Origin of the sequence: Amorphus coralli DSM 19760 (assembly GCF_000374525.1) — a bacterium.
Classification (GTDB): Bacteria; Pseudomonadota; Alphaproteobacteria; order Rhizobiales; family Amorphaceae; genus Amorphus; species Amorphus coralli.
In genome coordinates this window covers 57,672-112,258 of the sequence record NZ_KB894576.1, presented here as the reverse complement: position 1 = coordinate 112,258, position 54,587 = coordinate 57,672, and the positions used below count along the sequence as shown (strand labels likewise).

Genomic DNA, 54,587 nt, shown 5'->3' with positions numbered 1-54,587 from the left:
CCACGACTTGTGCCGGACCGGGGATTGACCCAAAGTCGCGCCGTCGGGCGCCAACTCCATGTGCTGGGGTGCCCGGGCACCGATCGAGGACAGAATGGTCGAGATTAAGAAAGTTGGTGTGATCGGCGCAGGCCAGATGGGCAGCGGGATCGCGCACGTATGCGCCGTCGGCGGGTTCGAGGTGCTCCTGCACGACGTGAGCATGGAGCGGATCCAGTCCGGCCTCGCCTCGATCACCGGCAACATGGCGCGCCAGGTCTCGTCGGGCCGCATCGAGGACGACGTCCGCAAGACGGCGCTGGAGCGGATCAACCCGGCGGAGCATCTCGACGCGCTTGGCGACGTCGACCTGATCATCGAATCGGCCACCGAAAACGAGCAGGTGAAGCGCAAGATCTTCGCCCAGGTCTGCCCGCTGCTGAAGCCGGAGGCCATGCTCGCCACCAACACCTCGTCGATCTCCATCACCCGGCTGGCGGCCACCACCGACCGGCCGGAGCGCTTCATCGGCATCCACTTCATGAACCCGGTGCCGGTGATGGAGCTGGTGGAGCTGGTGCGCGGCATCGCCACCGAGGACGAGACCTTTGACGAGGCCAAGCGCTTCGTCGCCAAGCTCGGCAAGACGGCGGCCGTGGCGGAGGATTTCCCCGCCTTCATGGTCAACCGCATTCTGCTGCCGATGATCAACGAGGCGATCTACACGCTCTACGAGGGCGTCGGCTCGGTCGAGGCGATCGACACCGCCATGCGGCTCGGCGCCAACCACAAGATGGGGCCGCTGCAGCTGGCCGACTTCATCGGCCTCGATACCTGCCTGTCGATCATGCAGGTGCTCTACGAGGGCCTCGCCGATTCCAAGTATCGGCCGTGCCCGCTGCTGGTGAAATATGTCGAGGCAGGCTGGCTGGGCCGCAAGGCCGGGCGCGGCTTCTACGACTATCGTGGCGACAAGCCGGTCCCGACGCGCTGATCCGGTCCCAGGTCCGGGAGCGCCTTGCGGCGGCTCCCGTTCCGGTCGCCTGCCTGCCGCGGTCGCGGCCTTCCTTTTCCTGATGATCTCGACGACGGCACCGGCGGCCTCCTCCGACGGGGACGGCGCGGCCGGGTGCGCGCCGCGCACGACCCAGCCGGCGCGGGTGGCGGCGGTGGAGGACGGCGTCACGCTGGTGCTGGCGGACGGCCGCCGCGTGCGGCTCGCCGGCCTGCACGTGCCGGAGGCGGGCGAGACGCGGGCGCGTGCGCATCTGTCGGGCTGGACCGGCCGCGCGGTGCGGCTTGCCCCGCTGGAGGCGCGCGATCGCTACGGCCGGATGGTGGCGCACGTGTTCTCCGCCGATGGGCGGGAGTGGCTGCAGTTTATGGTCGCACGGGCGGGCGATGCCATCGTGTTGCCGCAACTGTCGGACGACCCTTGCCTTGCCGCGCTGCTTCGCGCCGAGGCGGCGGCCCGGTCGGATGCGGCAGGCCTCTGGGACGGCGTCTTGAGGATTCGTCAAGCTGCCGACCCTAGATTGGCGCGGTCCGCCGGATCGGTCGCCCTGGTGGAGGGGCGGGTGGTGTCGGTGGGAAAGACACGGTCGAACACCTTTTTGAACTTCGGACCCGACTGGTCCCTTGATTTCACGGTGATGATCCCCGTAAGCGATCAGAGGTCGTGGGGACCTGACGCCCTCCAGCCCGACGCGCTGGAGGGTCACCGGATCCGGGTCAGGGGATATCTGGAAGAGTGGAACGGCGGTTTGATCCGCGTGCGCACACCCGCACAGATCGAGCGCCTGGACGGATACGACTGACGCCGATGGCCATGGCACCCGTGAGAGCGATTGCCCGCACCGCATCCGCCGGACGCGCGCTTCTGGCCGCGTGCCTGGCCGGCGTGCTGTCGGCGTGCGTGCTGACGCCGGCGGGCGAGCCGATCATCACGTCGTCCTCGCCGGTGTCGGCCATCTCCGCCGGCGGCGCTCCGACGACGCCCACCGCGGAAACCCGCGAGCATCAGCGCCTGATCGACGCCTATGGCGGCGTCTATTCCGATCCGCAGGTGGAGCGCTCCGTGGCGCGCGTGGTCGGCCGGCTGGTGGCCGCCTCCGACGATCCGAGTCGGTCCTACCGCATCACCATCCTGAATTCGCCGGCGATCAACGCCTTCGCCCTGCCCACCGGCCACCTCTACATCACCCGCGGCCTGCTGGCGCTCGCCAACGACCGCTCGGAGCTGGCCGCCGTGGTCGCCCACGAGATGGCGCACGTCACGGCTCAGCATGCCGTCGCCCGCCAGCGCCGGGCCCAGGCGATCGCCGTGGCGAACCGGGTGGTGTCGAACATGGTCAACAACGCGGCGGCACAGGAGCAGGCCCGCGAGACGACGCAGCTGTCGCTCGCCCGCTTCAGCCAGGAGCAGGAGCTGGAGGCCGACACGGTGGGCGTGCGCACGCTCGCCGCCGCCGGCTTCGACCCGTTCGCCGCGTCGCGCTTCCTGGAATCCATGCGCCGCTACGCCGCGCTGCAGAGCGCCTCGTCCAGCCGCGAGGGCCTCGACTTCCTGTCGTCGCACCCGGCCACGCCGTCGCGCATCGAGATCGCCAAGCGCTCCGCCCGCCAGTTCGGCGCGCCGGGCATCGGCGAACAGGAGCGCGACGCCTACCTGAAGAGCCTCGACGGGATGCTCTACGGCGACGATCCGCGCGAGGGCTACGTGCGCGGCCAGCAATATCTGCACGCCGGACTGGGCATCGGCTTCACCGTGCCGGACGGGTTCGTGCTCAAGAACACGCCGGAGGCGGTGCTGGCCACCGACGGCGACCGCACCGCGCTGCGCTTTGACGGGGTCGACCTGCCGGAGGGCATGTCGCTCGCCGACTATCTGCGCTCGGGCTGGGTGAAGGGGCTGATCGAGGAGAGCGTCCGCGAGGAGACCGTCAACGGCCTTACCGCCGCCAGCGCATCGGCGATCGCGGAAGGCTGGTCGTTCCGCGTCGGCGTGGTCTCGGCCGGGTCGCGCGTCTACCGCTTCATCTTCGCCACGTCGCGTCCGTCCGGCCGCTTCGACACCGCCTTCGAGGAGACCTTCTCCTCGTTCCAGCGGCTGACCCGGGCGGAACGGACCAACCTGAAGCCGCTGCGCATCCGCACCGCCACGGTGCAGCCGACGGACACCATCGAGAGCCTCGCCGCCCAGATGCAGGGCGTCAGCCCGGTGGAGCGGGAGGCGCTGTTCATGGTCCTGAACGGCATCGAGGAGCGCAACCAGCTGGCGCCAGGCCAGCTGGTCAAGGTCGTCGCCGACTGACCACCGCCGTCCTGCCTCCGGTGCGGGGGCCGGCATGGTCGTGTCGCTTTGCTGCCCTATGATTGGAAATGAGCCGGCCCCGGCCGGTCCGATCCTCATGTTCGAACGGGAGGCGAACCCCATGACCAGACCGCTCACTCTTGCTGCCGCCACGCTGGCGCTCGCCGGCTTCACCGCCCCGGCCTTTGCCGACATCGTGACAAAGCCGGTCGAGTACACCATCGGCGGCGACACGTTCGAGGGCTATTTCGCCATCAACGATGCGGCCGGCGACGACCAGCCGCTGGTCATCATCGTGCACGACTGGGATGGCCTGACCGACTACGAGAAGCGTCGCGCGGAAATGCTGGCCGAAATGGGCTATGCCGCGTTCGCCGTCGATGTCTACGGCAAGGGCGTCCGCCCGACCACGCTCGACGGCAAGAAGGCCGAATCGGGCAAGATGTACCAGGATCGCGAAACCTTCCGCCAGCGGCTGATGGGCGGCCTGGACGCCGCGGAAGACCAGGACGGTGTCAGCGACGACGATGTGGCGGTGATCGGCTACTGCTTCGGCGGTGCGGCGGCTCTGGAGATGGCGCGCGCCGGCGCCGAGGTCGAGGGCTTCGTGAGCTTCCACGGCGGCCTCGGCACGCCGGAAGGGCAGGACTACAGCGAGGTCGACGCGCCGATCCTGATCCTGCACGGTTCGGCCGATCCCGCCGCGCCGATGTCGCAGGTCGCCGCTCTCGTCGCTGCGATGGACGAGGCCGACGTCGACTTCGAGGTGCAGCTCTATTCGGGTGCCCGCCATTCCTTCACCGAATGGTCGGCCAAGGGCGACACTTCGCAGTATGACGCGGTCGCCGACCGGAAATCCTGGCAGGCGCTCCTCGGCTTCCTGAACGAAACGATCCGCTAAGGGATCGCACGGACGGCGCCTTCATCCGGGCGCCAAGACGGGCCTGTAGACGGGGCGGAGCGATCGCACCACAGTGCGGTCCCTCCGCAACGCCCGAACAGGCTCTCCCGTCCGTGACCCTCCCAGACATCGACATTTCCGACGCCAGAGCCGCGGATCCGGACGTCGCCATCATAGGCGGCGGCCAGGCGGGGCTCGCGATCGGCTATTATCTGCGCCGCACCGGCCTGCGCTTCGTCATTCTCGATGCCGAGGAGGTGCCGGGCGGCGCCTGGCTGCACGGCTGGGACTCGCTGCGCCTGTTCTCGCCGGCCGGCTACAGCTCGCTGCCGGGCTGGCAGATGCCGCCGAGCGGCAGCGACGGCTTTCCCACCCGCGACGAGGTGATCGACTACCTGACCCGCTACGAGGCGCGCTACGACCTGCCGGTGGAACGTCCCGCCCGGGTGGACGCGGTGGAACGGGCCGGCGATCGCTTGCGGCTACGGCTTGCCGACGGAAGCGCGCGCCACGCCCGCGCGGTGGTGAGCGCCACCGGCACCTGGAGCGCGCCGGTCATCCCGGACTACGAGGGACGCGAGCGCTTCGACGGGACGCAACTTCATTCCGCGCACTATCGGGGTCCGGAGCCGTTCGCCGGCAAGCGGGTGCTGGTGGTCGGCGGCGGCAATTCCGGCGCGCAGATCCACGCCGAGCTGGACGCGCATGCCCGCTCCACCTGGGTGACGCTGCGGCCGCCCGGCTTCCTGCCGGATGACGTGGACGGGCATGTCCTGTTCCAGCGGGCCACGGCGCGCGTGCGGGACGACGGCGGCGGGGCATCGGGCACCTTCGGCGACATCGTCATGGTGCCGCCGGTGAAGGCGGCGCGCGATCGCGGCGCACTGGAGACGGTGCGGCCGTTCGCGCGCTTCACCCGTGACGGTGTCGTCTGGCGTGACGGCACGTCGGAGGCGATCGACGCGGTGATCTGGTGCACGGGGTTCCGGCCCGCCCTCGACCACCTGTGGCCGCTGGGCGTCGTGGACGAGGCCGGCCGGGTCGCGGTGGAGGACCAGCGCTCCGTGGACGAACCGCGCCTCTGGCTGGCGGGCTACGGTGACTGGACCGGTGCGGCTTCGGCGACGCTGATCGGCTCCGCACGGGTGGCGCGGGACCTGGTGCCGAGGATTGCGGCGGCGCTGGGGGCGTGAATGCCGGAGGATGAACGACGAGCCGCACACCCCGGAATCCAGAGCGCTTAACCTCCGATGCGTCGGCCCGTGGCCCTGGATTCCCGCCTTCGCGGGAATGAGCGGAGGTTGGGGTGGGTGCTGGCGAACCAAACTCAGGCCTGTCCGGACCGCTCCCACCAGCGCGCGACGGCGCGCCGGCCGGAGGCCGCCCTCGCGGAGCCGACGAGCAACGCGAGTTCGGCGTGAGCGGTCAAAAATCGAGCGAGCCCGGCGTGAGGGAAAAAGAGAGGCGGCGGTCCGCGGCCCTGGATTCCCGCCTTCGCGGGAAGGAGCGGAAGTTGGGGCAGGCGCCCGCAAACCAAACTCAGGCCTGTCCGGCCCGCCCCCGCCAGCGCGCGACTGCGCGCCGGCCGAGCAATTCCAGCAAAAATGCTCTTGCGGTTTTGCGTCCGGAATTGCGACGAAGAAACCTCAGGCCGCCCTCGCGGAGCCGGCGAGCGGAAGCGAGCTCGGCGTGAGCGGATTCCTTAAGTCGCAATCGCGGACGGAAAACCGGTTCCCACTTTTCCTGCGATTGCTCAGCCCTGATCCCGCTTTGCGAGCGTCCGCAGGCGCAGGGCGTTGAGGCGAATGAAGCCGGCGGCGTCCTTCTGGTCGTAGGCGCCGTGGTCGTCCTCGAAGGTGACCAGCGCGTCGGAATAGAGCGACTTCGGCGATTCCCGGCCCTCGACGATGACGTTGCCCTTGTAGAGCTTCAGGCGGACGGTGCCCTCCACGTTCTCCTGGCTCTTGTCGATGGCCGCCTGCAACATCAGCCGCTCCGGCGAGAACCAGAAGCCGTTGTAGATGAGCTCCGCATAGCGCGGCATCAGCTCGTCCTTCAGGTGGCCGGCGCCCCGGTCGAGCGTGATGGATTCAATGGCCCGGTGGGCGACGAGCAGGATGGTGCCGCCCGGGGTCTCGTAGACGCCGCGCGACTTCATGCCGACGAAGCGATTCTCCACCAGATCCAGCCGGCCGATGCCGTTGTCGCGGCCGAGATCGTTGAGGGCAGCGAGAAGCTCGTGCGGCTTCATGGTCTTGCCGTCGATGGAGACGGGGTCGCCGTTCTTGAAGCCGATGGAGATGATGGTCGGCGTGTCGGGGGCCTCTTCCGGGCTCACCGAGCGCTGGTAGACGTAGGGCGGCGGCGTCTCGTTCGGATCCTCCAGAACCTTGCCCTCCGACGAGGAGTGCAGGAGGTTGGCGTCGACGGAGAACGGCGCCTCGCCGCGCTTGTCCTTGGTGACGAGGATCTGGTTCTTCTCGGCGAAATCCAGAAGCTCGGTGCGCGACTTGAACTCCCAGTCGCGCCAGGGGGCGATCACCTTGATGTCGGGATCGAGCGCGTAGGCGGACAGCTCGAAGCGGACCTGGTCGTTGCCCTTGCCGGTGGCGCCGTGGGCGATGGCGTCGGCACCGGTCTCGTGGGCGATCTCGACCAGGCGCTTGGAGATCAGCGGCCGGGCGATCGAGGTGCCGAGCAGGTAGGTGCCCTCGTAGACGGCGTTGGCGCGGAACATCGGGAAGACGAAGTCGCGGCAGAACTCCTCGCGCACGTCCTCAATGTAGATTTCCTTGATGCCGGCCCGCTCGGCTTTCTCGCGCGCCGGGGTCAGCTCCTCGCCCTGGCCCAGATCGGCGGTGAAGGTCACGACCTCCGCACCGAGTTCTGTCTGCAGCCACTTCAGGATGATCGACGTGTCGAGGCCGCCGGAATAGGCGAGCACGACCTTCTTGATGGAGCCGGCTTCGGCCATGTCTGATCCTCAGGGTCTTGGGAAAGGGATATGGCTGCTCTAAAAGCACACTCGTGCGGCGATGGGTAGCCGGGGGCGCGCTCCCGGGCGAATTTACTGGACTTTGCCGTCACACGATCCATCTAAAGCCGACGCGCGGAGGGCGGCTTCGGCCCCGGTGCCGCGCGGCCTCCCCGTGGCTTCCGAAAATCCCGGTCGCGAACCGATCTTCCGCTCCCGTCAAGAGTTGTTCGCTCCAGACCGCCCCCCCATAATGCCGGCGCAATGAAGTTCGACTCGAAACATTTCGACCGCATCCGGATCAAGCGCGGCGCCGAAGACGCGGCGCCCGAACAGCCGAGGTGCGCCCACGAGGGCTGCGAGAACACGGGTCTCTACAAGGCGCCGATGGGCCGCGGCCGCGAGGGGCAGTACCTGCTTCTGTGCCTGGAGCACGTGCGCGCCTACAACAAGAGCTACAACTATTTCGACGGGATGAGCGACGACGCCGTGGCGGCCTTCCAGAAGGACGCCATCATCGGCCACCGCGAGACGCGGAAGATGGGCGTGAACGCCTGGGCCGAGAAGCGGACGAAGCCGGCGGGTGCGACCGGTGCGCGCACGGCCTGGAGCGCCGGCGTCTACGAGGATCCGTTCAACATGTTCGGGGGCTCGCGGCGGGAAACGCCCGCGGGCGACAAAGCGCCGCGGCGGCCGCTTCTGGGGCCGGAACGCCGGGCGCTGGAGACGCTCGGCCTTGAGGAGAACGCCTCCCGGGACGATATCAAGACGCAGTACAAGACCCTCGTGAAGCGCCACCATCCCGACGCCAATCATGGCGACCGGGGCTCGGAAGAGCGGCTGCGAAGTATCATACAGGCCTATACGGTGCTAAGGCGCTCTGGCTATTGTTGACCGATTGCCTGCCCGGACGGGGATCGTCCGGGGGCCTCGGCGTGCGAGTGTCGCGCGCGATGGAGGAATGATGACGACTGCGACGATGGACGCTCCGGGCCTGCCGGACATGAACGTGTCGGTTCGGCAGCTCTTCGGAATCGATGCCGATTTCGAGGTTCCCGCCTACTCCGAAGCGAGCGAGCACGTTCCCGATCTCGATCCGGATTATCTGTTCGACAAGCCGACCACGCTGGCGATCCTGGCGGGGTTCGCCCGCAACCGGCGGGTGATAGTCACAGGCTATCACGGCACCGGCAAGTCGACGCACATCGAGCAGGTGGCGGCGCGGCTGAACTGGCCGTGCGTGCGCGTCAACCTCGACAGCCACATCTCGCGCATCGACCTGATCGGCAAGGATGCCATCGTCATCAAGGACGGTCAGCAGGTGACGGAGTTCCGCGACGGCATTTTGCCGTGGGCGCTGCAGACCAATACCGCCCTTGTGTTCGACGAATATGACGCCGGCCGCCCGGACGTGATGTTCGTGATCCAGCGCGTGCTGGAGGTTCAGGGTCGGCTGACGCTGCTGGACCAGAACCGGGTGATCCGGCCGCATCCGGCCTTCCGCCTGTTCGCCACGGCGAACACGGTGGGTCTCGGCGACACGTCGGGCCTCTATCACGGCACCCAGCAGATCAATCAGGGCCAGATGGACCGCTGGTCTATCGTCTGCACGCTGAACTACCTGCCGCACGACAACGAGGTCGACATCATCCTCGCCAAGTCGCCGCACTATCGCTCGGAAGAGGGCCGGGACACGGTGTCGAAGATGGTGCGACTGGCGGATCTCACCCGCAATGCCTTCATGAACGGCGACCTGTCGACGGTGATGAGCCCGCGGACGGTGCTGACCTGGGCGGAGAACTCGGAGATCTTCGGCGATCTCGGCTTCGCCTTCCAGCTCACCTTCCTCAACAAGTGCGACGAGACCGAGCAGTCGATCGTCTCGGAGTTCTACCAGCGCTGCTTCGGCAAGGAGCTCACGAACTCCGCGGCCAATGTCGTGATGAGCTGATCCGTCCCTCCGGACGGACGGCAGACGAAGAAGAAGCGGGCGAAGGCGCCGGCCGGAGCGTTCCGGCCGGGCACGCGGCCCGAGGAACCGACCGATGGCGCAAGGCAGCAACTGGCAGAAGAACGGCAGCGCTCCCCAGGGGCGCAACGAGGTCTTCAAGCGCGCGGTGTCGGCCACCATGCGGGCGATCTCGGGCGAGCCGGAGCTGGAAGTCTCCTACTCCAACGACCGCCCGGCGCTGACCGGCGGCAAGGCGCGGCTGCCGGAGCCGCCGCGCAAGATCTCCGCCGAGGACGCGGCGATCACCCGTGGCGTGGGCGACGCCATGGCCCTGAAGATCGCCTGCCACGACCCCAAGCTGCACACCAACCTGGTGCCGGACGGGCGCGAGGCGCGCGGCGTCTTCGACGCCATCGAGCAGGCGCGCTGCGAGGCCATCGGCTCGCGCCGCATGGAAGGCGTGGCCAGCAACATCTCGGCGATGCTTCAGGACAAGTATCACCGCGGCAACTATCACGAGATCACCGACCGGGCCGACGCCCCCATCGAGGACGCTCTGGCGCTGATGGTGCGCGAGCGTCTGACCGGCGAGCGCCCCCCGGCGAGCGCGGAGAAGCTCGTGGAGTTGTGGCGGCCTTGGGTGGAGGAGCGCGCCGGCCCCAACCTCGACCAGCTGGGTTCCTCGCTGGAGGACCAGCGCGCCTTCGGCACGGCGATCCGCGACGTGCTCGCCGCCCTCGACATGGCGGAGGAATATTCCTCCGAGCGCGAGGAGAGCGAGGACGAGAACACCGACAACGACGACACCTCCGACACCAGCGCCGACGACCAGTCCGGCGCGGAGGGCGACGACGAGCAGCAGGACGCCGCCGCGCCGCAGGAGACGGACTCCACCGGCGAGGAGGAAGACGTCTCGGAATCGGAGACCTCGGAGGCGACCAGCGAGGATTACCGCGAGGACGACCTGGCCGATCCGCAGGAGGCCGGCGAGGCCGCCCGCGCCGAGCCGCCCGCCGGCAACCGGCGTCCGGAGAGCGACTACAAGGTCTACACCACCCGCTTCGACGAGATGATCAAGGCTGAGGAACTCTGCGACACGGCCGAGCTCGACCGGCTGCGCGGTTTCCTCGACAAGCAGCTGGCGCCATTGCAGGGCGTGGTGGCGCGGCTCGCCAACCGGCTGCAGCGCCGGCTGATGGCGCAGCAGAACCGGGCCTGGGAGTTCGACCAGGAGGAGGGCTGGCTCGACACCGCCCGCCTGACCCGGATCATCACCGACCCGATGCAGCCGCTGGCCTTCAAGCGTGAGCGCGACGCCGACTTCCGCGACACCGTCGTCACGCTGCTGCTCGACAATTCCGGCTCGATGCGCGGCCGGCCGATCACGGTGGCCGCCACCTGCGCCGACATCCTGGCGCGGACACTGGAGCGTTGCGGCGTGAAGGTCGAGATCCTCGGCTTCACCACCCGGGCGTGGAAGGGCGGCCAGGCACGCGAGGCGTGGCTGCAGGGCGGCAAGTCGGTCAATCCCGGCCGGCTCAACGATCTGCGCCACATCGTCTACAAGGCGGCGGATTCGCCGTGGCGGCGCTCCAGGCGCAATCTCGGCCTGATGATGCGCGAGGGGCTGCTGAAGGAGAATATCGACGGCGAGGCGCTGGAATGGGCGCACAACCGGCTGCTGGCGCGCCCGGAAAGCCGTCGCATCCTGATGATGATCTCCGACGGCGCGCCGGTGGACGATTCCACGCTCTCGGTGAACTCCGGCAATTATCTGGAGAAGCACCTGCGCGGCATCATCGAGGAAATCGAGACCGCCTCCCCGGTGGAACTGATCGCCATCGGCATCGGCCACGACGTGACGCGCTACTATCGCCGGGCGGTGACCATCGTCGATGCCGACGAGCTGGCCGGCGCCATGGTGGAGCAGCTTGCCTCGCTGTTTGACGAGGAGGGCCAGGCGGCGAAGGGCGCGCGCAGGGGCCGGCCCGGCCGCGCCGCCTAGAGCGTTTCCAGGCGAAGTGGGACCCGGTTCGCCGTCCGCAAACGCGTCAAGGAAGACAGGCCGAGCGATTCCGCACGTGGGTGACAAGCCGAATGGCTCAAAAGCCGTGTCCCGCGCCGCGACCCTGGCGGTCGTGGCGCTCGGCATTGCGGCGCTTGCCGCGCCCCCTGCCCTTGCCGATCCGATCCGCGTGGAGAGCCAGTTCATTCGGCAGTTCCACGTCCGCGATCCGGCACGCCGCATCGGCGACCTCACCTTTCTCGGCGGGTTGGTGCTCACCTCTCGCAGCCGCGACTTCGGCGGCTATTCCGGGCTCGTGGCGTCGGAGGACGGCGCGCGTCTCACCCTCGTCTCCGACTATGGCGACTGGCTGACCGTCGTCCTTGATCAGCAGGCGGACGGGACCCCCTCCGGTGTGCGGTCAGCCGACAGCCTGCGCCGGCGGGCGACGAACGGCGCACCGGTCGATGCCAAGCGGGACGGCGACGCGGAGGCGGTGACGCGGTTCGGCGACGGGCTGCTGGTCTCGGTGGAAAGCGCGCGCCAGCTTCTGTTGTATCCCGGGCCTGATCCGACCGCCGCGACCCCCAAGGTCCTGGCGCTGCCGGCCGAGACCCGCTGCCTGCCCGGCAACGGCAATCTCGAGGCCATCGCGGTTGCGCCGGATGCAAGCCCGGTGGCCGGCACGATCGTGCTGTTTGCCGAGCGCGGATGCGCGGACGGCCCGGTGGCGACCGGTTCCGGCGCGCTGCCGGTCTGGCTGGTGGCTCCAGACGGCACGACCCGGCGCGTGACGCTGGCCAAGGACGGCGACTTCCGGCCCACCGACGCGGCCTTCCTGGAGGGCGGCGACCTGTTGCTTCTGGAACGCCGCTACAATGGCGGCTTCGATATCGGCATGCGTATCCGCCGCCTGCCGCGCGAGGCGTTCGCCGGCGCCGGGCCGCTGGACGGGCCGGTGCTGGTGGAGGCGGATTTCGCCTACGAGATCGACAACATGGAAGGGCTGGCGCTGAGCCGGGACAGCCACGGCCGGACGCTGATCACGCTGGTGTCGGACGACAACCGGTCGATCCTGCAGCGCACGCTGATCCTGCGCTTCCGGCTGGAGCGCGGTGCGGAACCGCCGCTCAGGCCTGGGGCTGCTGACGGAAGGGCAGAACGCCCATGAAGGCGATGAGAAGCCGGTAGGGCGCCAGCAGGACCAGCGCGACGGCGAGCTTCACGGCGAGATCGCCAAGGGCCCAGGACACCCAGCGGGGCGCCTCCAGCGAAAGCAGGCCGAGGATCGGCGCGGCCTCGATGGCGAAGGCATCGTTGGGGCCGACAAAGGCGAAGGCCGCCGAAAAGGCGATGCCGAAGAAGAGCGCCGTGTCGACCAGCGAGCCGAGCACGGAGGAGGCGAGCGGCGCCCGCCACCACGCCTGCCGGCGGAGCCGGTTGAACACCGAGACGTCGAGAAGCTGTGCCACCAGGAACGCCGATCCCGAGGCAATCGCGATGCGCGGCGACGCCAGCATCACCGACAAGGCGATGGCCACCATGAAGCCAGCGATCACCACCATCCGCGCCGGACCGGGCCCGAAGCGGCGGTTGGTGAGGTCGGTCACCAGGAAGGCGATCGGGTAGGTGAACGCGCCCCAGGTCAGGAGGTCGGCGAGGTCGTAGCCGTCGACGACGATCCGGACCGGGTACTGGACCAGGATGTTGGAGGCGAGCACCACCGCCGTCATCGCGGCGATCGCGATGCCGATCCGGCGGGCGCTGAAGGAGGGCGATCCCGTCATCGGGCTCAAGCCACCATCGGTCCGGGGGGCAGAAGACCGCGACAGACGCCCGGCGGATCCGGGCGCAGCGCGGTGCGAACGAGACGGGCGCTTACGCCGCCGCCTCGGCCTTCTTCGACACGATCTCACGCTTCAGGAGAAGGGCGCGTTGGGACAGCTCTTCGTCCTTCGCCTTCATCAGGAAAGCGTCGATGCCGCCCCGGTGCTCGACGGTGCGCAGCGTGGACGCGGCCACGCGCAGCTTCAAGCCACGCTCGAGGGTGTCGGAAAGCAGGGTCACCGTGCACAGGTTGGGCAGGAAGCGGCGCCGCGTCTTGTTGTTGGCGTGGCTTACGTTGTTACCGGTCAGCACGGCCTTGCCGGTCAGTTCACAGCGACGGGCCATTGCAAAAAATCCTTGTTCGGCGGGCTGGCGAACGAGCCTCCAGCCCTCACGTCTTCTCACAGGGTGATGGGAGCGTGTTTCTATAGGAATGCCGCCGATCCACGTCAAGCGGGTCACGCACAGGAATCGCACGCAGAGCGCTTTCCGGTGCCGCGCGGGAGGCCTTCGTTAACCCGCTGGTCACCATGTCGCTCCTAGGGTCGTCGAGATCGCCCGATCGCCGGGCGAACCGCATTTTCTGAAGGGTGGGGCGCCACAGTGCGCGTCGCCGAACGAGGGCAGCATGGTGACATCACGTCAGTCGAAAGCGATCGCGGGCCGCCTGGCGGGCCTCGGATTCGCCGCCGCCTGCATCCTTGCGGGCGCGGCCAACGCCGGCGACCGGACCACCGCCGGCGTGCGTTACGACGTCAGCTTCAAGGGCGTGACGATCGCCAAGGGCAGCCTGTCCCTGATCCTCGACGGCTCGGCCTATTCCGCCAAGGCGGCGATGCAGCCCACCGGCTTCGCCTCGCTGCTGACCGCCTCGACGGTGGATGCGGAAGCCGAGGGCCGGTACGGACCGGGCGCCATCGCGCCGGCCCGCTACAGGCTCAACTCCGTCGATCCCGGCATGACCACCAAGGTCGCCATGCGGATGGCGCGGGGCGACGTCTCCAAGGTGGCGGCCGAACCGCCGCTGACGCCGGCACCGGACCGGGTGCCGGTCACGGGCGCGCACCGAAAGGGTGTGCTGGATCCGATCAGCGCCTCCATCGTGCCCATCGCGCTCGACGGCGAGACGCTCGACGCGAAGACGGCGTGCAGCCGGGTCGTGCCGGTCTTTGACGGGTGGACCCGCTATGACGTGTCCTTTTCCAGCAAGGGGACGGAACGGCTGAAGACGCCGAGCTACAGCGGCACCGCCTTCGTGTGCTCTGCGCGCTGGTCGCCCATCGCCGGCCATCGGGCGAATTCCGACAGCGTCGAGTACCTGGTGAACAACCGGGGGCTGGAAGCCGCTTTCATCGCCGTGGGCGAGAAGATGCTGGTCCCCGTCCGCGTGGAGATCGAGACGCCGCATGGCGTTCTTGCGGTGCAGGCGACCGACGTGAAGCTGCAGGGCGTGCAACTGGCCGACGCCTCGCGCTGAGCGAGCTCCTGCGGACTGGCGGAGCGGCCCGCCCGCTTCGCCGCCGATTGTTCTCTGACAGTGTCTCTGATCCGAAACCCCGACAGGCAGCCGATCCGCGGATTTCGCTGCGTGTGCCGGCTCGATGAACGTCGGGGCGAAACAAGAAAACATCGCGCCTATCGTTAACAAAGCCTAAATCTGATCTTTAAAATTGCAGTATATCTGCCGCTATAGACAGATTTTTTGCGAACAAAACATGAATAATGAAGTCATGCCGATTCGATCCCGATTCGTACGACTTGTGTTCCCGCAGCTGGCGCGGATTCGAAAAAAGCCTTCCGAGGCGGATAAAGCGCACTGGCGTGCTTGACTCGGTGGATGATTCGAGTCCGCCGCCGAGACTCGCGATGATTGTTCCGGTGCGAGTGGAAACCAGGCCCGAAAACAAGATCTGGGGTGCAAATTGCGATTCGGAACAAGGGGTTGCCGGGAACGAACCGTGAATCGGAAAAAGTCGCCGATTCGGGCTCGATTCGTTCCAGACTCGTTCCGGTTGCGCGGGGGCAAGCCAAAAATTGGGCATGCGGCGGCCGCCTCATGTGATAGAGAGGGGTGGACCGCAGCCGGGCCGCAGCGCCTGGAACAACTGCACGGAAACTGGAAGCACCCGCGTCTTTCCTTGCCAAGACATGGAGGTCGGACCGGGAACACGCGACGGCTCCGCGCCGTTTCGATGGGAAGAGCGCCGACGTCCGCCGGCCAGCCGAGCCCCCGATCTCTATGACCGTTCAAGCGCCAATGCCCCTTCCCCGCCAAGTCCGTGCGCGCACGGTCACGGCGGTGCTGGGTCCGACCAACACCGGCAAGACCCATCTCGCCATCGAGCGCATGCTGGGCCACAAGTCCGGCCTGATCGGGCTGCCGCTGCGCCTGCTGGCGCGCGAGGTCTACGGCCGGGTGGCGGCCCGCGTCGGCGAGGACCAGGTGGCGCTGATCACCGGCGAGGAAAAGATCCTGCCGCGTCAGCCGCGCTATTATATCTCCACCGTGGAGGCGATGCCGCGCACCACCGACGTGGACTTCGTGGCCATCGACGAGGTGCAGCTGGCCAGCGACCTGGAACGCGGCCGCACCTTCACCGACCGGCTGCTGCGGTTGCGCGGCCAGTCGGAGACGCTGCTTCTCGGCGCCGCGACGGCCCGCCCGCTTCTGGAGAAGCTGCTGCCGGGCGTGAATGTCGTCACGCGGCCGCGCATGTCGGTGCTGACCTATTCCGGCTCCAAGAAGATCACCCGGCTGCCGGCGCGATCCGCGGTGGTCGCCTTTTCCGCCGACGAGGTCTACCAGATCGCCGAGCTGATCCGCCGCCAGCGCGGTGGCGCGGCGGTGGTGCTGGGGGCGCTGAGCCCGCGCACCCGCAACGCCCAGGTGGAGCTGTTCCAGTCCGGCGACGTGGACTATCTGATCGCCACCGATGCCATCGGCATGGGGCTCAATCTCGACGTCGATCACGTGGCCTTTGCCTCGGACCGCAAGTTCGACGGCTACCAGTACCGGCGGCTGAACGCGGGCGAGCTGGGCCAGATCGCCGGCCGGGCGGGCCGCCACATGCGCGACGGCACGTTCGGGGTGACGGGCCGGGTCGATCCGTTCGACGACGAGCTGGTGGAGCAGCTTGAGACCCATGCCTTCCAGCCGCTGCGCGTGTTCCAGTGGCGCAATCCGGACCTGGAGTTCGGCTCGATCGCGGCGTTGCGCCGGGCACTGGAGCGTGCCCCAAGCGAGGAGGGGCTGACCCGGGCGCCGCCCGCGGAAGACGTCGCCTGCCTCGAATTTGCCGCCCGGGATGCGGAAATCAGCGATCTCGCGCATGGACCGGCGGCGGTCGAGCGGCTATGGGACGTGTGCCAGCTTCCGGACTACCGCCGGATCGCGCCCGCAAACCATGCCGAGCTGGTGCTCGGGGTCTATCGCCATCTGATGACGACGGGCCGGATTCCGGACGATTGGTTCAGGAGCCAGCTCGCCTTCGCCGACCGGACGGACGGCGATATCGATACGCTGTCGAACCGGATCGCGCACATCCGGACCTGGACCTATGTTGCCAACCGGGCCGACTGGCTCGACGATCCCGCCCACTGGAGAGAAACCACCCGCGCCATCGAGGACCGACTGTCGGACGCGCTTCACGAGCGTCTGACGCAACGCTTCGTCGACCGTCGAACGAGCGTCCTGATGCGCCGGCTGAGAGACAACGACATGCTGGAATCCGAGATCACGACCTCGGGGGACGTGGTGGTCGAAGGGCACCACGTCGGTAACCTCCACGGCTTCCGCTTCATCCCGGTCTCGACCGCCGAGACGCCGGACATGAAAGCCGTGCGGGCCGCCGCCCAGAAGGCGCTGGCGAGCGAGTTCGAGCGCCGCGCCGATCGGCTGGCCGAGGCGCCGGATGCCGCCTTCGTGCTGTCCTCCGACGGCGCGATCCGCTGGCAGGGCGAGGCGGTGGCGAAGCTGATGCCCGGCGAGGAGACGCTGCGTCCCGCCATGCTGGTGCTCTCCGACGAGCAGCTTTCCGGCCCGGCGCTGGAGAAGGTCCAGGCGCGGCTGCAGCTGTGGCTGACCACCCACGTGGAAACGCTCCTGAAGCCGCTGTTCGACCTGAAGAACGCCGCCGATCTCGACGGCATCGCGCGGGGCCTCGCCTTCCAGATCTCCGAGGCGCTCGGCGTGCTCGACCGCCAGCAGGTGGCCGACGAGGTGAAAGGGCTCGACCAGCAGGCCCGTGCCGGGATGCGCCAGTACGGCGTGCGCTTCGGCGCCTATCACATTTTCGTCCCGGCGCTCCTGAAGCCGGCGCCGAGCCGGCTCCTGGCCGAGCTCTGGGCGCTGAAGAACGCCGATCTGGAGGTGCCGGGACTGGCCGAGCTGCCGCAGTTGTCCGCCTCCGGCCGGACCTCGATACCCGTCGATCCGACGGTGCCGAAGGCGCTTTACGGCGTCGTCGGCTTCCGGGTCAGCGGCAACCGGGCGGTGCGCATCGATATCCTGGAGCGGCTTGCCGACCAGATCCGGCCGCTGATTGCCTGGAAGCCGGCCGACAAGGGCGCGACCCCGCCGGAAGGGGCCATCCCGGAGGGCGGCGGCTTTACCGTCACCGTGTCGATGACCTCGCTGCTGGGCTGTTCGGGCGAGGACTTCGCCTCGATCCTGAAGTCGCTCGGCTACCGGGTGGAGCGTCGCGCGGCGCCCGCGCCGACACCGGCCGAGCCGGCAGCGGTCAGCGAGCCGGGGGGCAGCGGCGCGATCGCGGCGCCCTCCGGCGATGCGCCCGACACGCCAGTGGAGACGGCCGGGGACGGTCCGGTGGACGCCGGTCTGACCCAGGCGGAGGCCGAAGCGCCAGCCGCCGAGGCGCCGGCACCCAGCGCGGAGCTGGCAGCCGACGGCACCGCCGCCGAGGCGGCTGTTGCCGACCAGGCGGCCACCGCCGGGGAGGCCGACGGCGCGCCCACCGACACGCCCGCGCAGCCCGAACCGGCGGAAACGACCGCGCCCGGTGATTCGGAGGCCACGGTCCCGCCGTTGTCGGAAACCGAGGCCGAAGCCTCAGCCGAAGCGCCGGTGGTGGATGCGGTTGCCGGGGCGGAGACCGCGCCGGCCAGCGAAGCGAGTGCGGACACTCCGGCGGCCGACGGAGCCGGTGCCGAGGCCGAAGCCGCTCCGGCCGAGCCGGAGATGATCGAGGTCTGGCGCCCCGGACGGAAGCGACGCGGCAACGACCGGCGTCCCGACCAGCGGGGCGAGCGCGGCGACCAGGCGGGCAATCGCGACGGCAAGCCGGGCCGCGGCCGGCGCGGCGGCGGCGATCGCAAGCCGCACCAGGGTCGCGGCGGCGAAGGCGGCGGCAAGCGCCACGGCGGGCCCGGCGGTGGTCCCAATCGGCCCGGCAAGGGGGGCGGCGGGCCGCGCGACGACCGCCGGCCGAACCGTCCGCCCCAGCGGGAGCGGCCGGTGGACCCGGATTCGCCGTTCGCCAAGCTGGCCGAGCTGAAGAAGAACCTGGAGAAGGGCCCGGGTGACGCCTGACGCGGAGGAGCCGGCCGACCGGCTGCGCATCGATCTGTGGCTCTGGTGGGCACGGTTCGCCCGCTCCAGGTCGCTCGCCCAGGAGCTGGTCGGCAAGGGCCGGGTCCGGGTCAACCGCGACAAGGTGAAGACGCCCGGCCGGCGGGTCGGCGTCGGCGACGTGGTCACCGTGGCGGCGCACCGGCAGGTGCGGGTGGTGCGGATCCTGGCGCTGCCGGACCGGCGGGGGTCGGCGACGGTGGCCCGCGGCCTCTACGAGGACCTTTCGCCGCCGCCGGACGAGGCCGGTGCGCCCGGGGACGACGCATGACAGCGTCGCGTCATTCGGCCCAAAGCCGGGCCGTTGCACGGGGCGCCGCGGATTCCCATCCTCACGACCACCCTGGAATTAAACGAAGGTTGCTTGAGACCGGCGCGCACAGGCGCTAATCCCGTGTTGGTTTCCGCGCGGCGCAAAAACCCTGCGCCGGGCCCGTTTGGAGGATCGAGATGACGTACGTCGTCACCGACGCGTGCATCAAGTGCAAGTACACCGACTGCGTCGAGGTGTGCCCCGTGGATTGTTTCTACGAGGGCGAGAACATGCTCGTCATTCATCCCGACGAGTGCATCGACTGCGGCGTGTGCGAGCCGGAATGCCCGATCGACGCCATCAAGCCGGACACCGAGCCGGGCCTGGAAAAATGGCTCGAGGTGAACGTCGAGTACGCCAGCAAATGGCCGAACATCACGGCCAAGAAGGACGCGCTGCCGGAAGCGGACGAATTCGACGGCGTCGAGGGCAAGTTCGAGAAATACTTCTCGGCCGAGCCGGGCGAGGGCGACTGATCGGTCTGTGTGCGCCGGCCCCTCGCGGGCTGCGCGCTGGCTCCGCCCGAGAGGCGGCCCGCCCCGGACGACGCCCGGCGTCCACCCCTGTTGGTAAGCCGGCTTACCTGAATTCCGCAGGCCGAAACGGGTGCTGAGCGCGCGAACGTGTCCAAATGCCGCACAGCCTGCGCGTGCATTCCGGCGCCGCAAGTCTTTTTGCCGTGCGGCAAGCCTTTGATTTTTACCCGATTTGCGTTATATTAGGAAATTCGTTTGATCGTCTGGATCGAGGCATCATCAGCCGCCACCATCCCGTCATCGCCGTGATTTCGTCGGCTGGCCCTGTCGCCCGCCGGACGCATGGCCTCGGATTTGTGGCTGGAGATCGCTGACGCAAGCGCGCGTTCATCCGCTGGACGCGCCGGGGGCAGGTCCGGTGATCGGCGCAAGCAAGCGGCGCCAATGGCCGCTCAATAGACGATTCGACCGGAATGTCAAAGGTCGGGTCCACAAGACGTAAGTAGGCGCAGGAGTGCACACTCGTATGGCCACCTCGGCAAAGAAACCCGCTCAGCGGTCGACCTTCAAGCCCCAGGATTACATCGTCTACCCGGCCCACGGCGTGGGTCAGATCGAGGCGATCGAGGAGCAGGAGGTCGCCGGCCACAAGCTCGAGCTGATCGTGGTCAATTTCGAAAAGGACAAGATGACGCTGCGCGTTCCGGTCGCCAAGGCGAAGAGCGCGGGCCTCCGCAAGCTCGCCGACGCGCCGACCGTGAAGAAGGCGCTGGACGTCGTCACCGGCCGCGCGCGCGTGAAGCGCACCATGTGGAGCCGCCGCGCCCAGGAATACGAGGCGAAGATCAACTCCGGCGACCTCCTGTCGATCGCCGAAGTGGTCCGCGACCTGTTCCGCGCCGACACCCAGCCCGAGCAGTCCTATTCCGAGCGCCAGCTCTTCGAGGCGGCGCTGGACCGGATGGCCCGCGAGATCGCGGCCGTGAACAAGGTCTCCGAGACGGAGGCGGTCAAGCTGATCGAATCGCAGCTGGCCAAGGCGCCGCGCCGCGGTCCGAAGACGGCGGAGGCCGAGGCGGCCGACGACGTGGACGGCGAGGCGGAGCAGGAAGAGGCGGCCTGATCGGCGCTTTCCGAGCAACTGTCTAAGCTTTCGTGGAACGGGCGCCCCTGGGCGCCCGTTTTGCGTTCGGCGCCCTGTTGCGCTGCGCAGGGCCGGCCGGCCCCGCCTGGCGGCACGCACCCCCGTCACGGGCGTTCACGTTTGTGTGCTGAGGCCCGAATCATCTCGCATGATCCGGCCTCCGGCGCGCATCGTAGAGGGGGAGGACAAAAGACCAGCATGCGAGGCCGCCATGGCAGGGACAACACCCTCTCGTCGCCAGCTCGTTCGAGCCGCGATGAAAGCGCCGTATCTGGAACGGGACGAGGAACTCGCCCTGGCCCGCAAATGGCGGGAGGAGGGTGACCAGCCCTCCCTCGACCTGCTTGCCTCTGCCCACATGCGGCTGGTGATCGCCATCGCCGCCAAGTTCCGTCATTTCGGGTTGCCGATGAACGACATGATCCAGGAGGGTCACGTCGGACTTCTGGAAGCGGCCTCGCGCTTCGAGCCGGAGCGCAACGTCCGTTTCTCCACCTACGCCACGTGGTGGATCCGCGCCTCCATCCAGGACTACATCCTGCGCAACTGGTCCATCGTGCGGGGCGGCACCTCATCGACCCAGAAGGCGCTGTTCTTCAATCTGCGTCGGCTGCGCGCCAAGTTGTCGCGCAACGGCGGATCCGCCACCGACCCGGCTGTCGTCGCCGAAATCGCAACGGCGATCGGCGTCTCTACCGCCGACGTGGAGCTGATGAACGCCCGCATCTCCGCTCCCGATACCTCGCTCAACGCGCCGGTGGTCGAATCCGACGAGCAGGCCTCCGATCGCCAGGATTTCCTGGTCTGCGAGGCGCCGCTCCAGGACGAGACGGTGGGGACGGTCATCGACACGGAACGCCGCAGCCGGTGGCTCAAGCGGGCCTTGAACGAGCTGTCGGAACGCGAGCTCAGGATCGTGCGCGAACGCCGGCTCGCCGACGAGGGCGCGACGCTCGAGGCCCTCGGCTCTGCGCTGGGCATCTCCAAGGAGCGGGTCCGGCAGATCGAAAGTCGGGCGCTTGAGAAGCTTCGCACGGCGCTCCTGCGCGATCATCCCGACCGGGCCGCCTTCACGGGCTGAGCCCGCCGGTCCCGTCCTCCCGAGGCCATTGGCCGATTGGGGGTGTCCGGAGGGCCCGTCGTCCCGGGCCAAGGCCTGGCTGACGGGCCTCCGGGCGCCCCTTTTTTGCGGACCGGGTGTCAGCCCGCGAGGCCGGGGAAGAGGCCAAGCACGCCGATGATGATGAGATAGGCGGCGACCGCGTAGTTGAGGATGCTGGGGACGATGAGGACCAGAACCCCGACGACAAGCGCGAGCAGCGGCTGAACGGCAAATTCCATCATGGTTGGGCACTCCCTGTGGCGCAGGTCGGCCGGTCCCGGCGCAAGCCCGGAGGGCGCCTGCGGGTCTTCAGCCACCGCCGGGTGACGGGGCCGGGCGAACGCTTTCAGCCCGTGGGCGGGAGCGTCCGCACCCCAGAGTTGTGAATCGGATCGCGCGGTGCGTCCAGCCCCGCGCAGCCGGTGTCAGAGCAGCGCGGCGAAAACCGCCCGCACCTGCTCAGCCGTCGGCCTGGGACCCTGGCCGGTCACGTAGCGGAGCGTGATGCCATCAATCAGCCCGGCGCAGACCTCGACCGGCGCATCGGCGCGCCTGCCCGCCATCAGATCGAGGAAGAAGGCGATGGGTCGCTGCGCGGCGGCCGTCAGTCGCTCGCCCACCCCCTCAAGCTCCGGCCGGCGGGCGGCCGCCAACGTCAACTCCATGCGGGCGAGAAACAGGTCACGCTCACGATCGGCGTAGGCGACGAGTTCGACGCCGACATAGTCGATCGCCGCATCCATGCCCTGAGCGGCAACCCGCTCGGAAAAGCCGACCTGCAGGTCGTCGCAATCCTTGCCGAGCAGTGCCTCCAGCCGATCTGCCGCCGCGGCGAGCAGCGCCGCCTTCTTCGGAAAATGATAGCTCGTGGAGCCGGCCGGGAGGCCGGCAGCCGCGTCCACCGCACGGTGGGTGAGCCCGTCGAGACCGGCGCCGGCGATGACCGCGAGGGTGGTGTCGAGGATGAGGGTCTTGCGGTCGGGGGCGGCCATGCACACAGGACTCTACAAATGTAGTGGAATGCGCTACAAGATACGGCAAATGTCCAACCAGAGGAAGGGCTCCCCCGTGACGCCGTCCATAACCCGACTGAACCCGCCCACGATGCCCGACTCTACCGGGCTCGGCTATTCCCAGATCTCCATCGTCGAAGCCGGCCGCGTTGCTTACGTGTCCGGGCAGGTCGCGGTGCCCCCCGACGGAGGTGCCGTCCCGACCGGTCTCGCCGACCAGGCGCGGCTGGCTGCGGCCAATGCCCGTGCCGCTCTCGATGCGCTCGGCGCCGGTCCCGAGGATATCGCGATCCTGCGCTGCTTCATGACGGACCTCGGGCCAGACACGCTGGCGACCGCCTATCCGGCGGTACTGGAGCTGTTTGCCGGAGCCGCGCCTTGCGTCACGGGCGTCGGCGTCGCGGCGCTGGCCGGCGAGGATCTGAAGATCGAACTGGAACTGACGGTGCGCCTGCCCGGCTGACCGTCTCTCAATCCGCCAGGTAGGGCGCGATCATCGCATCGATCGCGCCGGCAACGGCGGTACGGACTGCCGGGTCGGCGCCGTGCTGCGGTTTGGCGAACCGGCCGCTGTCGTTGTCGAAATAGCGCCCGGAGGCGTCCGCAAACTCTGAGGAGAGGGCCGCGCGGGTCAGGATGTCCACGCCGACGCCGACATCCTGGCCGGCCACACCGAAGCCCTCCCGGACCATCCGGGTGGCCAAGAGCGAGCCGGGATTGACCGCCACTGTCACCGGTCCGTCCGGTCCCAGTTCGGCGGCGAACGCCGCGGACCAAAGCGTGAGCGCCAGCTTGCTCTGGGCGTAGGCGGGCATGGGCTCCAGCCGGCGCCGGCCGGCAAGCGCCTCCAGGTCGACCGGTGCCTGGGCGGCGGAGGAGAGATGAACGATGCGGCCATCGGCCGGTATCAACGGCAGGAGCCGCCGGCTGAGCAGCGCCGGCGCCAGCGTGTTGACCACGAAACGCACGTCGAGGCCGTCGGGCGTGATCGGATCATCGGTGCGGTAGACGCCGGCATTGTTGATCAGGACATCCAGCCGGGCGTGGCGGCCGGCCACGGTATCGGCGAGCGACGCGACGTCGGCGAGGCGGGACAGGTCCGCCTGCACCGTCTCCACAGGACCGGCGCCGTCCACAGCACCGAGATCGGCGGCCGTTGCCTCCAGCTTGTCGGCGCTGCGGCCATGGACGATGAGCCGGTGGCCCAGGCCCGCGAGATGCAGGGCCGTCTCCCGGCCGATTCCGTCGGTCGCTCCGGTAATCAGGATGGTTTTCATGGCTGTCCTCAATCTCCGAGCGGCGGCGCCGCGGCGGGCCGGCCTCAGCCGAGGTCGTCGGAGCCCGCGATCAGAACGTGAGTGCTGACGGATCCCGCCTGGCGCGCCTTGAGCTGCGGTGCGTATTCGGGATCGTTCATGAAGGCGAGCGCAGCCTCCCGCGACGGCCACTCGATGATGACCCGCAGCGCCACCTCGTTCGCCTCGCCTTCCAGCCGCTCGTGGCTCGTCGTGCGGGCCAGGTAACGACCGCCGTGGGCGGCAAGCCGCGCGTTGGTGACGGGGGGATAGTCGGCCAACCAGTCGGTGCTGGTGGGGGTGACTTCGAGAACCGAATAGTAAGCCATGGTGCGGTCTCCGTGCCGGGTGCGGGGGATCAGATCTGTTCCAGGACCTGCTTGCCGATGACCCGTCCGCTCTCCTGGCGGACATGGGCGGCGCGCAGGCTCTCCACGTCGAGCTTGCCGGCTCGTTCGGTCACCGTCGAGAGAAGGGATGCGGTGCGCGCTGGTGGTGGACGACGGCGCCTCGCAGCGCATCGCGACACTGGCCGGGGCGGGGCTGTCGATCAACTCGCTGTGGAGCGTCGAGCACGACCTGGCGGCCGGGCGGCTGGTGCGGGTCCTGCCGGACTGGCGGCTCAACGACCACTCGGTGCTGTGGCTGGTCTATCCCCGGTCCAACGTGCTGACCGCCAAGACGCGGACCTTCATGGACTATCTGATCGAGACGCTGGGGCGCGGCCGGGCCTGGTAGGGCGGGAGCCGGCCGGGCAAAAGAAAAGGGCGGCCCGAGGGCCGCCCTTCGTGGTCTTGCGTGACGGCGCTGCGCGCCGCCGGCCGAAACCCGGCCTTACTTCTCGTCGTCGCCGCCTTCGCGGGCCTTGAGGGCCGCACCGAGGATGTCGCCGAGCGACGCACCGGCATCGGTCGAACCGAACTGCGCGACGGCTTCCTTCTCCTCGGCGATTTCCAGCGCCTTGATCGACACGCCGACCTTGCGGGCCTTCTTGTCGAACTGGGTGATGCGGGCATCGACCTTCTGGCCGACCGAGAAGCGCTCGGGCCGCTGCTCGGAGCGGTCGCGGGCGAGATCGGCACGGCGGATGAAGGCGGTGAGATCGGTATCGACGATCTTCACGTCCAGGCCGGCATCCTGAACCTGCGTCACTTCGCAGGTCACGATGGCGCCCTTGCGGACTTCGCCAGCCTCGGTGAACGGGTCGCCCTGGAGCTGCTTGATGCCCAGAGAAATCCGCTCCTTGTCCACGTCGACGTCGAGCACAACGGCGCGAACCATGTCGCCCTTGTTGAACTCGGTGATGACGTCCTCGCCCGGACGGTTCCAGTCGAGATCCGACAGGTGGACCATGCCGTCGATGTCGCCATCGAGACCGATGAACAGGCCGAACTCGGTCTTGTTCTTGACCTCGCCCTCGACCTCGGAGCCCACCGGATGGCTCTCCAGGAACTGCTCCCACGGGTTCTCGAGCGTCTGCTTGAGGCCCAGCGAGATGCGGCGCTTGACGGGATCGACCTCGAGGATGACGACCTCGACTTCCTGGCTGGTCGACACGATCTTGCCCGGATGGACGTTCTTCTTCGTCCAGCTCATCTCGGAGACGTGGATGAGGCCCTCGATGCCCGGCTCCAGCTCGACGAACGCACCGTAGTCGGTGATGTTGTTCACGCGGCCGGTAAAGCGCGCGTTCACCGGGTACTTCGCCTCGATGCCTTCCCACGGGTCGGCCATCAGCTGCTTCATGCCGAGCGAGATGCGGTGGGTCTCGTGGTTGACCCGGATCACCTGCACCTTGACAGTCTGACCGATGGTCAGGATCTCGGTCGGGTGATTGACCCGGCGCCACGCCATGTCGGTGACGTGAAGCAGGCCGTCGATGCCGCCGAGATCAACGAACGCACCGTAATCGGTGATGTTCTTGACCACGCCCTCGATGATCTGACCCTCTTCGAGGCTCTGGACCAGCTCGGAGCGCTGCTCGGCGCGGGTTTCCTCGAGCACGACGCGGCGCGACACGACGATGTTGCCGCGGCGCTTGTCCATCTTGAGGATCTGGAACGGCTGCGGGGTGTGCATCAACGGGCCGACGTCGCGCACGGGACGGATGTCCACCTGGCTGCGCGGCAGGAAGGCCACGGCCCCGTCGAGGTCGACGGTGAAGCCGCCCTTGACCGAGTTGAAGATCTGGCCGGTGACCTTCTCGTTCTTGTTGAAGGCAACCTCGAGCCGGATCCAGCTCTCCTCGCGCCGCGCCTTGTCGCGCGACAGAACGGCCTCGCCGAGCGCGTTCTCGACGCGCTCCAGGTAGACCTCGACCTCCTCGCCCATGGCGAGTCCGTCGTCACGGCCCTTGGCGCCGAATTCCTTCAGCGGCACGCGGCCTTCGACCTTGAGGCCGACGTCGATGACGGCGAGGTCCTTTTCGAAGCCGACCACCGTCCCTTTGACGACGGTCCCTTCCTGCATGTCAGCCGCTTTGAAAGAAGCATCGAGGAGGGCGGCAAAATCCTCGCGCGAAGGGGTCTGTACGGTCATTCAGTCTCCTGGTCGCCGATTGCTCGGCAGGCGCCGGGGGTTGGTGTTGATCGTTCCGTCCTAAAAGGGTGTCATCTTGGTCCGCCCGGAGGCGGACAAGCCGGCGCAGGACCCCTGCAGGACAGCCGTGTCTCTGGTGAAATGCAACGAGCGACCGGGATCGAGCGATCTCGGCCGTCCGCAATCTTCCGCGCAATGTGGGGGCGATCGGGCCCGGTTTCCAACGAAACCGCTGTCCGATCCGGCAGGACCTATCGCGACCCGGACGCGCCGGGCGACGAACGCAAGGCCCCGTCGACGATTTCCACAGCCGCACGGAACGCGGCATCTATATCCAAGTCCGTCGTGTCGAGCAAGACGGCGTCGGGCGCTGCGGCAAGGGGCGCCACGGTGCGGCCGGAGTCGCGGGCGTCGCGCCGGCGCAGGTCGGCCAGCACCTCGTCGAAGGAGCAATCCTCGCCGCGGCCCTGCATCTCGGCGGTGCGGCGCGCGGCGCGGGCCTCGGGCGCGGCCGTGACAAAGAGCTTGGCCACGGCATGGGGGCAGACGACGGTGCCGATGTCGCGACCGTCGAGCACCGCACCCGGCTCCGCATCGGCGAAGGCGCGCTGGTGCTCCACCAACGCGGCGCGGAGTTCGGGCAGGACGGCGATCTTCGAGGCCGCCTCGCCGATGGCGTGGCCGGACAGGTGCGCCCGGTCCATGGCGGCAAAATCGATCCGGCGGGCCGCGGCGACGGCGGCCGTCTCGTCGTCCAGCGGTTCGCCCCGGGCGACGAGCTCGCTGGCGACGGCGCGATAGGTGAGGCCGGTGTCGAGATAGCGCAGGCCGAAATGCTCCGCCAGGCGGCGCGCCAGCGTCCCCTTGCCGGACGCGGCGGGTCCGTCGATGGCGACGATCACGCTGCCTCTCCCGCGGTGAAGGCGGCGCCGAGGCTTTCCATCATGGCGGTGAAGCCGGGGAAGCTGGTGGCGATCATGCGGGTGTCGTCGACGGTTACTGGCTCGTCGGCGGCGAGCCCCATGACCAGGAAGCTCATGGCGATGCGGTGGTCGAGATGGGTGGGCACCGTGGCGCCGCCGGCAAGCCCGGTGCGGCCCGTCACGGCCATCCACGTGTCGCCGGTCTCCACCGCGATGCCGTTGGCGCGCAGCCCGGTGGCCATGGCCTCCAGCCTGTCCGCCTCCTTCACGCGCAGTTCGCCGACGCCTTCCATGCGCGTCGTGCCCTCTGCGAAAGCGGCAGCCACGGCAAGCACGGGGTACTCGTCGATCATCGACGGCGCCCGGCTGGGCGGCACGGTGATGCCCTTGAGACGGCTGGCGCGCACGTGCACGTCGCCGATGCGCTCGCCGCCGGAGATCCTCTCGTTCTCGATGGCGATGTCGGCGCCCATTTCCGAAAGCGTGTCGAACAGGCCGGTGCGAGTCGGGTTGAGAAGCACGTCGGAGACCATGACGTCGGAGCCCGGCACGATGAGGCCGGCCACGATCGCGAAGGCGGCAGAAGAGGGGTCGCCCGGCACGACCAGGTCCATCGGCTCCAGTTCGGCACGACCGGTGAAGGAGATCTGGCGGCGCCCGGACGCGTCTGTCTCCGTCTTGATCGGCAGGCCGAAGCCCGCGAGCATCCGCTCGGTGTGGTCGCGCGAGGGGCTGGCCTCGATGACGGTGGTGGTGCCCGGCGCGTTGAGACCGGCGAGCAGCACCGCCGACTTGACCTGGGCGGAGGGCACCGGAAGCTCGTAGGTGATGGGCACGGCGGTCTCGGCACCGCGCATGGTGAGCGGCAGCCGGTCGCCGGAGCGGGCGAGAACGGTGGCGCCCATGCTGCGCAGGGGATCGAGCACCCGCCCCATGGGCCGGCGCGACAGCGAGGCGTCGCCGATCGCGGTGGCCACGATCGGGTGGCTGGCGAGCAGGCCCAGGGTGAGGCGCACCCCGGTGCCGGCGTTGCCGAAGTCGAGTGCGGTCTCCGGCTCCAGAAGGCCGCCGACGCCGACGCCGTCCACATGCCAGCGGCCGTCGTCGGTCCGGACGACGTGAGCACCGAGCGCGCGCATCGCCCCCGCCGTGGCCATCACGTCTTCCGATTCAAGAAGGCCCTCGATGGTGGTGTGGCCGACGGCGAGGGTGGCCAGCATCAGGGCGCGATGGGACACCGACTTGTCGCCGGGCACGCGCAGGCGGCCGTTGAGGGCGGCAGCGGGAGATGAAGTCAGCGGGGTCGGTGCCAAGCGGGTGTGCCTCGGTTCGGCCGCCCGGCTGCGAGGCCCATTCCGGCAGCGGTGGCGGCGTCGGTCTGCCGGGGCGCAACGACCGGTGGCCGGTCGGTTTCGGCCCATCGGCGGCGCCCGCGACGGGGTAACGGGGACGCTAGCTAACACGCTCCCGGTGCCCCGTCACCCCGGGCGCACGGCCCGCGGATTGAGACATCCTTTTCAAAGTGTGTCGATTCGGCTTTGACACGACCGGCCCCTCTGTGTATTCGAGCCGCCTTCCTGTCAGAACGCGAGGCGGTTCCGTGGCGAAACCAGAGCTCGGCACCAAACGACTGTGCTCCGAATGCGGGGCAAAATTCTACGATCTGAACAAGGATCCGATCCTGTGCCCGAAGTGCGGCACGCCGTTCGTCGTGGCATCGGCACCGCCGCCGCGGCCGACCAAGGCGGCGGCCGCTGCTGCCGCGGCCAAGCCGGAACCGGAAGCGGAGACGCCGGAGACCGACGAGGACGAAGGTGTCGAGCTGGTTTCGCTTGACGAGGCCGACGAGGATGCGGCTCCGGCCAGCCGCGAAACGCCTTCGGATGACGACGACGAGCAGGACATCGAGCTCGACGCCGACATCCCGGACGACGACGACGACAACTTCCTCGAAGACGACGAGGACGGTGATGACGACGTTTCCAGCGTCGCGCGCGCGTCTGATGACGACGAGGAAGACACCGACCGCTGAGGCGAACGTGTCGCTGCGGTGGAAAGAGGCCAAAAGGCCTATTGATTCCGCCGCAAAGGGCACATAAGTTCCGCAGCGCTCGTCGGGGACGCCCAAACCCCGGCAACGGATGGGGCCATAGCTCAGTTGGGAGAGCGCTTGAATGGCATTCAAGAGGTCGGCGGTTCGATTCCGCCTGGCTCCACCAAATTTCCCCGGAAGTCGAGTTTCACTCATTCACGCCGAGCGCGCTACGCGCGTCGGCTCCGCGCAAGCGTCCTGATGAGTCCTGGGCCGCAATCGCGGAGCGACACCCGCAGGGGCACTTTGCCTGCGACTGCGTGTGCGTCACGCAGACGCGCTCAGAGAAGCCTGAAGGCTCCGGTGTTCCGCTCACGCTGATGCTGATCACTCACGCAGGGCGCGCGACGCGCCACGGCTCCGCGAGGGCGGGCGAAAGCCCGGACGGCGGTCGCGGCCTGGTGCCGGCCCGCGGTTCCGCGACGCCCCGCCCCGTTCTCTCGGCTTTGATCGGCGCCGATGATCCTCAGAAGCCGTAGAGCTCGGCCGGGTTGTCGACGAGCACGCGGTGTCGGGTCGCGTCGTCGGGCAGCCACTCCAGCAGGGCATCGAGAAGCATCGCCTCGTCGGGATAGTCCTCGGCGTCCGGCTTCACGCTCACATGCGGCCAGTTGGAGCCCCAGACGACCCGTTCCGGCGCATGGGCGATGACCCGGGCCGCGATGGCGGCCACGTCGTCATAAAGCGGCGGGCCCGAGCGACTGGTCTCGTAGGGGGCGCACAGCTTGTACCAGGCGTTGCCGCGGTCGAGGAGGCGCAGGACCGTGTCGACCCGCGCATCGTCGGCCGGCACCGGCTCCAGGAACTTGGCGAAATGGTCGATGACGTAGGGCGCCTGGATGGCTTCCAGGGCGGCCAGGTGATCCTCGATCTCGCAGCCGTCGAACTGGACGATCAGGCTCCATCCCATCTCACGGGCGAGCGCCTCCACCGGCGCCATCGCCGCAATCGGGGTGGCGCCGCCGGGCAGGTTCATGATTCGCGCACCGCGCACGCCGCGGTCACTGAGCGGGGCGAGATCGTCGGCGGTCATGTCCGGCGACACGGCGATGATGCCGCGAGCCGTGTCCGGTCCGAAGCTGTCGAGCGCGGCCAGCACCGCACCGTTGTCGAACTGGTAGGCATTGGGCTGGGTGACGATCACCCGCTCCAGGCCGAGCCGGCGCTGGACCACCCGGTAGTCCTCGACGGTGGCGAGCTGGGCGATGGGCGGCCCGCCCGGCTGGCTGTCGAAGCCTTCGGCGAAGATGTGCATGTGGCAATCGGTGGCCCCAGCGGGCGCCACGAGCTTCGGCGCCGGCCCCGTGAGGGGTCGGGTGTTGGCGGGGATGTCGCCCATGATCAATCGTCCTTCAGCGCGTAGGTCTCGAGTGCTGCCCGGTCGATCTCGATGCCGAGGCCGGGGCCGTCCGGGATCGCGACGACGCCGTCGGTGTGATCGATCGGCGTGGCGAGCACCGCCTGGCGAAACGGGTTAGGGGTCCGGTCGAACTCCAGGATCGGCTCGATGGGCGACCGGCGCGGCGGGTTCGGCGCCAGAGCCGCGATGAACTGCAGGCTCGCGGCGATGGCAACGCCGGTGCCCCACACGTGCGGCGCGAGGCGAACGCCGTGCAGGGCGGCCAGATCGGCGACCCGGCGGATCTCGGTGAAGCCGCCGGTGCCGCAGATGTCCGGCTGCGCGATGTCCACGGCCCGGGTCCTGAGCGGCTCCTCGAAGCCGTAGCGACCGTGCCAGGTCTCGCCGCCGGCGACCGGGATCGGCTGGCCGTCGCGCACCGCGTGGTAGGCGGAGAGCTGTTCCGGAAGCACCGGCTCCTCGAACCAGTCGATGCCGTAGTCCCAGGCGCGACAGCCGACCTCGATGGCTTCCAGGACGTCGTATCCGTGGTTGCCGTCGATCATCAGCCGGACGTCCGGGCCAATGGCGTCGCGCACGGCGGCGATGACGCGCAGATCCTCCTCCACGTCGAAGCCGATCTTGATCTTCACCGCGTGGAAGCCCTCGGCGCGATAGCCCGCCACCTCCGCGGAGATGTCGGCGACGGGCTCGACGCCGTCCTTGCGGAAGGAGCCGGTGGCGTAGGCGCGGACGGTCTCGCGAAAGCGGCCGCCGAGCAGCGTCGAGACCGGCACGCCGAAGTGCTTGCCCTTGATGTCCCAGAGCGCGATGTCGATGCCGGAGAGCGCGGTGACCGTCAGGCCGCGCTGCCCCTGGTCGCGCAGGGCGTTAGTGAGCTCGAGCCAGATCTTCTCGGTTTCCAGTGGGTCGCGGCCGACCAGTCGGGCGGCATAGGCGGCCACCACGCCGGCGTTCGGCCCGGCCGGTCCGAGGCATTCGCCCCAGCCGACGGTGCCATCCTCGCAGACGATCTCCACCAGGCAGTGCTGCCGCCGGTCGAAGCGCATGGACGCGCTTTCGAAGGCGTGGTCGAGACGGTGGTCCAGGAGGTGGGTGCGGACGGCTTCGATCCTCATCGGCGGGTGGCGTTGATCAGGCCGGCGAGCATGTCTTCCTCCTCGGCGGTCAGGTCCGACAGCGGCGGACGGACGGGGCCGACATCATAGCCGACCAGGCGCACGCCCGCCTTGATGGCCGCGACGGCGTAGCCCTTCTCCCGGTTCCGGATGTCCATGAAGGGATAGAAGAAGTCGCAGAGGATCTGCTCGGTGCGGATGCGATCGCCGGCGCGCAGGGCGGTGTGGAAATCCTGCGCCAGCTGCGGCACGAAGTTGAAGACGGCGGAGGAGTAGGTGGTGAAGCCGGCGCCGAGATAGGCCTCGGCGAACAGCTCCGCAGTCGGCATGCCGCCCATGTAGGTCAGCCGGTCGCCGAGCATCGCGGTGATCTGGCGCACCAGGCCGATATCGCCCGAGCCGTCCTTGAACCCGATCAGGTTCGGGCACGCGTCGCACAGGCGGGCCAGCGTCGCGGCGGTGAGGATCGAGTTGTCGCGGTTGTAGACGATCACGCCCATGGAGACGGCGTCGCAGACCGCCTTGACGTGCTGGAAGAGGCCTTCCTGGGAGCCGTCGATCAGGTAGTGCGGCAGAAGCAGCACGCCGTCGGCGCCAGCCTCCTCGCTGGCCTGGGCAAGCGGTACGGCGATGCGGGTGCCGTAGCCGCAGCCGGCGATGATCGGGGTGTCGCCGGCGGCCGCCTTGGCGGCGCGGACGATGCGCGGCACCTCCTCCGGCGCCAGCGAAAAGAACTCCCCGGTGCCGCCGGCGGCGAACAGCGCGCTTGCACCGAAGCCGGACAGCCAGCCGACATGGTCCCGGTAGGGTTCCTCGTTGAATTCCCCGTCGGCGCCGAACGGCGTGACCGGGAACGACAGAAGCCCATTGCCCAGCGCGGCCTTCAGCGTGGTCGGTTCCATATCGTCCGTGATCCCTGTTGGTCTTTGAAACTGTGCGGGATCATATTACTCATCATATCTCTGTCAATAAGAGATATGATCATTTGGCGGCGGTGAGCTCGCTTCCCCGGATGAGGGAGCGATAGCGCTCCTGGCTGCCGTTCAGGTGAACCCGCATGGCGAGGCGGGCACCCTCGTCGTCGCGTGCGGAAATGGCCTCGACGATGCGCCGGTGTTCCGTCTGGATCTGGTCGAGATAGGTGGCCGGGGTGGCCTCGCCCTGACCGGACTGCAGCGAGGAGCGCGGGATGACGGTGCGGCCCATCATGGTGAGCACTTCGCGGAAGCGCGGGTTGTTGGTGGCATCGGCGATGGCCAGGTGGAAAGCGAGGTCGGCATCGGTGGTCGGTTCGCCTGCGGCGATGAGCCGTCCAAGGTCCTCGAAACACTCGTAGATGGCTTCTTCCTGGGCCGGCGAGCGCCGCGCGGCGGCCAGCGCCGCGGCCTCCGCCTCCACCGCGGCGCGCAACTCGAGCATCTCGATAATCGAGGAAATCCGGGCAGTTTCGACATGAAAAGCGGCGGTCGGCGGTTGCGTGTCGAGGACGAACACGCCAACGCCATGGCGCGGCTCGACCAGTCCGTCGGCGCGCAGCGCGGCGATCGCCTCGCGGATCACGGTGCGGCTGACCGCGTGCTCGCGGGTGAGCGCCTGCTCGCTCGGCAGCTTGTCGCCCGGCTTCAGCCGGCCCTCGCGAATGGCCGCGCGCAGCCGGTCCGAAACGGTGGCCACGAGGTTGCGGCGGGCCGGCTTGCGGACGCTGCGGCCGGTGTCATCGGAGGCGCGCTCCGGCATGGTTTCGTCCGTCATGACGCCCTCCGGACGGCGGGTTTTCCACGACACGTCTTGATTGTCACCGCCTGTCGGGCTCCCCTTGCAATGATGCTATTGACGGGCCGTGCTCTAATTGTATGATGACTTGCCTCATGTGATATGACAAGATCAAGCTCGACCTTGAGGGAGGGATGACAATGACATCGTTGAACTCGCTTCTGCGCCCGGTGGCGATTGCCGCCGCCGCATTTTCCTTCGTAACCATCGCCACCGCCCAAGCGGACGACTGGCGCGGCTGGAACATCCATCCGCCAACCTATCCGAACGGCGTCGCGCTCGACCAGTTCGCCAAGGAAGTGACCGAGAAGACCGACGGGCGTGTCAACGTCACGGTCTACCACAACGGCGTGCTGGGTTCGCAGCCCGACGCGATCGAGCAGACCCGCAACGGCGCGCTCGACTTCGCCAACTTCAACATGGGGCCGATGGGCCCCATCGTGCCGGCGACGAACGTGCTGTCGCTGCCGTTCATCTTCTCCAGCGTCGACCAGATGCATAAGGTGATGGACGGCCCGATCGGACAGCAGTTCTCCGACGCGCTGTCGGAGAAGGGCCTGGTGGCCCTGGCGTGGTTCGATTCCGGCGCGCGCAGCATGTACAACACGCAGCGGCCGATCGAGAAGCCGGAAGACGTGAAGGGCCTCAAGGTCCGCGTCATGAACAACGACCTCTATGTCGACATGATCGACGCCATGGGCGGCAACGCCACCCCGATGGCCTACGGCGAGGTCTACCAGTCGCTGAAGACCGGGGTGGTCGACGGAGCGGAAAACAACTACCCGTCCTTCGATTCCTCCAACCATTTCGAGGTGGCGCCCTACTACTCCACCACCGAGCACCTGATCATTCCGGAGTGCCTGTGCGTCTCCAAGGCCAGCTGGGACGCGCTGTCGCCGGAAGACCAGGAAGCGGTGCGCCAGGCGGCGATCGACGCGGCCAAGCTGCAGCGCCAGCTGTGGGAGGAGCGCTCCAAGAAGTCGCGTGAGGACGTGGTCAAGGCCGGCGTGAAGATCAACGAGATCGCCGACAAGGCTCCGTTCCAGGACGCGATGAAGCCGGTCTACGCCAAGTTCATCGAGGCCAACCCGGACCTGAAGCCGCTGATCGACCAGATCCAGTCGACGAAGTAAGTCCGACCCGCAAGACTGCCCCGGATGCCCCGCGGTATCCGGGGCCCTTTGCGAGAGAGCCTCCGGTGACATCAACCCCGACCGACCCCGTGGACGGCCCGGCGCCCGAGCGCCGCCTTCCCGTCCTCAACGCCATCCTCGACGCCATCGCCAGCGCCTGCATGCTGGTGGCCGGGGTGATGCTGGCCACGCTGATCGTGATCTTCGGCTGGCTCGTCTTCGGACGCTACGTGCTCAACGACACGCCGACCTGGGTCGAGCAGGCCTCGATCCTGCTGATCGCCTGGATCACCTTCCTCGGCGCGGCGGTCGGCGTGCGGCGCAACACCCATCTCAACATCGACTTCGTGCGCGAGGCGATGCCGCGGATCATCCGCATGCCCCTGCGCGTCATCGCCGATCTCTACGTGATCGTGTTCGGTGCCTTCATGGCCTGGCAGGGATGGCGGCTGGTGGCGACCAACCTCGATCGCAAGATCCCGATGATCAACATCTCCGAAAGCTGGCGCGCCATGCCGCTGATGATCTGCGGCGCGCTGATGATCGTCTTCGCGGTGGCCCTGATGCTCGGCCTGTCGCGCCGCTTCTCGGACGAGGCCTGATTTCATGGGCCTCATCATCCTGTTCGGCGTCTTCTTCTTCGGGCTCATCGCCGGAGCCCCCGTCGCCTTCGCCGTCGGCGCCGCCTCCGTGGCCGCGTTCCTCTACGAGGGCTTCCCGCTGTTCGTCGCCTTCCAGCGCATCCTGTCGGGCGTGTCCGTCTTCTCGCTGCTGGCGATCCCGTTCTTCATCTTCGCCGGCGAACTGATGCTCCACGGCGGCATCGCCACCCGGCTGGTGCGGCTTGCCGCGGCGGCGGTGGGCAGCGTTCGCGGCGGCCTCGGCGTGGTCAACGTCGCCTCATCGATGCTGTTCGGCGGCATCTCCGGCTCGGCGGTGGCCGACACCTCCGCGCTCGGCTCCATCCTGATGCCGGTGATGAAGGAGAAGGGCTACGACGCCGACTACGCCGTGAACGTCACGGTGACCTCGTCGGTGGCCGGCGTGGTCATCCCTCCCAGCCACAACATGATCCTCTACGTGGTGGCGGCCGGCGGCGGCGTGTCGGTGTCCAAGCTGTTCATCGCCGGCATCCTGCCCGGCATCATCATGTGCGTCTGTCTCGCCATCGCCGCCTACCTGGTGGCGGTGAAGCGCGGCTATCCCAAGGAAGCGTTCCCGGGCTTCAAGGCGCTGGCCTACAGCATGGCCGCGGCGGTGCCCGGCCTCCTGACTGCCGTCATCATCGTCGGCGGCGTGCTCTCCGGCATCCTGACAGTCACGGAATCCGGCGCGTTCGGGGCGATCTACGCCATCATCGTCACGGCACTGGTCTACCGGGAACTCACCTGGGAGGCGTTCCGCACCTCGGTTCTGCGCTCTGTCAGGACCACCGCGCTGGTGATGATCCTGGTCGGCTGCGCCTCGGCCTTTTCCTACCTGCTCGCCATCTACCGGGTGCCGGAACAGCTGACCTTCCTGCTCACCGCCATCTCCGACAACCCGATCATCATCCTCCTGATCCTCAACCTGGTGCTGCTGGGGTTGGGGATGATCATGGACATGGCCGCGCTGATCCTGATCTGCACGCCGATCTTCCTGCCCGTGGCCGCCAGCCTGGGCATGGACCCGATCCAGTTCGGCATCCTCCTGATGATGAATTTGGGGCTCGGCCTGTGCACGCCGCCTGTGGGCGCCTGCCTGTTCGTCGGCTGCGTCATCGGCGGGGTGAAGATCGAGCAGGCCGTGAAGACGATCTGGCCCTTTTATCTGGCGATCCTCGTGGCGCTGATGCTGGTCACCTACGTGCCGGCGATCTCGCTCACCCTTCCCGCGATGCTTGACTGAGGAACCCCTGACCGTGCTCGAGAAGCTCCTTCTGACCGGCGCCGCCGGCGGCCTTGCCACGCTGCTGCGCCCGCACCTTTCCGGTATCGCCCGCCAGGTGGTCCTGTCGGACATCGTGGACATCACCGACCTGGCGCCGCACGAGCGCTTCGTCGCCTGCGATGTCTCCGACTACGACGCGGTCACCGGCCTCTTCGACGGGGTGGACGGGGTCATCCACCTGGGCGGTGTCTCCATCGAGAAGCCGTGGGAGATTATCCTCAAGGCCAACATCGAGGGCGCCTACAACATCTTCGAGGCAGCCCGCCACAACGGCCAGCCGCGCATCATCTTCGCCAGCTCCAACCACGCCATCGGCTACTATCGCCGCGAGGAGCGGCTCGACAGCCGCTCGGTGCCGAAGCCGGACACGCTCTACGGCCTGTCGAAGGCGTTCGGCGAGAACCTGGCCAGCCTCTACTATGACAAGTTCGGCCAGGAGTGCCTGGCGGTGCGCATCGGCTCCTGCTTCGACAAGCCGAAGAATCCGCGCATGCTGGCCACCTGGATGGCGGTTGAGGACTTCGCCGACCTGGTGGCGCGGACCTTCGCGGCGCCGCGGCTGGCATACACCATCGTCTACGGAGCCTCGGCCAACGACGAGAGCTGGTGGGACAACCGGGATGCCGCCTTCCTCGGCTGGACCCCGAAGCACACTTCCGCCAAGTGGCGGGCCGAGGTGATGGACGAGGCCGCACCCGAGGCGCCGACCGATCCCGCCGTCATCTACCAGGGCGGCGCGTTCGTCGCCCTCGGCCACCCCGACGACGAGGCCTGAGCGCGGCCCTCCCGCCGGGTCCATCCCCGCCGGCCGGCAGCGGCGGCACCGTCGCGGCCGGCCCGCGCACGCATCGACGAGGAGACACGACATGGCACTGCACGAAAACCTGATCGGCGGCGCCTGGGTCGGCGGCGACCCGGTTGCCAACATCAATCCGTCGAACACCGACGAGGTGGTGGGCGAGTACGCCCGGGGCACCGAGAAGGATGCCCGCGACGCGGTTGCCGCGGCCAAGGCGGCGTTCCCGGCCTGGTCGCGGTCCGGGCTGATGGAGCGCCACGCGATCCTCTCCAAGGCGGCCGACGAGATCATGGCCCGCAAGGAAGAGCTCGGCCGGCTGCTCGCCCGCGAAGAGGGCAAGACGCTGCCGGAAGGCATCGCCGAGGCGGGCCGGGCCGGCCAGATCTTCGAGTTCTTTGCCGGCGAAGCGTTGCGCCTGACGGGTGAGACGGTGGCGTCGGTGCGTCCCGGCGTCGGCGTGGAGATGACCCGCGAGCCGGTGGGCGTGGTGGGGCTGATCACGCCGTGGAACTTTCCGATCGCCATTCCGGCCTGGAAGATCGCTCCGGCGCTCTGCCACGGCAACACGGTGGTGCTGAAACCGGCCGAGCTGACGCCGGGCTGCGCATGGGCGCTGGTCGACATCCTGAAGCGGGCCGGGCTGCCGGACGGGGTCCTGAACCTGGTCATGGGCAAGGGCTCCGTCGTCGGCCAGGCGATGCTCGACGATCCGGACGTGAACGCGATCTCGTTCACCGGCTCGGTGGCGACGGGCAAGCGCGTCGCGGCGGCCTGCGTGGAGCACATGCGCAAGGTGCAGCTGGAGATGGGTGGCAAGAACCCGATGGTGGTTCTCGATGATGCCGACCTCGACATCGCGGTGGAGACCTCGGTCAACGGCGCCTTCTTCTCCACCGGCCAGCGCTGCACCGCCTCGTCGCGGCTAATCGTGACGCAAGGCATCCACGACCGGTTCGTGGACGCCGTGGTGGCGCGCCTCAAGGCGCTGTCGGTGGACAATGCGCTGAAGGAAGGCACCCATATCGGACCGGTCGTGGACCAGTCGCAGCTGGAGCAGGACGAACGCTACATCGCCATCGGCCGCGACGAGGACGGGGCGAACCTGGCCTTCGGCGGCGAGCGGCTGAACCGGGAGACGCCGGGCTTCTACCTGCAGCCGGCGCTTCTGACGGAGGCGACCAACGCCATGCGCACCTCGCGCGAGGAGATCTTCGGCCCCGTCGCGAGCGTCATCCGGGTGAAGGACTACGAGGAGGCGCTGGCGACAGCCAACGACACGCCGTTCGGCCTGTCGGCGGGCATCTGCACCACGAGCCTGAAGCACGCCACCCATTTCAAGCGCAATTCGGAAGCCGGAATGGTCATGGTCAACCTGCCGACGGCGGGCGTCGACTTTCACGTGCCGTTCGGCGGACGCAAGGGCTCCAGCTACGGCCCGCGCGAGCAGGGCCGCTATGCCCAGGAGTTCTACACAACGGTGAAGACGGCCTACACGCTGGCCTGACGCGGCCGCCAGGTCGAGGGGCCTCGCATCCGGCGCGGGAGCATGGGACACTGCGGCCCATGCTCGACGAGAAAAGCGTGAGGGTCGCGCTCGAGGCGGAGCGCGGCCGGATCAGGGCCGAGATCGAGGACAGCGCGGAAAGCCGCGCGACGGTGGAACTCGACCAGACCTCGGTCGGCCGGCTGTCGCGCATGGACGCGCTGCAGGGCCAGGCGATGGCCCGGGCGGCGGACGAGCGCCGAAGGTTGCGCCTGTCGCGCATCGCCGCGACGCTGACGCGGCTCGACGACGGCGAATTCGGCGCCTGCGTCAGCTGCGGCGAAGACATCGCCGAGGCGCGCCTGATGCTCGACCTGACAACCCCGACCTGCATCCGCTGCGCGCGGTAGCGCTGGCCGGACCGCCGGGATCCGGAGCCGCTCCGCGCCTGGCGGGACGGCTCCGGCCGTTTCGATGCCCGGACGGGCGGAGGCCTACTCGGCCGTCCAGCCGCCGTCGATGGGCAGCACCGCGCCGGTGATGGAGGCGGCCGCGTCGGAGCACAGGAACACGGCGTAGGCCGCCACCTGCTCGACCGTCACGAACTCCTTGGTCGGCTGGGCGGCAAGCAGCACGTCCTGCTTGACCTGCTCCTCGGTGATGCCGCGTGCCTTGGCGGTGTCCGGGATCTGCTTCTCGACCAGCGGCGTCCAGACGTAGCCCGGGCAGATGGCGTTGGCGGTGACGCCGAACTTGGCCGTCTCCAGCGCCACCACCTTGGTCAGCCCGGCGATGCCGTGCTTTGCGGCCACGTAGGCCGCCTTGTCGGGGGAGGCGACGAGGGCGTGGGCGGATGCGGTGTTGATGATCCGGCCCCACTTGCGGGCCTTCATGCCCGGCACGGCGGCCTTGATGGTGTGGAAGGCGGAGGACAGGTTGATCGCGATGATCGCGTCCCACTTGGCGTCCGGGAAGTCCTCGATCGGCGAGACATACTGGATGCCGGCATTGTTCACGAGGATGTCGACGGCGCCGAATTCGTCCTCGGCCATTTTCACCATGCCGGTAATTTCGTCCGGCTTGGTCATGTCGGCGGCGGAGTAGAGGCACTTGACCTTGAACTCGGTCTCGATCGCGGAGCGCTCCTTCTCGATCGCGTCCGCGTCGCCAAAGCCGTTGATGACGATGTTCGCGCCCTTTTCGGCCATTGCGCGTGCGTAGCCGAGACCGATGCCGGAGGTCGATCCGGTGATCACTGCCGTCTTTCCGTTGAGCATGCCGCTCTCCTTCACTCTGTCATCCGGTCCGGGCCAGGCCCTGAACCGCGCTATCAGCGTCCCAAGTCCCTACTCTTTGCAAGGCTCGTGCTCAATCAACCGAATGAGTGACGCAGTTTTGCGACAGACAGGGCCGTTTTGCGACAGACAGGGCCGTCCCGGCGGCGATGCTCGCAATTGTGGGTCGGCCGCGATAGAAGGGGCGGAAGGCGCGCCGCAGACCGGAGCCGCGATCGGGCTCCGCCGTCCACCGACGCCAGAGGATCGAGACAGGCGATGACCGGCATCTTTCCGGACCCGAGCCACGACCACCGCCGTTGCGCCAGCGCCTCGATGGCGGCCGCCGAGGCGCACTGCCGCGACCGCGGCGTGCGGCTGTCCACGATGCGCCGCGCGGTGCTGGAACAGCTGGCGGAAAGCCACGAGCCGCTGGGCGCCTACGAGATCCTCGACCGGCTGGCGGTCGACGGCAGCCGTCCCGCGCCGATTTCCGTCTACCGGGCACTCACCTTCCTCACCGCCGAGGGGCTCGCCCACCGCATCGAGAGCCTCAACGCCTATGTCGCCTGCGCGGAGACCCACACCGACGCGCAGCCGCTGGTGTTCCTGATCTGCGAGAGCTGCCGGCAGGTCGGCGAGGCGAAGGCCTCCGACCTGGGCATCAAGGTGGACGCGGTGGCGCGCGCTGCCGGCTTCAAGCCGAACCGCGCGGCGCTGGAAATCTTCGGCCACTGCGAGCATTGCCGGACCGACTCGGAATGAGGTCCGCCCCTGCGGCGCCGCTGGCAGCGTCGCCGGCTGTCGCGCCGGCCCCCGACCTGAAGATCATCCTGCTTCTCGTGGTCATGTGTGCCAGCTGGGGCCTGCAGCAGGTCGCCATCAAGATCGCGCTCGTCGACATCCCGCCGCTGACCCAGCTGGCGGTGCGCTGCGCCGGCGGCATGGTGCTAGTCTATGCGTGGGCCCGGGTCCGCGGCACGCCGATCTTCCGGCGCGACCGCTCGCTCTTGCCGGGCATCCTGTCGGGCAGCTTCTTCGGCATCGAGTTCGTGCTGCTCTACCTGGCGCTGGAGCACACCGAGGCGAGCCGCGTCACCCTGTTCCTCTACACCGCGCCGTTCTTCGTGGCGCTGGGGGCCATCGCGCTGCTGCCGGGTGAACGGCTGAAGGCGCTGCAATGGGTGGGCATCGGCTTCTCCTTCGCCGGCGTCGCCGTGGCGCTGGGCGCGCCGCCGCCCTCGGCGAGCTGGTCCAGCATCGTCGCGGATGCGGTCTGCGTGCTGGCCGGCGCGCTCTGGGCCGGGCAGACGCTGACGGTGCGCAAGTCGGTGCTGCGCACGGTGCCGTTCGAGAAGGTGCTGCTCTACCAGCTCTTCATGTGCTTCCTTTATGCGGCCGTCTTCGCCGTGGTGCGCGGCGAGGAGCCGCACTGGCCGGTGTCGGGATCCGCCGCCTTCTGGCTTGCCTACCAGATCGTCTGGGTGGTGGCCGTCACCTACCTGGTCTGGTTCAGCCTCTTGTCGCGCTATGCCGCGGGTCCGCTGCAGGCGGCCACCGCCATGACGCCGGTGTTCGGCGTGGCGGCCGGCATCCTCGTCCTGGGCGAGCCGCTGACGCCGGGCTTCGCCGTTGCCGCACTGCTGGTCTTCATCGGGCTGGTGCTGGTCAACTACCGACGGCGCGCCCCGGTGGCGAAGGCGGCCCGGAGACCTACATAGGGCGGAGAACCCGCCGGTGGCTGTGCAGGCCGCCGCGTCATGCTATGGGTTCGCCGATCCGACCCGGCCCGAGCGCGACAGACCCAAGCGAGAGTTCGGCGATGAATGCCCCGATGAGCCCGATTTCCTCCGGACCCGGCACGCGCCGGCGCTCGGTGCCCGTCAACGTGGGCGGCGTTACCGTCGGCGGCGACGCGCCCATCGTCGTGCAGTCGATGACCAACACCGACACGGCGGACATCGAGTCCACCGTCGCCCAGGTGGCGGCGCTGGCCCGTGCCGGCTCGGAGATCGTCCGCATCACGGTGGACCGCGACGAGGCCGCCGCGGCCGTGCCCCATATCCGCGACCGGCTGCTCCTGAAGAACATCACCGTGCCGCTGGTGGGCGACTTCCACTATATCGGCCACAAGCTGCTCGCCGATCATCCCGCCTGCGCCGAAGCGCTGGCGAAATACCGCATCAATCCCGGCAACGTGGGCTTCAAGGCGAAGCGCGATAGCCAGTTCGGCGCGATCATCGAGATGGCGATGCGCCACGACAAGCCGGTGCGCATCGGCGTCAACTGGGGCTCGCTGGACCAGGAGCTGCTCACCCACCTGATGGACGAGAACGCGGCGTCCGATGCGCCGCTCTCGGCCGCCGCGATCACCCGCGAGGCGATGATCCGCTCGGCGCTGCTCTCCGCCGAGCGTGCCGAGGAGCTGGGGCTCGGCCGCGACAAGATCCTGATCTCCGCCAAGGTCAGCGACGTGCAGGAGCTGATCGCCGTCTACCGCGATCTCGCCCGGCGCTGCGACTACGGCCTGCACCTGGGCCTTACCGAGGCCGGCATGGGCTCCAAGGGCATCGTCGCCTCCTCCGCCGCGCTCGGCATCCTGCTGCAGGAGGGCATCGGCGACACCATCCGCATCTCGCTGACGCCGGAGCCGAACGGCGATCGCACCCAGGAGGTGAAGGTCGCGCAGGAGCTCCTGCAGACCATGGGCTTCCGGCAGTTCGTGCCGGTGGTGGCGGCGTGCCCGGGCTGCGGGCGGACCACCTCGACGGTGTTCCAGGAGCTGGCCAAGGACATCCAGGACCATCTGTCGTCCTCGATGCCGGTCTGGAAGGAGCGCTACCCGGGGGTGGAGACGCTGCACGTCGCCGTCATGGGCTGCATCGTCAACGGCCCCGGCGAATCCAAGCACGCTGACATCGGCATCTCGCTGCCGGGCACCGGCGAAACCCCGTCGGCGCCGGTGTTCGTGGACGGGCAGAAGGTCACCACGCTGCGCGGCCCCGGCATCGCCGACGAGTTCAAGCAGATGGTCGCCGACTATATCGAGCGCCGCTTCGGCGAGGGTCCGGCTTCGGCCAGCGACGCGGCGGAGTAGCGCGGGGCGAGGAAAAGCGGGAACCGGCTTTCCGCCCGCTTCCCGCTCATCACCTGAAGCGCGTCCCTACTCCGCCACTTCCCTCGCATCCTCCCCATCGAACGCCGCACGCGACGCTTCGATCTCGTCGGCATGGTCGACGGCCCACTGGGAGAGGTGGCTGATCGGTTCCAGCAGCGACTGGCCGAGCGGCGTCAGCGCGTATTCCACCTTCGGCGGCACGCTGGCGTGGACGGTGCGCACCACCAGCCCGTCGCGCTCCAGGGCGCGCAGGGTGAAGGTCAGCATGCGCTGGGAGATCACGCCGATCCGCCGCTTCAGCTCGTTGAAGCGGACGGGGCCGTCGGCGAGCAGCACCACGACGAGTACCGCCCACTTGTCGCCGATGCGCGCCAGCACCGGCGCGACCCGGTCGCAGCGGCCGGCCACATGGGTGTGCCTGACGGTCATGGATGTGCCTCCTTGCGATGCGGCGCCGGGTCTGGTGAATAGGGCGGTATCATTCTGATACCGGACCCGCTCCGGCAGCGGAATGCCTCCCAAGACCGATTTTCTCAGCCAGACAGGACGTCCACCATGGCCCTTCGCCTGAACGTCATCATCGCCAGCACCCGTCCGGGCCGTGTCGGCCCCGCCGTCGCCAAATGGTTCGAGGCCTACGCCAGCGAGAAGAGCGACTTCGACGTGCACCTCGTCGATCTCGCCGACTTCGAGCTGCCGATCTACAACGAGCCGAAGCATCCCCGGATGCAGGACTACAAGCACGATCACACCAAGCGCTGGGCCGAAAGCGTGGATGCGGCCGACGCCTACGTGTTCGTCACCCCGGAGTACAACTATCACCCGACGCCGGCGCTGGTGAACGCCTTCACCTACGTCTCCAAGGAATGGGGCTACAAGCCGGCGTCGTTCGTCAGCTACGGCGGCGCCTCGGGCGGCACCCGTGCGGCGGACGCGACCCGCACCTGGTTCAGCCCCCTGAAGATGATGCCGATCCCGGAGGCGATCATGGCGCCGATGGTGTTCCCGCAGATTCAGGACGGCGTGTTCACGCCGAACGATCTGCAGATCGACAGTGCCGACGCGATGCTGAAGGAACTGCACCGCTGGGCCGAGGCCTTGAAGCCGCTGCGCGGCTGAGGGGTGCGCCCGTCGTCTTCGTGGCACGCCTCACGCGCAGGCCACGGAGACGTCACTGGACGGCGCGGCCGGCTCTGCCCAGATCGGCAAGCCGCCCTATGTTGAGGCTGATGCACCACCGGCCGCGCCCATGACCGACCCGCTTCTCGCCAACGAACCGCTGATCCGGCTGGCCGCCTTCCTCGGCGTGCTCGCCCTGTTGGCCGCCTGGGAACTCTCCGCGCCGCGCCGGCGCGCCGAGATCCCGCGCCTGCTGCGCTGGTCGAACAATCTGGTGCTGGTGGCGGTGGACACGGCCGTGCTGCGGCTGGTGTTCCCGGTGCTGGCGGTTGGGTTCGCGGTCTATGCCGAGGATCGCGGTTTCGGCCTGTTCAATCTCGTGGAGGCGCCGTATTGGCTCGCCTTCGTCGTCTCCTTCCTCGCCTTCGATCTCGCTATCTACCTGCAGCACGTGATGTTCCACGCGGTGCCGGCGCTGTGGCGGCTGCATCGGATGCACCACGCCGATCTGGAGATCGACGTCACCACGGGCCTGCGCTTCCACCCGCTGGAGATCCTGATCTCCATGGGCATCAAGCTGGCGCTGGTGGCGGCGCTGGGTCCGCCGGCGGCGGCGGTGCTGATGTTCGAGGTGGTGCTGAACGCCATGTCGATGGCCACCCACACCAATGTCGGCCTGCCGGCGAAACTGGACCGGATCGCCCGGTTTCTGGTCGTGACGCCGGACATGCACCGGGTCCACCATTCCGTCGACCCGTCCGAAACCCACACCAATTTCGGCTTCAACCTGTCCTGGTGGGACCGGCTGCTCGGAACCTACCGGCCGCAGCCGAAGCTCGGCCATCTCGGCATGACCATCGGCATTCCGGAGTTCCGCACCCGGCGCGACCTCTGGCTCGACCGGATGCTGGTGCAGCCGTTCCGCGGGCGCGCCGGCGAGCCGATGGGGAAGGGCGGGCGGCCGGAGGGGTGAGGGGGGCTAGAAGCCGGATGGACAACTGGCCTCTCCCCAGCCGCTCGTTCCGGCGAAGGCCGGAACCCAGTTGCCGAATCCGATGCGTGCGGCGCGGTGGGATGAGGGCCGTTGCCGGTGGCTGCGCCTATCCTCTCACCGAGCCGGCCCGGTCAACCGCCCGAACTGGATTCCGGCCTTCGCCGGAATGAGCGGAGTTTTGGGGCGCGTTCGGGAGCAAGCCGTCGTTTCTTCGGGAGTTCGCGGGCAGGCCCTATGGATCCCCGCTTTCGCGGGGATGAGCGGAGAACTGGGTGGGGCCGGTGCAAACCGGCCTTAGCCTGTCCGTACCTCTCCCACCAGCGCGCGACCGCGCGCCGCCCAGTCAGGGCGCCCACCCGGAGCCGGTGCGCGCAAGCGCACTCGGCGCGAGGGGAAAAATCAGAGCCCGGCGAGGCTCATATACTTGATCTCCAGATACTCATCGATGCCGTGGTGGGAGCCTTCGCGGCCGAGGCCGCTCTCCTTGACGCCGCCGAACGGCGCCACCTCGGTGGAGATGATGCCGGTGTTGATGCCGACGATGCCGTACTCCAGCGCCTCGCCGACCCGCATGATGCGGCCGACGTCGCGGGCGTAGAAGTAGGCGGCCAGACCGAACTCGGTGTCGTTGGCGAGCGCGATCGCCTCTTCCTCGGTGTCGAAGGAGAACAGCGGCGCCATCGGGCCGAAGGTCTCCTCGCGCATCACCGCCATTTCCGGCGTGACGCCGGCCAGCACGGTGGGCTGGAAGAAGGTCTGGCCGAGCTCGTGCCGGTCGCCGCCGGTGAGGACCGTCGCGCCCTTGGAGACGGCATCGGCGATGTGGCGCTCCACCTTCTCCACGGCCTTCTCGTTGATGAGCGGGCCCTGGACGACCCCGTCCTCGAAGCCGTTGCCGACGGTCTGGGCCTTGGCCGCGGCGGCGAACTTTTCCGCGAAGGCGTCGTAGACGGAAGACTGGACGAAGATCCGGTTGGCGCAGACGCAGGTCTGGCCGGCGTTGCGGAACTTGCAGGCGATGGCGCCCTCGACGGCGGCGTCGAGATCGGCGTCCTCGAAGACCAGGAAGGGCGCGTTGCCGCCAAGCTCCAGCGACAGCTTCTTCACGGTGTCGGCGGACTGGCGCATCAGGAGCTTGCCCACGGCGGTGGAGCCGGTGAAGGAGAGCTTGCGAACGATCGGGTTGGCGGTCATCTCGCCGCCGATGGCCGCCGCGTCGCCGGTGATGACCGACACGACGCCGGCCGGAACCCCGGCGCGCTCGGCCAGCTCGCACAGGGCGAGTGCGGAATAGGGGGTGAACTCCGACGGCTTGATGACCATCGGGCAACCGGCCGCCAGCGCCGGGGCGAGCTTGCGGGTGATCATCGCGGCCGGGAAATTCCACGGCGTGATGGCGGCGGTGACGCCGATCGGCTGCTTGATGACCAGGATGCGGCGGTCGGCCATGGGAGCCGGCACGGTCTCGCCGTAGACGCGCTTGGCCTCCTCGGCGAACCATTCCAGGAAGCTGGCGGCGTAGGCGATCTCGCCCTTTGCCTCGGCGAGCGGCTTGCCCTGCTCGGCGGTCATCAGCCGGGCGAGGTCGTCCTGGTTCTCCATCATCAGTTCGAAGAAGCGGCGCAGGATCGCGGCGCGCTCCTTGGCCGGCTTCGCACGCCAGGCCGGCCAGGCGGCGTTGGCGGCCTCGATGGCGCGGGTCGTTTCGGCGGCGCCGCAGTCGGGGATGGTCCCGAGGGTGGCGCCGGTCGCCGGATCGGTCACCTCGATGGTGGCGCCGCTGTCGGCATCCGCCCACGCGCCGGCGATATAGGCCTGCGTGTGGAACAGGGAGGGATCGGAAAGGGTGAGGCCCTCGGGGCCTTTAGGGCGAACGGACTGCATCGTGGCCTGGGCCATGGTCTGACCTCCTCGCATCTCGGACGGGTTGGGACCGGTGTGCACGGCGCGCGGGAAGACACGCCTGCGGCCGGAGAATTCGACGTTGCAGCGGACCATAGTGGCTTCCGCCGGCCTTGGACAGGCGGACGTGGGCGCGGTATCCGCTACTTATGTTCGCGCAACGCGGGCGCAACGCGCGACGGCCCGGACCGGGTCCGCGCGGCACAGAACACACTCCGGTAAGGATCCCGACATGGCCGTCAGCCCCTTTCAGTCGCAGGTCTTCGGGCCGCTGTTCGCGGACACCGAGATCGTCGCGGCTTTTTCCGACGCGGCGGACCTGGACGCGCTGATCCGGGTGGAACGCGCGCTGGCGCGGGTGGAAGGCCGGCTGGGGGTGATCCCTGCGGCTGCGGCCGAGACCATCGACGCCGCACTCGACGGGGCGGTGGTCGATCCGGCGACCCTGGCGGAGGGGACCAGAAGCGCCGGCGTCGTCCTGCCCGGTCTGGTCAAGGATCTGCGAAAACGTGTGGGCGGCGAAGCGGCGCAGTTCGTTCACTGGGGCGCCACCAGCCAGGACGTGGTCGACACCGCGCTGGCCATTCGGCTGGCGGATGTTCTCGACCGGCTGGAAGCGCATCTCGACCGGCTGATCGAATGTCTCGCGGACATGGCCGAGCGCCACCGCGGCACGGTGATGGCGGCGCGGACCCGCACCCAGATTGCCGTACCGACCACGTTCGGCCTGCGCGCGGCCGGCTGGCTTGCACCGCTGCTGCGCCACCGGGACCGGCTCCGCCAGGCCCGGCCGCGCATCCTGATGGTGCAGTTCGGGGGCGCCGGCGGAACCGCGTCGGCGATCGGCGCCGATGGCGTGCGGGTGATGCAGGGACTGGCGCAGGAGCTCGGCCTCTGCGTGCCGCCGATGCCGTGGCACACCCAGCGCGACGGGATTCTCGAGTGCGGGGCATGGCTGGCGGGCGTGACGGCCAGCCTCGGCAAGATCGGCACCGATGTCGCGCTCCTGGCGCGCAGCGAGGTGGCGGAGCTCAGGCCCGGGTCGGGCGGCGGCTCGTCGACCATGCCGCAGAAGGCGAACCCGGTGTCGGCGGAGCTTCTGGTCGCGCTTGCCCGGTTCACCGCCGGCAGTCTCGGTACGCTTGCGCAGGGCGCCATCCACGCGGAGGAGCGTGACGGTGCGGCCTGGTCGGTGGAATGGGCGACGCTGCCGGAAATGGCGGCCGCCACGGGCGGCGCGCTGCTGCACGCCATCGATCTTCTGGGGGCGCTCGTCGTGGTGGAGGACGCCATGGCGGCGCGGGCCGGCGGGCCGACGCTTGCCGAGGCGGCAAGCTTCGTCCTGTCGCAGCACATGCCGCGGGAGGAGGCCCAGGGGCTGGTGAAAAAGGCCACGCAGAGCGGCAAGGATCTCGCCGAGGCCCTGTCGGAGCTGACCGACGCGCCCATCGACTGGTCGGCCTTTTCCGACCCGGCCGCTCACCTGGGGGTGGCGGACGCCTTCATCGACCGGGTGCTGGCCGAGGCCCGGGGAGACGGCTAGAGGCCGACGAGGGTCAGTTTCGCGGCAGGTTTTCCAGCAGGGTTTTCGCGGCCGTCTCGATCTCGTCGTAGACCCGCTCGAAGCCGTCATCACCGCCATAGTAGGGATCGTCGACGTCGCGATCGACGTCTTCGGCCACCTTGCGGAACAGGCCGATCTGCGCGGTGGCGTCGGCCGGCGCGCGCTGCCAGACGTCGGCCAGCACCTGCGCGTCCATGGCCAGGATCAGGTCGAAGGTCCGGAAATCGTCCTCCGCAAGCATCCGGGCCCGGTCGTCGGCCAGGTCGACACCGCGGCGCTGGGCCGTGGCGATGGCGCGACCATCCGGGGCCTTGCCCACGTGCCAGGGGCCGACACCGGCCGAATCCACGGCAATCGGCGGCTGGGCATCGGCGACGAGCGACCGCATCACGCCCGCGGCGATGGGGGATCGGCAGATGTTGCCGAGGCAGACGAACAGGATCGACCGGACGGCCTCGTTGGACATGACGTTTCCACCTCAGGGCGCTGGGTTGGGAGGACGCCGCGCGCCCCGATGGACCTTCGGGGAACGGGGATTGGCCCCTCGACGTTCACCGATAGCGTCCCCATCTGAAGTCTCGAAGACCACGGAGAACGTTTCATGGCTGATCGACTGACCGCCTCGGAGCGCGAGGAGGCGCTGTCCTCGCTGGCCGGCTGGACGCCGGTCGACGGGCGCGACGCGATCACGCGAACCTTCACCTTCCGAAACTTCCGGGAGGCGTTCGGCTTCATGACCCAGGTCGCTCTGATCGCCGAGAAGTTCGACCACCATCCGGAATGGTCGAACGTCTATAGGACGGTGGACGTGACGTTGTCGACCCACGATGCGGGCGGCCTGACGGCGCTCGACGTGGACATGGCGCGCAAGATGAATGCGCTCGTTGGCGACTGAGTCCGCCGCCGGACGCCGCGCCACACATACGGAGAATGATCGCAGATGATCGGACGACGTCGCAAACAGGCCGAACCGGAAATCCTGCCGCCGGAGCATCCCTTCGCCCGGGAAGAGGTCGTGCGCAACCGGTTCTGGCACACGCTGAAGCGGGCGGTGGGCCAGATCCCGTTCGTCGAGGATCTGGTGGCCGCCTACTATTGCGCGCTGGATCCGAAGACGCCGATCCGCGTGCGCGCGATGCTGTTCGGCGCGCTTGGTTATTTCGTGCTGCCGACGGACATGATCCCGGACCTGCTGCTCGGCATCGGCTTTGCAGACGACGCCTCGGTGCTGCTGGGCGTGATCGCGCTGGCCACCACGCACATCAAGGACGATCACCGCCGCGAGGCGCGCCGGGTGCTCGGGCTCAAGCAGCGGCCCGCGGGCAAGACCGTGGACGCCGACGTCACGGCGTGACGACGAGCTTGCCTTTCACGTCACGGGCGGCGAGGCGATTGAGCGCGGTGACCGTCTCCTCCAACGGATAGGTCGCATCGACGTGCGGCTTCAGCCGGCCCTCGGCAACCCAGTCGAGGAGCTGGCGCACGTTGGCGCGCTGGCCGGCCGGATCGCGGTCGACAGCGGCGCCCCAGAACACGCCGCGAATGTCGCAGCTTTTCAGGAGCGCCAGGTTGAGCGGGATCTTCGGGATGTCGCCGGAGGCAAAACCGATCACCAGGAAGCGGCCAAGCCAGCCCAGCGCCCGCAGCGCTTTTTCCGCCAGCGGTCCGCCGACGGGATCGTAGACAACGTCCACGCCGCCGCCGGAGATCTCCTTAAGCCGGTCCTTCAGCGATTCGCTGTCATAATTGACCCCCTCGTCGGCGCCGAGAGAGCGGGCGAACGCCACCTTGTCCGCGGACGAGGCGCAGGCGATGACGCGTGCGCCCATCGCCTTGCCAATCTCCACCGCTGCCTGTCCGGTGCCGCCGGATGCGCCCAGGACCGCCAGCGTCTCGCCGGGCTTCAGGTCGCCGCGGTCGCGCAGGGCATAGAGCGTGGTGCCGTAGGTGACGATCACGGTGGCGGCCACGTCGCTCGGAACCGCGTCGGGGACCTTCACCAGGGCCGAGGCCTTCGCTGTGACGAACTCCCGTGCAGCGCCCCAGCCGATATAGGCGACGACCCTGTCGCCCTCCGCAAACCCCTCCACATCTGCGCCAAGCGCAACGATTCGGCCGCAGAACTCGGCCGACGGCGAGAAGGGCCGCTCGGGCTTGTACTGGTAGCGATCCTTGATGATCAGCGTGTCGAAGAAGTTCAGAGCGGCGGCCTCGACCCGCACGAGCACGTCGCCCGGGCCGGGTTCCGGTGTTGCAACGTCCTCGACCACCAGGGAGGCAGGCGGTCCGGGCTCTCTGCTCAGTACGGCGCGCACGATAACTCGGTCCTTTTGTTAGCCGGGAAAGCAGATCGGCGGTCGACGCCGGTCAGCCGGGGGGCTCGGGCCCGCCGACGGCCTCCGGCGCGTCAGTGCCCAGTTCGCGCCGAAGACGCCCGAAGGCGAGCCGGATCCGCGACTTGACCGTGCCGAGCGGCAGGCCGGTCTCATCCGCGATTTCGGAATGGGAGAGGCCGGAGAAGAAGGCAAGGCGGACCAGCTCGATTTGCTCGGGCGGAAGCTCGGTCAGCGCCCGGCGGACGCGCACCTCGCGGTCGCGCGCGTCGAGCTCCTCGCCGGGGTCGGTGGCGGGCGCCGGCTGCAGCGTCGGCTCGTCGGGGTCCAGTTTCGAGGATTTGTCGCGGCGGGCGAGGTCGATCCGGCGGTTGCGCGCGATGCGGAACAGCCAGGTGGCGACCGACGACTTGGAGCGGTCGAACAGGCTCGCCTTGCGCCACAGCGTGACCATCACCTCCTGGGTAAGTTCCTCGGCGCTGCCATTGTCGGTGCCGAGCCGCATCAGGAAGGCGTTGATGCGCGGCGCGAAATGATCGAACAGGGCGGCGAAGGCTTCCCGATCCCGCGTGGCCGCCACCGCCTCCACCAGATCGGCGTATGGATCGTTGTCTGCCACGGCTACGCTTTTCGTTCCTGCCCGCTTGTCCGTCGGGCCTTTATCGCCCGCGCATTTTCGGAGACCAGAAGCCGTGGGGGCGCCCAACGCTCGCATCGAACCGGGACGCCGGGCCACACTCTCGCCCAATTTCTGCGGCCAGCGTCCGCATGTTCCGGTAATCATAGACGGAATTCGACCGGCTCGCTACGGGGCCACCTCCCCCGCGACGCGAGACGCCGGTTCGGTTATATACCCTTCGTGAACCTGGCCGGACTATTGTCCCGGCCGTCCTTGCGAACCCAATTCCACAAGCCGATGGGTGGGCTATGCTCAAGCGTGTCGTCATTCTCGCCGCTCTCGTGTCGATCTTCGCGACCGGAGCTGCGGTGGCCCAAACTTCGAAGCCGACGCTGGTACAGAAGTACAATGACTGGGAAGTCTATTCCTACGACGGCCAGTCGGGAAAAATCTGCTACGCCCTGTCCAAGCCGAAGGACCTGCAGCCTTCGGACCGCGATCACGGCGACGTGTTCTTCTTTGTCAGCAACCGTCCTTCCGAAGGCGTGAAGGGCGAGACGAGCATGCTCGTCGGCTACACCTTCAAGGAGAATTCGAGCGTGACCGTCGATGTCGACGGCGAGAAGTTCACCCTTTTTACCAAGGGGGATGGCGCCTGGATGGAGAACCCCGCCCAGGAGGCCTCGCTGCTTACCGCGATGCGGAAGGGCCGCGCCATGTCGGCCACGGGTGAATCCACCCGCGGCACGCAGACCTCCTATCGCTTCTCGCTGTCCGGCGTGACTGCGGCGAGCGACCGGATCAACCAGATCTGCAACTGATCCAGGGACCGCGCGCCGGGCTTCGCAGTCATCGGCGCCGCCAGTAACCTGACGCAGGCCGGCGTTCGTGCGATAACGGGCGCCGGCCGAACCGTTTTGCGGGCCCCAATGGGCCTTGCGCCCCAGACCCTCGAACTCGATCTGACCGCAATGACCCTTATCGTCGACACGCTGAAGCCTGACGCCGCTCCGCTTGCGCCCCGCGCGAGCGAGGAGGAGCGCACGTCGCTCGTCGGTCTCGACCGGGAGGGGCTCGCCGACGTCTTGCGCCAGGCGGGCGTGGCGGAGAAGCAAATCCGCATGCGCGTGGGGCAGCTGTGGAACTGGGTCTATCTGCGCGGCGCCACCGACATCGGCGAGATGACCAACGTGAGCCGCGACCTGCGCGAGCGGCTGGCGGAGGTGGCGAGCCTGTCGGAGCCGGAGATCGTGTCCGAACAGATCTCCGTCGACGGCACCCGCAAGTGGCTGTTCCGCTTCCCGTCGCGCGGCGCCGGCCGGCCGGTCGAGGTGGAGACCGTCTACATTCCGGAAGAGGGGCGCGGCACGCTCTGCGTCTCCAGCCAGGTCGGCTGCACGCTGAATTGCACCTTCTGCCACACCGGCACCCAGAAGCTGGTGCGCAACCTGACCGCCGGCGAGATCTTGCAGCAGATCCTCGCGGCCCGCGCCCGGCTGGGCGACCTGCCCGGCCGCGCTCCGCAGGACGACGCCATCGTGCCTTCGGAAGGCCGGCTCGTCTCCAACATCGTGATGATGGGCATGGGCGAGCCGCTCTACAATTTCGACGCGGTGAAGCAGGCCCTGCTGATCGCCTCGGACGGCGAGGGCGTCGGCCTGTCGAAGCGGCGGATCACCCTGTCGACCTCGGGCGTGGTACCGATGATCCCACGCACCGGCGAGGAAATCGGCGTGATGCTGGCGATCTCGCTGCACGCGGTGCGCGACGACGTGCGCGACGTGCTGGTCCCGCTCAACAAGCGCTATCCCATCGCCGAGCTTCTGGACGCCTGCCGCGCCTATCCAGGGCTTTCCAACGCCCGCCGCATCACATTCGAGTACGTGATGCTGAAGGGCGTCAACGACAGTCCGTCGGACGCGCGCGAGCTGGTCCGGCTCCTGAAGGGCATTCCGGCGAAGATCAACCTGATCCCGTTCAACCCGTGGCCGGGCTCGGACTACGAGTGCTCCGACTGGGACACGATCGAGACCTTCGCCGACGTGGTGAACCACGCCGGCTACGCCTCGCCGATCCGCACCCCGCGCGGCCGCGACATCTTCGCCGCCTGCGGCCAGCTCAAGTCCGCCTCGGAGAAGGAGCGCGCCAGCGCGCGCCGGGCTGCCGAGAAGGCGGCCGCCGAAGCGGTCTAGGGTTTTACCTTCGCCAAGCTCGTCTTGGTGGAGGGGCCCCGTCAGGGGACCTAGCTCTCAGTCAACTATTTCCATAGCTCAAGACGTTCGGGCGGCATTTTCTCGCTATTTCGCCTCGGCCAGAGCGAGCTTCACGGCGAAGGCGCCCATCACTGAGGCGAACACCCAGTCGATCACGCGGGTCACTCGCGGCGAGCGGCGCAGCGTCAGCGCGACCCGGTCGGCGGCCAGCAGGATCGGCACCGTGACGACAAGGGCGACCATCGCGAACAGGACGCCGAGGAACAGGAGCTTACCGGCGGCGTGCGGGTCGCTCGGGGTCACGAACTGCGGCAGGAAGGTCACGAAGAAGACGATCACCTTCGGGTTCAGAAGGTTGACCATCACACCCTTTGCGTAGACCCGGCCGATCGGCGTATCGGCGCGCTGTCCGACCTGGAGGGT

The 54,587-nt window shown here is 68.5% G+C and carries 56 protein-coding genes and 1 tRNA gene (1 of these 57 only partly in view); 36 read left to right on the top strand and 21 right to left on the bottom strand.

Annotated features, from left to right (window positions below):
• Positions 1-94: 94 nt before the first annotated feature.
• From C507_RS0117375 to C507_RS0117355, 5 genes are all read left to right on the top strand, one after another.
• On the top strand, positions 95-973 hold the full coding sequence (locus C507_RS0117375) for a 3-hydroxybutyryl-CoA dehydrogenase (RefSeq protein ID WP_018700996.1): 879 nt from the start codon (positions 95-97) through the stop codon (positions 971-973).
• An 82-nt stretch (positions 974-1,055) separates the two neighbouring features.
• Positions 1,056-1,796, top strand: a complete 741-nt coding sequence (locus C507_RS21885; protein WP_018700995.1) for a thermonuclease family protein — start codon at positions 1,056-1,058, stop codon at positions 1,794-1,796.
• 5 nt (positions 1,797-1,801) lie between these two features.
• Positions 1,802-3,292, top strand: coding sequence for a M48 family metalloprotease (locus tag C507_RS0117365; protein WP_018700994.1), 1,491 nt, complete (start codon positions 1,802-1,804; stop codon positions 3,290-3,292).
• Between the two features lie 121 nt (positions 3,293-3,413).
• Entirely contained in the window at positions 3,414-4,193 is a 780-nt protein-coding gene (locus tag C507_RS0117360) for a dienelactone hydrolase family protein (protein ID WP_040401377.1), read from the top strand.
• Positions 4,194-4,306: 113 nt separating this feature from the next.
• Positions 4,307-5,386, top strand: a complete 1,080-nt coding sequence (locus tag C507_RS0117355) for an ArsO family NAD(P)H-dependent flavin-containing monooxygenase (protein ID WP_018700992.1) — start codon at positions 4,307-4,309, stop codon at positions 5,384-5,386.
• Positions 5,387-5,946: 560 nt separating this feature from the next.
• Here the strand turns inward: C507_RS0117355 and C507_RS0117350 are convergent.
• On the bottom strand, positions 5,947-7,167 hold the full coding sequence (locus C507_RS0117350) for an argininosuccinate synthase (protein WP_018700991.1): 1,221 nt from the start codon (positions 7,165-7,167) through the stop codon (positions 5,947-5,949).
• 264 nt (positions 7,168-7,431) lie between these two features.
• Between C507_RS0117350 and C507_RS0117345 the strand changes: the two genes are divergently transcribed.
• From C507_RS0117345 to C507_RS21880, 4 genes are all read left to right on the top strand, one after another.
• Positions 7,432-8,061: a J domain-containing protein gene (locus C507_RS0117345; protein WP_018700990.1), complete on the top strand. Its 630-nt coding sequence runs from the start codon at positions 7,432-7,434 to the stop codon at positions 8,059-8,061.
• 70 nt (positions 8,062-8,131) lie between these two features.
• On the top strand, positions 8,132-9,118 hold the full coding sequence (cobS, locus tag C507_RS0117340) for a cobaltochelatase subunit CobS (RefSeq protein ID WP_018700989.1): 987 nt from the start codon (positions 8,132-8,134) through the stop codon (positions 9,116-9,118).
• A 94-nt stretch (positions 9,119-9,212) separates the two neighbouring features.
• The gene (gene cobT / locus C507_RS0117335; RefSeq protein ID WP_018700988.1) at positions 9,213-11,123 is read left to right on the top strand and encodes a cobaltochelatase subunit CobT; all 1,911 of its coding nucleotides are present in this window, start codon (positions 9,213-9,215) and stop codon (positions 11,121-11,123) included.
• A 76-nt stretch (positions 11,124-11,199) separates the two neighbouring features.
• Positions 11,200-12,294, top strand: a complete 1,095-nt coding sequence (locus tag C507_RS21880) for an esterase-like activity of phytase family protein (protein WP_018700987.1) — start codon at positions 11,200-11,202, stop codon at positions 12,292-12,294.
• Here C507_RS21880 and C507_RS0117325 read toward each other — a convergent pair.
• Together C507_RS0117325 and rpmB are read right to left on the bottom strand one after the other, a co-directional pair.
• Positions 12,254-12,910, bottom strand: coding sequence for a queuosine precursor transporter (locus C507_RS0117325; RefSeq protein WP_018700986.1), 657 nt, complete (start codon positions 12,908-12,910; stop codon positions 12,254-12,256). The genes C507_RS21880 and C507_RS0117325 overlap by 41 nt on opposite strands.
• Positions 12,911-13,001: 91 nt before the next feature.
• A complete protein-coding gene (gene rpmB / locus C507_RS0117320; RefSeq protein ID WP_018700985.1) occupies positions 13,002-13,295 on the bottom strand; it encodes a 50S ribosomal protein L28 in 294 nt (97 codons plus the stop codon).
• A 283-nt stretch (positions 13,296-13,578) separates the two neighbouring features.
• Between rpmB and C507_RS0117315 the strand changes: the two genes are divergently transcribed.
• The 7 genes from C507_RS0117315 (at position 13,579) to C507_RS0117290 (ending at position 21,551) form a co-directional block, all read left to right on the top strand.
• Positions 13,579-14,427: a DUF3108 domain-containing protein gene (locus tag C507_RS0117315; protein WP_018700984.1), complete on the top strand. Its 849-nt coding sequence runs from the start codon at positions 13,579-13,581 to the stop codon at positions 14,425-14,427.
• Positions 14,428-15,207: 780 nt separating this feature from the next.
• Entirely contained in the window at positions 15,208-18,498 is a 3,291-nt protein-coding gene (locus C507_RS0117310; RefSeq protein WP_018700983.1) for a helicase-related protein, read from the top strand.
• Positions 18,488-18,808, top strand: coding sequence for an RNA-binding S4 domain-containing protein (locus C507_RS0117305; protein WP_018700982.1), 321 nt, complete (start codon positions 18,488-18,490; stop codon positions 18,806-18,808). The genes C507_RS0117310 and C507_RS0117305 overlap by 11 nt, the downstream gene beginning before the upstream one ends.
• Positions 18,809-18,987: 179 nt before the next feature.
• Positions 18,988-19,326, top strand: a complete 339-nt coding sequence (gene fdxA, locus C507_RS0117300) for a ferredoxin FdxA (RefSeq protein WP_018700981.1) — start codon at positions 18,988-18,990, stop codon at positions 19,324-19,326.
• Positions 19,327-19,481: 155 nt separating this feature from the next.
• Complete coding sequence (locus C507_RS23160) at positions 19,482-19,700, top strand: hypothetical protein (protein ID WP_156829367.1); 219 nt, start codon at positions 19,482-19,484, stop codon at positions 19,698-19,700.
• 152 nt (positions 19,701-19,852) lie between these two features.
• On the top strand, positions 19,853-20,449 hold the full coding sequence (locus tag C507_RS0117295; protein ID WP_018700980.1) for a CarD family transcriptional regulator: 597 nt from the start codon (positions 19,853-19,855) through the stop codon (positions 20,447-20,449).
• A 232-nt stretch (positions 20,450-20,681) separates the two neighbouring features.
• Positions 20,682-21,551, top strand: coding sequence for an RNA polymerase factor sigma-32 (locus tag C507_RS0117290; protein WP_026319201.1), 870 nt, complete (start codon positions 20,682-20,684; stop codon positions 21,549-21,551).
• A gap of 119 nt (positions 21,552-21,670) precedes the next feature.
• On the opposite strand, the gene C507_RS22880 is transcribed toward C507_RS0117290, so the two are convergent.
• Both C507_RS22880 and C507_RS0117280 read right to left on the bottom strand, forming a co-directional pair.
• On the bottom strand, positions 21,671-21,814 hold the full coding sequence (locus C507_RS22880) for a DUF3096 domain-containing protein (protein WP_018700978.1): 144 nt from the start codon (positions 21,812-21,814) through the stop codon (positions 21,671-21,673).
• 183 nt (positions 21,815-21,997) lie between these two features.
• Positions 21,998-22,564 carry a TetR/AcrR family transcriptional regulator gene (locus C507_RS0117280; protein ID WP_018700977.1) on the bottom strand — a complete coding sequence of 189 codons (567 nt, stop codon included), beginning with the start codon at positions 22,562-22,564 and terminating at the stop codon, positions 21,998-22,000.
• Positions 22,565-22,676: 112 nt separating this feature from the next.
• Between C507_RS0117280 and C507_RS0117275 the strand changes: the two genes are divergently transcribed.
• Entirely contained in the window at positions 22,677-23,048 is a 372-nt protein-coding gene (locus tag C507_RS0117275; protein ID WP_018700976.1) for a RidA family protein, read from the top strand.
• Positions 23,049-23,055: 7 nt separating this feature from the next.
• Here the strand turns inward: C507_RS0117275 and C507_RS0117270 are convergent, their stop codons facing one another.
• Positions 23,056-23,862, bottom strand: a complete 807-nt coding sequence (locus tag C507_RS0117270; protein WP_018700975.1) for an SDR family NAD(P)-dependent oxidoreductase — start codon at positions 23,860-23,862, stop codon at positions 23,056-23,058.
• Between the two features lie 44 nt (positions 23,863-23,906).
• Positions 23,907-24,209, bottom strand: coding sequence for a DUF1330 domain-containing protein (locus C507_RS0117265; protein WP_018700974.1), 303 nt, complete (start codon positions 24,207-24,209; stop codon positions 23,907-23,909).
• Between the two features lie 148 nt (positions 24,210-24,357).
• On the opposite strand from C507_RS0117265, the gene C507_RS0117255 reads away from it, so the two are divergent.
• A complete protein-coding gene (locus C507_RS0117255; protein ID WP_018700972.1) occupies positions 24,358-24,618 on the top strand; it encodes a LysR substrate-binding domain-containing protein in 261 nt (86 codons plus the stop codon).
• 96 nt (positions 24,619-24,714) lie between these two features.
• On the opposite strand, the gene rpsA is transcribed toward C507_RS0117255, so the two are convergent.
• From rpsA to aroA, 3 genes are all read right to left on the bottom strand, one after another.
• Positions 24,715-26,418: a 30S ribosomal protein S1 gene (gene rpsA, locus C507_RS0117250; protein ID WP_018700971.1), complete on the bottom strand. Its 1,704-nt coding sequence runs from the start codon at positions 26,416-26,418 to the stop codon at positions 24,715-24,717.
• A 251-nt stretch (positions 26,419-26,669) separates the two neighbouring features.
• Positions 26,670-27,320, bottom strand: a complete 651-nt coding sequence (cmk, locus tag C507_RS0117245) for a (d)CMP kinase (RefSeq protein WP_018700970.1) — start codon at positions 27,318-27,320, stop codon at positions 26,670-26,672.
• Entirely contained in the window at positions 27,317-28,654 is a 1,338-nt protein-coding gene (aroA, locus tag C507_RS0117240; protein ID WP_018700969.1) for a 3-phosphoshikimate 1-carboxyvinyltransferase, read from the bottom strand. Before aroA ends, cmk begins: the two co-directional genes overlap by 4 nt.
• A gap of 287 nt (positions 28,655-28,941) precedes the next feature.
• On the opposite strand from aroA, the gene C507_RS0117235 reads away from it, so the two are divergent.
• Positions 28,942-29,373 carry a TIGR02300 family protein gene (locus tag C507_RS0117235; RefSeq protein ID WP_018700968.1) on the top strand — a complete coding sequence of 144 codons (432 nt, stop codon included), beginning with the start codon at positions 28,942-28,944 and terminating at the stop codon, positions 29,371-29,373.
• A gap of 111 nt (positions 29,374-29,484) precedes the next feature.
• Positions 29,485-29,560: transfer RNA gene (locus tag C507_RS0117230), tRNA-Ala, on the top strand.
• A gap of 339 nt (positions 29,561-29,899) precedes the next feature.
• Here the strand turns inward: C507_RS0117230 and C507_RS0117225 are convergent.
• From C507_RS0117225 to C507_RS0117210, 4 genes are all read right to left on the bottom strand, one after another.
• Positions 29,900-30,772 (bottom strand): amidohydrolase family protein, encoded by an 873-nt coding sequence (locus C507_RS0117225; RefSeq protein ID WP_018700967.1) that lies wholly within the window; start codon positions 30,770-30,772, stop codon positions 29,900-29,902.
• Between the two features lie 2 nt (positions 30,773-30,774).
• On the bottom strand, positions 30,775-31,911 hold the full coding sequence (locus C507_RS0117220) for a mandelate racemase/muconate lactonizing enzyme family protein (protein ID WP_018700966.1): 1,137 nt from the start codon (positions 31,909-31,911) through the stop codon (positions 30,775-30,777).
• The gene (kdgD, locus tag C507_RS0117215; RefSeq protein ID WP_018700965.1) at positions 31,908-32,813 is read right to left on the bottom strand and encodes a 5-dehydro-4-deoxyglucarate dehydratase; all 906 of its coding nucleotides are present in this window, start codon (positions 32,811-32,813) and stop codon (positions 31,908-31,910) included. The genes C507_RS0117220 and kdgD overlap by 4 nt, the downstream gene beginning before the upstream one ends.
• Positions 32,814-32,892: 79 nt before the next feature.
• Positions 32,893-33,663: a FadR/GntR family transcriptional regulator gene (locus tag C507_RS0117210; protein ID WP_018700964.1), complete on the bottom strand. Its 771-nt coding sequence runs from the start codon at positions 33,661-33,663 to the stop codon at positions 32,893-32,895.
• A 161-nt stretch (positions 33,664-33,824) separates the two neighbouring features.
• Here C507_RS0117210 and C507_RS0117205 point away from each other — a divergent pair, with 161 nt between their 5' ends.
• From C507_RS0117205 to C507_RS0117180, 6 genes are all read left to right on the top strand, one after another.
• Positions 33,825-34,817 carry a TRAP transporter substrate-binding protein gene (locus tag C507_RS0117205; protein ID WP_018700963.1) on the top strand — a complete coding sequence of 331 codons (993 nt, stop codon included), beginning with the start codon at positions 33,825-33,827 and terminating at the stop codon, positions 34,815-34,817.
• A gap of 65 nt (positions 34,818-34,882) precedes the next feature.
• Positions 34,883-35,419 carry a TRAP transporter small permease gene (locus tag C507_RS0117200; RefSeq protein WP_245559709.1) on the top strand — a complete coding sequence of 179 codons (537 nt, stop codon included), beginning with the start codon at positions 34,883-34,885 and terminating at the stop codon, positions 35,417-35,419.
• A 4-nt stretch (positions 35,420-35,423) separates the two neighbouring features.
• Complete coding sequence (locus tag C507_RS0117195) at positions 35,424-36,704, top strand: TRAP transporter large permease (protein ID WP_018700961.1); 1,281 nt, start codon at positions 35,424-35,426, stop codon at positions 36,702-36,704.
• 13 nt (positions 36,705-36,717) lie between these two features.
• Entirely contained in the window at positions 36,718-37,521 is an 804-nt protein-coding gene (locus C507_RS0117190; protein WP_018700960.1) for an NAD-dependent epimerase/dehydratase family protein, read from the top strand.
• A 91-nt stretch (positions 37,522-37,612) separates the two neighbouring features.
• On the top strand, positions 37,613-39,049 hold the full coding sequence (locus C507_RS0117185; RefSeq protein WP_018700959.1) for an aldehyde dehydrogenase family protein: 1,437 nt from the start codon (positions 37,613-37,615) through the stop codon (positions 39,047-39,049).
• 59 nt (positions 39,050-39,108) lie between these two features.
• Positions 39,109-39,438: a TraR/DksA family transcriptional regulator gene (locus C507_RS0117180; protein WP_018700958.1), complete on the top strand. Its 330-nt coding sequence runs from the start codon at positions 39,109-39,111 to the stop codon at positions 39,436-39,438.
• Between the two features lie 84 nt (positions 39,439-39,522).
• Here the strand turns inward: C507_RS0117180 and C507_RS0117175 are convergent, their stop codons facing one another.
• Positions 39,523-40,305 (bottom strand): 3-hydroxybutyrate dehydrogenase, encoded by a 783-nt coding sequence (locus tag C507_RS0117175; protein ID WP_018700957.1) that lies wholly within the window; start codon positions 40,303-40,305, stop codon positions 39,523-39,525.
• Positions 40,306-40,581: 276 nt separating this feature from the next.
• On the opposite strand from C507_RS0117175, the gene C507_RS0117170 reads away from it, so the two are divergent.
• From C507_RS0117170 to ispG, 3 genes are all read left to right on the top strand, one after another.
• Positions 40,582-41,067, top strand: coding sequence for a Fur family transcriptional regulator (locus C507_RS0117170; RefSeq protein WP_018700956.1), 486 nt, complete (start codon positions 40,582-40,584; stop codon positions 41,065-41,067).
• Positions 41,064-42,023 carry a DMT family transporter gene (locus tag C507_RS0117165; RefSeq protein ID WP_018700955.1) on the top strand — a complete coding sequence of 320 codons (960 nt, stop codon included), beginning with the start codon at positions 41,064-41,066 and terminating at the stop codon, positions 42,021-42,023. Before C507_RS0117170 ends, C507_RS0117165 begins: the two co-directional genes overlap by 4 nt.
• A gap of 113 nt (positions 42,024-42,136) precedes the next feature.
• The gene (ispG, locus tag C507_RS0117160) at positions 42,137-43,399 is read left to right on the top strand and encodes a flavodoxin-dependent (E)-4-hydroxy-3-methylbut-2-enyl-diphosphate synthase (RefSeq protein ID WP_026319195.1); all 1,263 of its coding nucleotides are present in this window, start codon (positions 42,137-42,139) and stop codon (positions 43,397-43,399) included.
• A 66-nt stretch (positions 43,400-43,465) separates the two neighbouring features.
• Here the strand turns inward: ispG and C507_RS0117155 are convergent, their stop codons facing one another.
• Entirely contained in the window at positions 43,466-43,849 is a 384-nt protein-coding gene (locus C507_RS0117155; protein ID WP_018700953.1) for a winged helix-turn-helix transcriptional regulator, read from the bottom strand.
• A gap of 126 nt (positions 43,850-43,975) precedes the next feature.
• Between C507_RS0117155 and C507_RS0117150 the strand changes: the two genes are divergently transcribed.
• Both C507_RS0117150 and C507_RS0117145 read left to right on the top strand, forming a co-directional pair.
• On the top strand, positions 43,976-44,539 hold the full coding sequence (locus tag C507_RS0117150) for an NADPH-dependent FMN reductase (RefSeq protein ID WP_018700952.1): 564 nt from the start codon (positions 43,976-43,978) through the stop codon (positions 44,537-44,539).
• A 130-nt stretch (positions 44,540-44,669) separates the two neighbouring features.
• Positions 44,670-45,512, top strand: coding sequence for a sterol desaturase family protein (locus C507_RS0117145; protein ID WP_018700951.1), 843 nt, complete (start codon positions 44,670-44,672; stop codon positions 45,510-45,512).
• A gap of 420 nt (positions 45,513-45,932) precedes the next feature.
• On the opposite strand, the gene C507_RS0117140 is transcribed toward C507_RS0117145, so the two are convergent.
• A complete protein-coding gene (locus C507_RS0117140) occupies positions 45,933-47,432 on the bottom strand; it encodes an NAD-dependent succinate-semialdehyde dehydrogenase (RefSeq protein ID WP_245559708.1) in 1,500 nt (499 codons plus the stop codon).
• A gap of 235 nt (positions 47,433-47,667) precedes the next feature.
• Between C507_RS0117140 and pcaB the strand changes: the two genes are divergently transcribed.
• Positions 47,668-48,978, top strand: a complete 1,311-nt coding sequence (pcaB, locus tag C507_RS0117135) for a 3-carboxy-cis,cis-muconate cycloisomerase (RefSeq protein WP_018700949.1) — start codon at positions 47,668-47,670, stop codon at positions 48,976-48,978.
• A gap of 13 nt (positions 48,979-48,991) precedes the next feature.
• Here pcaB and C507_RS0117130 read toward each other — a convergent pair whose 3' ends face one another.
• Positions 48,992-49,465, bottom strand: coding sequence for a low molecular weight protein-tyrosine-phosphatase (locus tag C507_RS0117130; protein ID WP_018700948.1), 474 nt, complete (start codon positions 49,463-49,465; stop codon positions 48,992-48,994).
• 135 nt (positions 49,466-49,600) lie between these two features.
• Here C507_RS0117130 and C507_RS0117125 point away from each other — a divergent pair, with 135 nt between their 5' ends.
• Together C507_RS0117125 and C507_RS0117120 are read left to right on the top strand one after the other, a co-directional pair.
• Complete coding sequence (locus C507_RS0117125; protein WP_018700947.1) at positions 49,601-49,894, top strand: 4a-hydroxytetrahydrobiopterin dehydratase; 294 nt, start codon at positions 49,601-49,603, stop codon at positions 49,892-49,894.
• 45 nt (positions 49,895-49,939) lie between these two features.
• Positions 49,940-50,353, top strand: a complete 414-nt coding sequence (locus tag C507_RS0117120) for a YkvA family protein (RefSeq protein WP_018700946.1) — start codon at positions 49,940-49,942, stop codon at positions 50,351-50,353.
• On the opposite strand, the gene C507_RS0117115 is transcribed toward C507_RS0117120, so the two are convergent.
• Together C507_RS0117115 and C507_RS21875 are read right to left on the bottom strand one after the other, a co-directional pair.
• Complete coding sequence (locus C507_RS0117115) at positions 50,343-51,314, bottom strand: NADPH:quinone oxidoreductase family protein (RefSeq protein ID WP_026319193.1); 972 nt, start codon at positions 51,312-51,314, stop codon at positions 50,343-50,345. The genes C507_RS0117120 and C507_RS0117115 overlap by 11 nt on opposite strands.
• 52 nt (positions 51,315-51,366) lie before the next feature.
• A complete protein-coding gene (locus C507_RS21875) occupies positions 51,367-51,951 on the bottom strand; it encodes a sigma-70 family RNA polymerase sigma factor (protein WP_018700944.1) in 585 nt (194 codons plus the stop codon).
• Between the two features lie 308 nt (positions 51,952-52,259).
• Between C507_RS21875 and C507_RS0117105 the strand changes: the two genes are divergently transcribed.
• Both C507_RS0117105 and rlmN read left to right on the top strand, forming a co-directional pair.
• Positions 52,260-52,772, top strand: a complete 513-nt coding sequence (locus C507_RS0117105) for an invasion associated locus B family protein (protein WP_018700943.1) — start codon at positions 52,260-52,262, stop codon at positions 52,770-52,772.
• A 150-nt stretch (positions 52,773-52,922) separates the two neighbouring features.
• A complete protein-coding gene (gene rlmN, locus C507_RS0117100; RefSeq protein ID WP_040401375.1) occupies positions 52,923-54,143 on the top strand; it encodes a dual-specificity RNA methyltransferase RlmN in 1,221 nt (406 codons plus the stop codon).
• A 105-nt stretch (positions 54,144-54,248) separates the two neighbouring features.
• Here rlmN and C507_RS0117095 read toward each other — a convergent pair whose 3' ends face one another.
• Positions 54,249-54,587: the 3' portion of a LysE family translocator gene (locus C507_RS0117095; protein ID WP_018700941.1), read on the bottom strand. Its footprint extends 303 nt past the window's final position; only the last 339 of its 642 coding nucleotides appear in the window; its start codon lies beyond the right edge, outside the window; it ends in the stop codon at positions 54,249-54,251.

Excerpts from the sequence above, each read along its gene's own strand:
- C507_RS0117145 (WP_018700951.1), top strand. The coding sequence starts at position 44,670 with ATGACCGACCCGCTTCTCGCCAACGAACCGCTGATCCGGCTGGCCGCC.
- C507_RS0117175 (WP_018700957.1), bottom strand. The coding sequence starts at position 40,305 with ATGCTCAACGGAAAGACGGCAGTGATCACCGGATCGACCTCCGGCATC.
- C507_RS0117150 (WP_018700952.1), top strand. The coding sequence starts at position 43,976 with ATGGCCCTTCGCCTGAACGTCATCATCGCCAGCACCCGTCCGGGCCGT.
- C507_RS0117205 (WP_018700963.1), top strand. The coding sequence starts at position 33,825 with ATGACATCGTTGAACTCGCTTCTGCGCCCGGTGGCGATTGCCGCCGCC.
- C507_RS23160 (WP_156829367.1), top strand. The coding sequence starts at position 19,482 with ATGCCGCACAGCCTGCGCGTGCATTCCGGCGCCGCAAGTCTTTTTGCC.
- C507_RS0117180 (WP_018700958.1), top strand. The coding sequence starts at position 39,109 with ATGCTCGACGAGAAAAGCGTGAGGGTCGCGCTCGAGGCGGAGCGCGGC.
- C507_RS0117165 (WP_018700955.1), top strand. The coding sequence starts at position 41,064 with ATGAGGTCCGCCCCTGCGGCGCCGCTGGCAGCGTCGCCGGCTGTCGCG.
- C507_RS0117155 (WP_018700953.1), bottom strand. The coding sequence starts at position 43,849 with ATGACCGTCAGGCACACCCATGTGGCCGGCCGCTGCGACCGGGTCGCG.
- ispG (WP_026319195.1), top strand. The coding sequence starts at position 42,137 with ATGAGCCCGATTTCCTCCGGACCCGGCACGCGCCGGCGCTCGGTGCCC.
- C507_RS21885 (WP_018700995.1), top strand. The coding sequence starts at position 1,056 with ATGATCTCGACGACGGCACCGGCGGCCTCCTCCGACGGGGACGGCGCG.
- C507_RS22880 (WP_018700978.1), bottom strand. The coding sequence starts at position 21,814 with ATGATGGAATTTGCCGTTCAGCCGCTGCTCGCGCTTGTCGTCGGGGTT.
- C507_RS0117315 (WP_018700984.1), top strand. The coding sequence starts at position 13,579 with ATGGTGACATCACGTCAGTCGAAAGCGATCGCGGGCCGCCTGGCGGGC.
- C507_RS0117310 (WP_018700983.1), top strand. The coding sequence starts at position 15,208 with ATGCCCCTTCCCCGCCAAGTCCGTGCGCGCACGGTCACGGCGGTGCTG.
- C507_RS0117170 (WP_018700956.1), top strand. The coding sequence starts at position 40,582 with ATGACCGGCATCTTTCCGGACCCGAGCCACGACCACCGCCGTTGCGCC.
- pcaB (WP_018700949.1), top strand. The coding sequence starts at position 47,668 with ATGGCCGTCAGCCCCTTTCAGTCGCAGGTCTTCGGGCCGCTGTTCGCG.
- C507_RS0117255 (WP_018700972.1), top strand. The coding sequence starts at position 24,358 with ATGCGGTGCGCGCTGGTGGTGGACGACGGCGCCTCGCAGCGCATCGCG.
- C507_RS0117325 (WP_018700986.1), bottom strand. The coding sequence starts at position 12,910 with ATGACGGGATCGCCCTCCTTCAGCGCCCGCCGGATCGGCATCGCGATC.
- C507_RS0117130 (WP_018700948.1), bottom strand. The coding sequence starts at position 49,465 with ATGTCCAACGAGGCCGTCCGGTCGATCCTGTTCGTCTGCCTCGGCAAC.
- rlmN (WP_040401375.1), top strand. The coding sequence starts at position 52,923 with ATGACCCTTATCGTCGACACGCTGAAGCCTGACGCCGCTCCGCTTGCG.
- C507_RS0117140 (WP_245559708.1), bottom strand. The coding sequence starts at position 47,432 with ATGGCCCAGGCCACGATGCAGTCCGTTCGCCCTAAAGGCCCCGAGGGC.
- C507_RS0117185 (WP_018700959.1), top strand. The coding sequence starts at position 37,613 with ATGGCACTGCACGAAAACCTGATCGGCGGCGCCTGGGTCGGCGGCGAC.
- C507_RS0117345 (WP_018700990.1), top strand. The coding sequence starts at position 7,432 with ATGAAGTTCGACTCGAAACATTTCGACCGCATCCGGATCAAGCGCGGC.
- C507_RS0117125 (WP_018700947.1), top strand. The coding sequence starts at position 49,601 with ATGGCTGATCGACTGACCGCCTCGGAGCGCGAGGAGGCGCTGTCCTCG.
- kdgD (WP_018700965.1), bottom strand. The coding sequence starts at position 32,813 with ATGGAACCGACCACGCTGAAGGCCGCGCTGGGCAATGGGCTTCTGTCG.
- C507_RS0117225 (WP_018700967.1), bottom strand. The coding sequence starts at position 30,772 with ATGGGCGACATCCCCGCCAACACCCGACCCCTCACGGGGCCGGCGCCG.
- C507_RS0117375 (WP_018700996.1), top strand. The coding sequence starts at position 95 with ATGGTCGAGATTAAGAAAGTTGGTGTGATCGGCGCAGGCCAGATGGGC.
- C507_RS0117105 (WP_018700943.1), top strand. The coding sequence starts at position 52,260 with ATGCTCAAGCGTGTCGTCATTCTCGCCGCTCTCGTGTCGATCTTCGCG.
- C507_RS0117350 (WP_018700991.1), bottom strand. The coding sequence starts at position 7,167 with ATGGCCGAAGCCGGCTCCATCAAGAAGGTCGTGCTCGCCTATTCCGGC.
- C507_RS0117290 (WP_026319201.1), top strand. The coding sequence starts at position 20,682 with ATGGCAGGGACAACACCCTCTCGTCGCCAGCTCGTTCGAGCCGCGATG.
- cobS (WP_018700989.1), top strand. The coding sequence starts at position 8,132 with ATGACGACTGCGACGATGGACGCTCCGGGCCTGCCGGACATGAACGTG.
- C507_RS0117265 (WP_018700974.1), bottom strand. The coding sequence starts at position 24,209 with ATGGCTTACTATTCGGTTCTCGAAGTCACCCCCACCAGCACCGACTGG.
- C507_RS0117365 (WP_018700994.1), top strand. The coding sequence starts at position 1,802 with ATGGCCATGGCACCCGTGAGAGCGATTGCCCGCACCGCATCCGCCGGA.
- cobT (WP_018700988.1), top strand. The coding sequence starts at position 9,213 with ATGGCGCAAGGCAGCAACTGGCAGAAGAACGGCAGCGCTCCCCAGGGG.
- C507_RS0117280 (WP_018700977.1), bottom strand. The coding sequence starts at position 22,564 with ATGGCCGCCCCCGACCGCAAGACCCTCATCCTCGACACCACCCTCGCG.
- C507_RS0117120 (WP_018700946.1), top strand. The coding sequence starts at position 49,940 with ATGATCGGACGACGTCGCAAACAGGCCGAACCGGAAATCCTGCCGCCG.
- C507_RS0117275 (WP_018700976.1), top strand. The coding sequence starts at position 22,677 with ATGCCCGACTCTACCGGGCTCGGCTATTCCCAGATCTCCATCGTCGAA.
- fdxA (WP_018700981.1), top strand. The coding sequence starts at position 18,988 with ATGACGTACGTCGTCACCGACGCGTGCATCAAGTGCAAGTACACCGAC.
- C507_RS0117360 (WP_040401377.1), top strand. The coding sequence starts at position 3,414 with ATGACCAGACCGCTCACTCTTGCTGCCGCCACGCTGGCGCTCGCCGGC.
- rpsA (WP_018700971.1), bottom strand. The coding sequence starts at position 26,418 with ATGACCGTACAGACCCCTTCGCGCGAGGATTTTGCCGCCCTCCTCGAT.
- C507_RS0117210 (WP_018700964.1), bottom strand. The coding sequence starts at position 33,663 with ATGACGGACGAAACCATGCCGGAGCGCGCCTCCGATGACACCGGCCGC.
- C507_RS0117220 (WP_018700966.1), bottom strand. The coding sequence starts at position 31,911 with ATGAGGATCGAAGCCGTCCGCACCCACCTCCTGGACCACCGTCTCGAC.
- C507_RS0117195 (WP_018700961.1), top strand. The coding sequence starts at position 35,424 with ATGGGCCTCATCATCCTGTTCGGCGTCTTCTTCTTCGGGCTCATCGCC.
- C507_RS0117295 (WP_018700980.1), top strand. The coding sequence starts at position 19,853 with ATGGCCACCTCGGCAAAGAAACCCGCTCAGCGGTCGACCTTCAAGCCC.
- rpmB (WP_018700985.1), bottom strand. The coding sequence starts at position 13,295 with ATGGCCCGTCGCTGTGAACTGACCGGCAAGGCCGTGCTGACCGGTAAC.
- C507_RS0117270 (WP_018700975.1), bottom strand. The coding sequence starts at position 23,862 with ATGAAAACCATCCTGATTACCGGAGCGACCGACGGAATCGGCCGGGAG.